58 protein-coding genes and 2 pseudogenes (1 of these 60 running past the window's edge) are annotated in these 57,671 nt (G+C 47.0%); 32 read left to right on the plus strand and 28 right to left on the minus strand.

The features are described from left to right. A pseudogene (locus V512_RS04930) lies at positions 1-588 on the minus strand (transposase); the annotation flags it as partial. Positions 589-1,067: 479 nt separating this feature from the next. On the opposite strand from V512_RS04930, the gene V512_RS04935 reads away from it, so the two are divergent. From V512_RS04935 to V512_RS04980, 10 genes are all read left to right on the plus strand, one after another. Next, positions 1,068-1,700, plus strand: coding sequence for a hypothetical protein (locus V512_RS04935; RefSeq protein ID WP_099829351.1), 633 nt, complete (start codon positions 1,068-1,070; stop codon positions 1,698-1,700). Then, positions 1,697-2,134: a GNAT family N-acetyltransferase gene (locus V512_RS04940; RefSeq protein ID WP_099829352.1), complete on the plus strand. Its 438-nt coding sequence runs from the start codon at positions 1,697-1,699 to the stop codon at positions 2,132-2,134. Before V512_RS04935 ends, V512_RS04940 begins: the two co-directional genes overlap by 4 nt. Then, positions 2,131-3,108 carry a 2-hydroxyacid dehydrogenase gene (locus V512_RS04945; protein WP_099829353.1) on the plus strand — a complete coding sequence of 326 codons (978 nt, stop codon included), beginning with the start codon at positions 2,131-2,133 and terminating at the stop codon, positions 3,106-3,108. Before V512_RS04940 ends, V512_RS04945 begins: the two co-directional genes overlap by 4 nt. A gap of 118 nt (positions 3,109-3,226) precedes the next feature. After that, complete coding sequence (locus V512_RS04950; protein WP_243392266.1) at positions 3,227-5,596, plus strand: HD domain-containing phosphohydrolase; 2,370 nt, start codon at positions 3,227-3,229, stop codon at positions 5,594-5,596. A 110-nt stretch (positions 5,597-5,706) separates the two neighbouring features. Continuing rightward, positions 5,707-6,591 (plus strand): decaprenyl-phosphate phosphoribosyltransferase, encoded by an 885-nt coding sequence (locus V512_RS04955; protein ID WP_099829355.1) that lies wholly within the window; start codon positions 5,707-5,709, stop codon positions 6,589-6,591. Between the two features lie 13 nt (positions 6,592-6,604). Beyond that, entirely contained in the window at positions 6,605-6,976 is a 372-nt protein-coding gene (locus V512_RS04960; RefSeq protein ID WP_099829356.1) for an SMR family transporter, read from the plus strand. Positions 6,977-6,988: 12 nt separating this feature from the next. Then, positions 6,989-8,071 carry a DUF362 domain-containing protein gene (locus tag V512_RS04965; protein WP_099829357.1) on the plus strand — a complete coding sequence of 361 codons (1,083 nt, stop codon included), beginning with the start codon at positions 6,989-6,991 and terminating at the stop codon, positions 8,069-8,071. 42 nt (positions 8,072-8,113) lie between these two features. Continuing rightward, complete coding sequence (locus tag V512_RS04970) at positions 8,114-9,430, plus strand: hypothetical protein (RefSeq protein WP_099829358.1); 1,317 nt, start codon at positions 8,114-8,116, stop codon at positions 9,428-9,430. A gap of 150 nt (positions 9,431-9,580) precedes the next feature. Next, positions 9,581-10,870, plus strand: coding sequence for a hypothetical protein (locus V512_RS04975; RefSeq protein WP_099829359.1), 1,290 nt, complete (start codon positions 9,581-9,583; stop codon positions 10,868-10,870). A 143-nt stretch (positions 10,871-11,013) separates the two neighbouring features. Then, positions 11,014-12,402 carry a hypothetical protein gene (locus tag V512_RS04980; protein ID WP_099829360.1) on the plus strand — a complete coding sequence of 463 codons (1,389 nt, stop codon included), beginning with the start codon at positions 11,014-11,016 and terminating at the stop codon, positions 12,400-12,402. A gap of 15 nt (positions 12,403-12,417) precedes the next feature. On the opposite strand, the gene surE is transcribed toward V512_RS04980, so the two are convergent. The 15 genes from surE to V512_RS05055 form a co-directional block, all read right to left on the minus strand. Further along, a complete protein-coding gene (gene surE, locus V512_RS04985) occupies positions 12,418-13,236 on the minus strand; it encodes a 5'/3'-nucleotidase SurE (protein ID WP_099829361.1) in 819 nt (272 codons plus the stop codon). 67 nt (positions 13,237-13,303) lie between these two features. Beyond that, positions 13,304-15,337: an ABC transporter permease subunit gene (locus V512_RS04990; RefSeq protein ID WP_099829362.1), complete on the minus strand. Its 2,034-nt coding sequence runs from the start codon at positions 15,335-15,337 to the stop codon at positions 13,304-13,306. Between the two features lie 5 nt (positions 15,338-15,342). Continuing rightward, on the minus strand, positions 15,343-16,446 hold the full coding sequence (locus V512_RS04995; RefSeq protein ID WP_099829363.1) for an extracellular solute-binding protein: 1,104 nt from the start codon (positions 16,444-16,446) through the stop codon (positions 15,343-15,345). 1 nt (position 16,447) lies between these two features. Then, entirely contained in the window at positions 16,448-18,760 is a 2,313-nt protein-coding gene (locus V512_RS05000) for a molybdopterin cofactor-binding domain-containing protein (protein WP_099829364.1), read from the minus strand. Continuing rightward, entirely contained in the window at positions 18,753-19,226 is a 474-nt protein-coding gene (locus V512_RS05005; protein WP_099829365.1) for a (2Fe-2S)-binding protein, read from the minus strand. The genes V512_RS05000 and V512_RS05005 overlap by 8 nt, the downstream gene beginning before the upstream one ends. Further along, the gene (locus V512_RS05010) at positions 19,223-20,059 is read right to left on the minus strand and encodes an FAD binding domain-containing protein (RefSeq protein ID WP_099829366.1); all 837 of its coding nucleotides are present in this window, start codon (positions 20,057-20,059) and stop codon (positions 19,223-19,225) included. The genes V512_RS05005 and V512_RS05010 overlap by 4 nt, the downstream gene beginning before the upstream one ends. After that, positions 20,049-20,888 carry an FAD binding domain-containing protein gene (locus V512_RS05015; protein ID WP_099829367.1) on the minus strand — a complete coding sequence of 280 codons (840 nt, stop codon included), beginning with the start codon at positions 20,886-20,888 and terminating at the stop codon, positions 20,049-20,051. Before V512_RS05015 ends, V512_RS05010 begins: the two co-directional genes overlap by 11 nt. Positions 20,889-20,893: 5 nt before the next feature. Then, positions 20,894-21,511, minus strand: coding sequence for a nucleotidyltransferase family protein (locus V512_RS05020; protein ID WP_099829368.1), 618 nt, complete (start codon positions 21,509-21,511; stop codon positions 20,894-20,896). Continuing rightward, positions 21,501-21,977: a (2Fe-2S)-binding protein gene (locus V512_RS05025; RefSeq protein ID WP_099829369.1), complete on the minus strand. Its 477-nt coding sequence runs from the start codon at positions 21,975-21,977 to the stop codon at positions 21,501-21,503. Before V512_RS05025 ends, V512_RS05020 begins: the two co-directional genes overlap by 11 nt. After that, complete coding sequence (gene thrC / locus V512_RS05030) at positions 21,974-23,206, minus strand: threonine synthase (protein WP_099829370.1); 1,233 nt, start codon at positions 23,204-23,206, stop codon at positions 21,974-21,976. Before thrC ends, V512_RS05025 begins: the two co-directional genes overlap by 4 nt. Next, positions 23,203-24,282, minus strand: coding sequence for a 4Fe-4S binding protein (locus V512_RS05035; protein WP_099829371.1), 1,080 nt, complete (start codon positions 24,280-24,282; stop codon positions 23,203-23,205). Before V512_RS05035 ends, thrC begins: the two co-directional genes overlap by 4 nt. 11 nt (positions 24,283-24,293) lie before the next feature. Then, positions 24,294-25,592 (minus strand): amidohydrolase family protein, encoded by a 1,299-nt coding sequence (locus tag V512_RS05040; RefSeq protein ID WP_099829372.1) that lies wholly within the window; start codon positions 25,590-25,592, stop codon positions 24,294-24,296. Then, positions 25,583-26,965: an amidohydrolase family protein gene (locus tag V512_RS05045; RefSeq protein WP_099829373.1), complete on the minus strand. Its 1,383-nt coding sequence runs from the start codon at positions 26,963-26,965 to the stop codon at positions 25,583-25,585. The genes V512_RS05040 and V512_RS05045 overlap by 10 nt, the downstream gene beginning before the upstream one ends. Beyond that, a complete protein-coding gene (locus V512_RS05050; protein ID WP_099829374.1) occupies positions 26,962-27,951 on the minus strand; it encodes an ornithine carbamoyltransferase in 990 nt (329 codons plus the stop codon). Before V512_RS05050 ends, V512_RS05045 begins: the two co-directional genes overlap by 4 nt. Positions 27,952-27,967: 16 nt before the next feature. After that, positions 27,968-29,167, minus strand: coding sequence for a YgeY family selenium metabolism-linked hydrolase (locus V512_RS05055; RefSeq protein ID WP_181456424.1), 1,200 nt, complete (start codon positions 29,165-29,167; stop codon positions 27,968-27,970). 215 nt (positions 29,168-29,382) lie between these two features. On the opposite strand from V512_RS05055, the gene V512_RS05060 reads away from it, so the two are divergent. Then, positions 29,383-30,306 carry an ABC transporter ATP-binding protein gene (locus V512_RS05060; RefSeq protein ID WP_099829376.1) on the plus strand — a complete coding sequence of 308 codons (924 nt, stop codon included), beginning with the start codon at positions 29,383-29,385 and terminating at the stop codon, positions 30,304-30,306. A gap of 108 nt (positions 30,307-30,414) precedes the next feature. On the opposite strand, the gene V512_RS05065 is transcribed toward V512_RS05060, so the two are convergent. Then, positions 30,415-31,359, minus strand: a complete 945-nt coding sequence (locus tag V512_RS05065; RefSeq protein WP_099829377.1) for a glycerophosphodiester phosphodiesterase family protein — start codon at positions 31,357-31,359, stop codon at positions 30,415-30,417. 72 nt (positions 31,360-31,431) lie between these two features. On the opposite strand from V512_RS05065, the gene V512_RS05070 reads away from it, so the two are divergent. The 5 genes from V512_RS05070 (at position 31,432) to V512_RS05085 (ending at position 35,996) form a co-directional block, all read left to right on the plus strand. Then, entirely contained in the window at positions 31,432-32,562 is a 1,131-nt protein-coding gene (locus V512_RS05070; RefSeq protein WP_099829378.1) for an MFS transporter, read from the plus strand. A gap of 280 nt (positions 32,563-32,842) precedes the next feature. Further along, positions 32,843-33,385 carry an extracellular solute-binding protein gene (locus V512_RS15280; protein ID WP_279300411.1) on the plus strand — a complete coding sequence of 181 codons (543 nt, stop codon included), beginning with the start codon at positions 32,843-32,845 and terminating at the stop codon, positions 33,383-33,385. Beyond that, positions 33,336-34,202 carry an extracellular solute-binding protein gene (locus V512_RS05075; RefSeq protein ID WP_279300412.1) on the plus strand — a complete coding sequence of 289 codons (867 nt, stop codon included), beginning with the start codon at positions 33,336-33,338 and terminating at the stop codon, positions 34,200-34,202. The genes V512_RS15280 and V512_RS05075 overlap by 50 nt, the downstream gene beginning before the upstream one ends. Positions 34,203-34,267: 65 nt before the next feature. Continuing rightward, on the plus strand, positions 34,268-35,149 hold the full coding sequence (locus tag V512_RS05080; RefSeq protein ID WP_099829379.1) for a sugar ABC transporter permease: 882 nt from the start codon (positions 34,268-34,270) through the stop codon (positions 35,147-35,149). 16 nt (positions 35,150-35,165) lie between these two features. After that, positions 35,166-35,996, plus strand: coding sequence for an ABC transporter permease subunit (locus V512_RS05085; protein WP_099829380.1), 831 nt, complete (start codon positions 35,166-35,168; stop codon positions 35,994-35,996). Positions 35,997-36,021: 25 nt separating this feature from the next. Here V512_RS05085 and V512_RS05090 read toward each other — a convergent pair whose 3' ends face one another. Together V512_RS05090 and V512_RS05095 are read right to left on the minus strand one after the other, a co-directional pair. After that, the gene (locus tag V512_RS05090; protein WP_099829381.1) at positions 36,022-36,420 is read right to left on the minus strand and encodes an FMN-binding protein; all 399 of its coding nucleotides are present in this window, start codon (positions 36,418-36,420) and stop codon (positions 36,022-36,024) included. A 63-nt stretch (positions 36,421-36,483) separates the two neighbouring features. Beyond that, on the minus strand, positions 36,484-36,957 hold the full coding sequence (locus tag V512_RS05095; RefSeq protein WP_099829382.1) for a flavodoxin domain-containing protein: 474 nt from the start codon (positions 36,955-36,957) through the stop codon (positions 36,484-36,486). Positions 36,958-37,199: 242 nt separating this feature from the next. Between V512_RS05095 and rpsF the strand changes: the two genes are divergently transcribed. The 10 genes from rpsF (at position 37,200) to V512_RS05145 (ending at position 43,416) form a co-directional block, all read left to right on the plus strand. Further along, the gene (gene rpsF, locus V512_RS05100; protein ID WP_099829383.1) at positions 37,200-37,673 is read left to right on the plus strand and encodes a 30S ribosomal protein S6; all 474 of its coding nucleotides are present in this window, start codon (positions 37,200-37,202) and stop codon (positions 37,671-37,673) included. 3 nt (positions 37,674-37,676) lie between these two features. Further along, positions 37,677-38,138 carry a single-stranded DNA-binding protein gene (gene ssb, locus V512_RS05105; protein WP_099829384.1) on the plus strand — a complete coding sequence of 154 codons (462 nt, stop codon included), beginning with the start codon at positions 37,677-37,679 and terminating at the stop codon, positions 38,136-38,138. A 15-nt stretch (positions 38,139-38,153) separates the two neighbouring features. Next, positions 38,154-38,387 (plus strand): 30S ribosomal protein S18, encoded by a 234-nt coding sequence (gene rpsR / locus V512_RS05110; protein WP_099829385.1) that lies wholly within the window; start codon positions 38,154-38,156, stop codon positions 38,385-38,387. A gap of 52 nt (positions 38,388-38,439) precedes the next feature. Next, the gene (gene rplI / locus V512_RS05115) at positions 38,440-38,895 is read left to right on the plus strand and encodes a 50S ribosomal protein L9 (protein WP_099829386.1); all 456 of its coding nucleotides are present in this window, start codon (positions 38,440-38,442) and stop codon (positions 38,893-38,895) included. A gap of 1 nt (position 38,896) precedes the next feature. Further along, positions 38,897-39,748, plus strand: coding sequence for an MBL fold metallo-hydrolase (locus V512_RS05120; protein ID WP_099829387.1), 852 nt, complete (start codon positions 38,897-38,899; stop codon positions 39,746-39,748). 33 nt (positions 39,749-39,781) lie between these two features. Next, positions 39,782-40,225, plus strand: a complete 444-nt coding sequence (locus V512_RS05125; protein WP_099829388.1) for an NfeD family protein — start codon at positions 39,782-39,784, stop codon at positions 40,223-40,225. Between the two features lie 22 nt (positions 40,226-40,247). After that, positions 40,248-41,180 (plus strand): SPFH domain-containing protein, encoded by a 933-nt coding sequence (locus tag V512_RS05130; RefSeq protein ID WP_099829389.1) that lies wholly within the window; start codon positions 40,248-40,250, stop codon positions 41,178-41,180. A 5-nt stretch (positions 41,181-41,185) separates the two neighbouring features. Further along, positions 41,186-41,737, plus strand: a complete 552-nt coding sequence (locus tag V512_RS05135; protein WP_099829390.1) for a hypothetical protein — start codon at positions 41,186-41,188, stop codon at positions 41,735-41,737. Positions 41,738-41,800: 63 nt separating this feature from the next. Beyond that, positions 41,801-42,445 carry a thioredoxin family protein gene (locus tag V512_RS05140; protein WP_099829391.1) on the plus strand — a complete coding sequence of 215 codons (645 nt, stop codon included), beginning with the start codon at positions 41,801-41,803 and terminating at the stop codon, positions 42,443-42,445. An 11-nt stretch (positions 42,446-42,456) separates the two neighbouring features. After that, complete coding sequence (locus tag V512_RS05145) at positions 42,457-43,416, plus strand: FAD-dependent oxidoreductase (RefSeq protein WP_099829392.1); 960 nt, start codon at positions 42,457-42,459, stop codon at positions 43,414-43,416. 43 nt (positions 43,417-43,459) lie between these two features. On the opposite strand, the gene V512_RS05150 is transcribed toward V512_RS05145, so the two are convergent. Then, complete coding sequence (locus V512_RS05150) at positions 43,460-44,443, minus strand: LD-carboxypeptidase (protein WP_243392261.1); 984 nt, start codon at positions 44,441-44,443, stop codon at positions 43,460-43,462. A 403-nt stretch (positions 44,444-44,846) separates the two neighbouring features. Here V512_RS05150 and V512_RS05155 point away from each other — a divergent pair. Next, positions 44,847-45,188, plus strand: a pseudogene (locus V512_RS05155) (transposase); the annotation flags it as partial. A 298-nt stretch (positions 45,189-45,486) separates the two neighbouring features. On the opposite strand, the gene V512_RS05160 reads toward V512_RS05155, so the two are convergent. From V512_RS05160 to V512_RS05175, 4 genes are all read right to left on the minus strand, one after another. Further along, on the minus strand, positions 45,487-46,233 hold the full coding sequence (locus V512_RS05160; RefSeq protein ID WP_099829393.1) for an amino acid ABC transporter ATP-binding protein: 747 nt from the start codon (positions 46,231-46,233) through the stop codon (positions 45,487-45,489). Beyond that, on the minus strand, positions 46,230-46,964 hold the full coding sequence (locus V512_RS05165; RefSeq protein ID WP_099829394.1) for an amino acid ABC transporter permease: 735 nt from the start codon (positions 46,962-46,964) through the stop codon (positions 46,230-46,232). The genes V512_RS05160 and V512_RS05165 overlap by 4 nt, the downstream gene beginning before the upstream one ends. Positions 46,965-46,974: 10 nt before the next feature. After that, positions 46,975-47,742 (minus strand): transporter substrate-binding domain-containing protein, encoded by a 768-nt coding sequence (locus V512_RS05170; RefSeq protein ID WP_099829395.1) that lies wholly within the window; start codon positions 47,740-47,742, stop codon positions 46,975-46,977. A 259-nt stretch (positions 47,743-48,001) separates the two neighbouring features. Continuing rightward, positions 48,002-48,607, minus strand: coding sequence for a deoxynucleoside kinase (locus V512_RS05175; protein WP_099829396.1), 606 nt, complete (start codon positions 48,605-48,607; stop codon positions 48,002-48,004). Positions 48,608-48,825: 218 nt separating this feature from the next. On the opposite strand from V512_RS05175, the gene V512_RS05180 reads away from it, so the two are divergent. The 4 genes from V512_RS05180 (at position 48,826) to V512_RS05195 (ending at position 51,794) form a co-directional block, all read left to right on the plus strand. After that, complete coding sequence (locus tag V512_RS05180; protein WP_099829397.1) at positions 48,826-49,284, plus strand: hypothetical protein; 459 nt, start codon at positions 48,826-48,828, stop codon at positions 49,282-49,284. Positions 49,285-49,326: 42 nt separating this feature from the next. Next, a complete protein-coding gene (locus tag V512_RS05185; RefSeq protein ID WP_099829398.1) occupies positions 49,327-49,764 on the plus strand; it encodes a hypothetical protein in 438 nt (145 codons plus the stop codon). 128 nt (positions 49,765-49,892) lie between these two features. Beyond that, complete coding sequence (locus tag V512_RS05190; protein WP_099829399.1) at positions 49,893-50,261, plus strand: hypothetical protein; 369 nt, start codon at positions 49,893-49,895, stop codon at positions 50,259-50,261. 291 nt (positions 50,262-50,552) lie between these two features. Continuing rightward, positions 50,553-51,794, plus strand: a complete 1,242-nt coding sequence (locus V512_RS05195) for a glycerate kinase (protein ID WP_099829400.1) — start codon at positions 50,553-50,555, stop codon at positions 51,792-51,794. Positions 51,795-51,861: 67 nt separating this feature from the next. On the opposite strand, the gene V512_RS05200 is transcribed toward V512_RS05195, so the two are convergent. The 4 genes from V512_RS05200 to V512_RS05215 form a co-directional block, all read right to left on the minus strand. After that, on the minus strand, positions 51,862-52,695 hold the full coding sequence (locus tag V512_RS05200) for a carbohydrate ABC transporter permease (RefSeq protein WP_099829401.1): 834 nt from the start codon (positions 52,693-52,695) through the stop codon (positions 51,862-51,864). Then, positions 52,692-53,576, minus strand: a complete 885-nt coding sequence (locus V512_RS05205; RefSeq protein WP_099829402.1) for a sugar ABC transporter permease — start codon at positions 53,574-53,576, stop codon at positions 52,692-52,694. The genes V512_RS05200 and V512_RS05205 overlap by 4 nt, the downstream gene beginning before the upstream one ends. 59 nt (positions 53,577-53,635) lie before the next feature. Further along, the gene (locus V512_RS05210) at positions 53,636-54,799 is read right to left on the minus strand and encodes an extracellular solute-binding protein (RefSeq protein WP_099829403.1); all 1,164 of its coding nucleotides are present in this window, start codon (positions 54,797-54,799) and stop codon (positions 53,636-53,638) included. Positions 54,800-56,931: 2,132 nt separating this feature from the next. Continuing rightward, positions 56,932-57,135 (minus strand): hypothetical protein, encoded by a 204-nt coding sequence (locus tag V512_RS05215; protein ID WP_099829404.1) that lies wholly within the window; start codon positions 57,133-57,135, stop codon positions 56,932-56,934. Positions 57,136-57,283: 148 nt separating this feature from the next. On the opposite strand from V512_RS05215, the gene V512_RS05220 reads away from it, so the two are divergent. Then, positions 57,284-57,671 carry the beginning of a hypothetical protein gene (locus V512_RS05220; RefSeq protein ID WP_099829405.1) on the plus strand. It continues 1,181 nt past the right edge of the window, so the window shows 388 of its 1,569 coding nt (coding positions 1-388); it begins with the start codon at positions 57,284-57,286; its stop codon lies off the right edge, out of view.

Consider the following 57,671-nt stretch of genomic DNA (forward strand, 5'->3'; position numbering starts at 1 on the left):
CTTCTTGACCTGTCTCAGTGTCTCTGAATAACTGGAGATGGAAGTGATGTCAAAGGCCCAGTATTCTTTCTCAATTCTACGTCTGCCCTGCTTCTTGAAGAACATCATCCTCTCTTCTTCGGAAATGGATTGGAACAGCTCACTGCTGCGCTGTGATGGTATGTCTTCTCCATAAGGATGGGCATGCAGTCTCTGCCAATGAGAAAACCGACTGAGTGAGTTATTCTCTTCGAGAATAAGATAATAGGCTATCGATAGAATCATTCTATAACGGTCGGGAAAACAGGCTTTCAAATCGGCTGCAACTTCGGTGATCTTTCCAACCTGATCGAGAAGATAGCAAGCACCATAGAAATCCCTTCGGATTTTGGTTATTGGTACAGGTCCAGGCTTTCTCAAAATGCCATCCTTCTGTTCAGAATCCTTCCTGTATGACCTGGTTGGTACGATTTCTCCAGTGTCTGGATCCAGCTTGCCGATTAAGGTTCTCTTGGCTCTGGACTGTTGTTTTTCCCTGTCCCAGTAGGCTTCGTTTTTGTAGACATATGTGATTCCTGTTTTCTTGTTCTTCTGATAGACAATCCCCATCTCTTCACCTCGTTACATACATTATAATATATAACGAGGGATAAATCTATAGAAAACAACTCTAACGTAGTCTTTTCAATGCTTCACGAAGATTTTCATCGTTAGACTTTTCGGGAATGAAGGTTCCAGACGAGGCAAGTGAACAACTGAAGTTATGTGGCCTCTCGCTTTGCTTTTTTTTGTTTCCTCCAAAGTGCCGTGGAGAGGTTCGCATCGATTTGATGGAGGCCAGCATTATGTGGAGCTTTCGAAAACAGGCTTATATCGAGGTCCTTAAAGTTCCTTGGCAGTCCTAGTGTTCGTCTGAGCAAATGAACACGCCAAAGGCAGCTTACGGTTTTCGAGGAAGGTTCTGAGCTCAGACTATAGGTTCATGCCGGCTGAATTACTCCGATCGAAGTCAATGGAAGCGGTGCTTTGTGACAGTGACTCTTTTCGGAGATCTTTTCATATGCTAATATTTACAGAGGAGGGAGAAAATGAGAAGGACCTTAATTTTGATTGTCTTGCTTGCCGGAGTGTTTGTATGTGCAAGTTATTCGATTTCCGAATTGGAGAGATTTCACAAAGAAGACCCACAAAACATCGATCTTGCCATCGAGCTGGGAATTGCTTACCACGATGCCGGTCTGGAAGGTGACAAAGATTCCGTCACGAAGGCTATCAGAATCCTCGAAGATGTTCTCAAAAGAAGAGACCTGGGACTGGCCAGAGCTTATCTTGGGTCCTCATTCCTCCTCAGAGCGAGAGATGACTGGAACCCCTTTGGAAAGCTGTTGAATCTGAACCAGGGGATCGATCACCTGGATAGGGCAGTGGAAGGGAATCCTGACGATATCTTAATAAGAGTCATAAGGGCTAACGCTTACGCGAATATACCGGCTTTTTTCGGAAAGCTAGATGTAGCCATTTCTGATTTTGAGATCATAGTTCAGGTTTTAGCTGAGGAAGGCTTGAGTATAGAGATACAGCTGAACGCGAGGCTTAAGCTTGTTCAGCTTTATATGCGCAATGGCATGAACGATAAAGCTGCAACTCATTACGAGTGGTTGAAGGAAAACGCGCCTGATTCTCAAGCAACGATTATGGCCGGTGAGGAGTTGGAAAGATGATTAGGGAAGTAGAAATCGAGAACCTGCCTTCAAGATTTGCGGAGATCTTCTCCGAATGTCTGAGAAGACCGGAGCAGTCTGACGAAGTATTAAAGATGTATCAGGCTCCGGAGAGAAGACTCTTTGCTATGAGGCAGGGAGAAAGCATAGTTGCTGTAGCCGGTTTGAAGCTCCATGAGCTTGAAGAGTCCGAGCTTCTGCATCTTGCTGTCAGGAAAGACAAGCGAAGGAGAGGCTTCGGCCGCACACTCATAAAGACAATTATAGATGCCTTCATGATAGATACTCTTGCGGTGTGGACAGACGAGGATGCCGTCGGTTTTTATGAGAAGATAGGATTCAATATTGTGAATGAAATCCAGACTCTGAATGGACTGGTTCGCTACAAACTCCGATTTTCTCGTGCTAAATCCCGTGGGAGGCTAGAAACGTGAAGATCCTATTCCTAAATAGACTTGACAGATACTGGGAAGGAAAAGTTGAAGAGCTTGCAAAAGCATTTCCCGAACATTCTTTCATCTCGTACTCCAGCAACAGTGATCCGAAATCCCATATTTCCGATGCCGAGGTAATAGTAAAAGGAAATCTTTCGCAAGCCGACCTTGATAAGGCTAGAAATCTCAGAATGGTTGTGGTCCCTTGGACCGGCGTTGATGGTCTGCCTCTTGAGCGGTTAAGAGAACGTGGCGTCATTGTTTCAAACACCCATGAGAATGCGGAGGTCGTTGCTGAAAGAGCCGTAGCTCTGGCCTTAGCAGTTACGGGAAGAGTGGTCGAACTTCATAACGATCTTGCTCAGGGAGTGTGGTTGGGTCGGCCATCCAATAAGGAGGCGACCTGGTACTCGATCATCGGTAAGCGGTGTTCTATTCTCGGCCTAGGCAGAATTGGGCAGGCGATAGCAAAACTGATCAGCGGCTTTGAATGCGAAATAACGGGATTCAAGAGAACGCCTGGCAGCGGGTTCCCTTACGTGAAGAGAATAACAGACGATATTTACGATGCCGTTCGGGCCGGAGATCTTGTATTCGTTGCTCTTCCGCTGACGAAAAAGACGGCGGGGATCATCGGTTCCGATCTGCTAAGTCAGATGAAGGACAAGTACCTGGTCAATGTGAGCAGGGGAAGAGTAATTGAGGAGCGGGCTCTGTATGATGCTCTGAAAAGCGGAACTCTCGCCGGCGCGGCAATAGATGTCTGGTACGAGTATCCCTCAAGTGATCGGCCCGTAACACTTCCATCGAGATATCCAATTCATAGATTTTCCAATGTCGTCATGTCACCGCACGTCGGAAGCTGGTCGGTGGAGAGTATGCAGTCAATGGTAAATGGCGCGTTAAAGAACATCGAGAGTTTTCTTCTTAAGGGAAAGCCGGAGGAAGAGATCGATCTTGACGAATTGTATTAGCCGCTTGAAGAAGTGAAGTCGCGGTCTCTTCAAAGAGCACGTTGTGGCTGAAGAGAAATCCTGTGTTAAAATCTGGTTGAGAAAGTTTTTCGATGAGGGGTGTCCATAAGTGCCTTTGATGAGAGGTCCCAGCTTTGGTCTTTCCAAAAGATTGGTTGGCTTTGCTGCTAAACTATCCCGACTTGCCGTCGTTGTTATTTCTGTCGTTCTGATTCTTCTTCTGGGTGTTCTGCTTTCATTTGCCGAGATAGCCAGGGGAAGGAGGGAGTTTTCGGACAGGCTTTTGAGACAGGCCAGATTTGTCCACAGCGGTCTCAGTTTGGACGAACTTTCGAGGCTTTCAGGAAGCATAGATGATCTGGACAGGCCTGAATACTGGAGACTCAAGAGCCAACTCGAGCAAACTAATGCCCTATTTCCTCAATACCGCTTCATCTACCTGTTGGGACAGAAGGAATCTGGAGAGCTGTTCTTTTTCATTGATTCCGAGCCGCCCGGTTCAGATGACGAATCTCTTCCGGGAGACATATACGCCGATGCTACTGAGTACGATTTTGAAGTCTTCCGGGAGAAGAAGGCCAGAGTGCTGCCAGTAATTACTGACAGCTGGGGAACATGGGTATCGGTAATGGTTCCCGTAATTGATGAAAATTCAGGCAGACTCCTTGCCGTACTCGGCATAGACGTTGAAGCCAACGACTTCCGGAAAGGGATTTTATCATATGCGATTAAGCCCGTAGTTTTCTCTCTGGTTCTGATATTGATGGCGATACTTTCGGGATTCTTCATCATCCGCAGAGACAAGCTGCCACAAGAGAAGAAGGAAAAGAGAGTTCAGAGGTACCTTGAGGCTATCGCCTTTGCCGCATTTGGAGTCGCTGTTACCATCATGGTCTCATCTCTAGTTCATGACAGACAGGAGGCAGCGCGAAATGACGCCTTTGCAGATCTGGCCGCGACTCATGTAACTTCGCTTTCCAGAGCGATGAAGAATATTGAAGACTTTCAGGTCGAGGCTCTTGCCAGGTTCTTTGAGTCAAGCAGCTTTGTTTACAGGCAGGAGTTCTTGAACTACGTAGGTTCACTCTCGAAAAACAACGAACTGATTTCATGGTTCTGGATTGAGAGGGTTTCGCCGGGCGAGTTAGAGTCGTTCGAAGAAAGTATCAGAAGTGAAGGCTTTCCGGACTTCTTCGTCTGGGAACCCGGCAAATCTGGCGCAAAGGAAAGAGTTCTGGATCGCGAGTCATATTACCCGATACAGTACATTGAGCCTCTAGAGAGCAACAGAAATCTGCTGGGGTTAGACCTGGGATCTCTCGAGTCGGTCGGGGAAGCTATTGAAAAGGCAGCTGCTTTTAGACTGATGTGGGCAAGCGATCCTGTCGTCGTTCCGACGGACGAAGAGAAAGCCCTCCACTTCTTTGTCTTCAGACCGATTGTCGAGGAGAGACCGCAGGGTCAAACTGGATTCGTAGGGGCTATCTTTCATTCACAAGCGTTTCACAGTGACGTTCCGATTCTCCCCAGTAATGGAGATCCAACAGTTATTTTTGGGCTTTATCAGATCGACTCGGACGGAAATCCAGTACTGTTGTTTTCCTCGGCGCAGGAATCTGGTTTACATGTACATGAGTCTGCGGAGACTTCCATATGGCACTATCCGGAAAATGAACAAAACATCGCCCTTCCGGTAATGCTGTTCGGGCGGCTTTTCGTTATTGTTGCCCATCCAGGGCCGGATTTCAGCGTCGTGTACCCCATGAACTACTGGATCTTCATCCTCGCGATCGGACTGACTGTAACTCTGTCGCTTGCGGTTCTGATCGGGTCACTGGGTAATAGAAGCTTCCATCTTGAAAGAGAAGTCGGAAAACGTACCGAAGAGCTAAGAGAGAGTCTGGAGACTGTTTCAAAAACGATGGAGGCATCGGTGAACGTTCTCGCTTCGGTCGTAGATCTCAGGGACCCTTATACCTCAGGTCATCAAAGGAGAGTCGCAGAGCTTTCTGTTGCAATCGGCAAAAAGCTGGGATTCGAAGAGAACAGGCTTACGGGACTGAGGCTTTCGGCGATGATTCATGATGTGGGAAAGATACAGGTTCCCGCGGAGATACTCAACACACCAAGAAAGCTGACCAATCTCGAGTTCGATTTGATCAAACTTCACCCGACGGCGGGATGTGAGCTTTTCAAAGATATCGAATTCCCCTGGCCGGTGGCAGACGCAATCTTGCAGCATCACGAGAGACTTGACGGAAGCGGTTATCCCGAAGGAATCTCGGGGGATCAGATTATTCTCGAGGCTAGAATAATAGCCGTTGCCGATGTTGTGGAAGCGATGGCGTCTCACAGACCGTATAGGTCTTCACTCGGTCTTCAGGCGGCGCTTGATGAGATCAGAAGCGGTAAGGGAAAGCTCTATGATGCAAGAGTCGTAGATGCCTGTCTCGAGCTGTTCGATGAAGGGTTTAACTTCACTGGATGATTTCAACTCCGCATTGTCGACTTTTCAAGCCTGTGTGTTAATATATGAGAGCTTGGCACTTATGAGATACTCGACTCTTAAATAATCACAAGCTTCTTCAGGAGAAAAAGATGGTAGATCTAGCTATCGCGCTCAGAGTGATAAGAATAAGACACTGGATAAAGAACCTGTTTGTTTTTGCTCCGCTGATATTCTCTTCGAGTCTTGCTGACCCAAACTCTCTTCTGAGAGCTACGCTGATCTTCGTTGCATTTTGCCTCGTTTCAAGCAGCGTCTATATTTTCAACGACATCAAAGACCGTGAAAGCGACATGCATCATGCCAGAAAGAAGAATAGGCCGATTGCTTCCGGTGAGATCAGTGTGAGAGATGCAGCAATAGTCGCAGCAGTAATGAGTGTCGTTGCGGTCCTGATTGCTCTCTTTCTTCCATACCTTGCTCTTGTTTTCTTACTTCTCTATGTTGTTGAGAATATCTTTTATACTCTGAAGGGCAAGGAGATCGTATTGATTGACGCCTTCTGCATATCTGCGGGATTCGTGATAAGAGTAATGGCAGGGGCTTACGCTATCGATGCAACTCCTACAGGATGGATAGTGGTTACAACCTTCTTTCTCTCGCTCTTTTTGGGTTTTGGAAAGAGGAGAAACGAGCTGCTTTCACTTAAAGAAGAAAGCAACAATCACCGAAAGGTTTTGAGCGTTTACGACGACAGATATCTAGACTACCTTATGGTTGCTACGGCCTCTGTTACTATAATCGCCTACACTCTCTACTGTCTTGATCCGGCGACGATTGTGAAATTTAGTACTGATAAGCTTGTCTACACTGTGCCTTTCGTAACCTATGGGATGTTTAGATACCTCCTTCTCCTTTTCAAGAATGGAGAGGGCGACCCGACGGAAGTCGTAACAAGAGACAGAGGAATAGCGGTTACCGTTGTTTTGTGGTTAGTATCTGTTATGATGGCAATCTATCTGCCAATCTGGTTGTAAAGAGGGACGAATTATGAGTTTTACTGAGGCCATGATACTTGTCGTTGCAATAGTCTTCAACGCCGGAGCAAATGTCCTGTTGAAATACGGGATGCAAAATGCGCCTGACATAAACACCGTTGGACTTAAGGGGATGCTTATAAATTCAATCACAAACATCAGCGTCTGGCTGGGACTTTTCTCATTCGGAGTTGCCTTCATTTTCTACAGCGTAGTTCTGACGAAGATGAAACTGGGAGTTGCCTATCCGATAATGACGAGCGCCGGGTTCGCGATCGTTACCGTTGCGGCGGTTTTCCTGTTTGACGAAAGACTCAGCGCAATGAAGCTCATGGGAATAGCCGTCATTGCGGTAGGGATTTGGTTGGTTGCGATAGCGAAATAGCGGAGGTAGAAGATGAAAAAGACGAAAGTTGCGATTTTAAAGACTAGACCGGAGACTGTCCTGAATGACTATAGAAGGCTTGCAAAACTTGCCGGTATGAAAGAGGCTTTGGACGTAAGTGCCACGACAATCTTGAAGGACAACATTTCCTGGCATCTTCCAATGCCGGGCGCCAATAGCACGCCGTGGCAGCTAGAAGGCGTAGTGCTCGCACTGAAGGATGAAGGCATGAACGACATCGTTTCGGTAGAGAATAAGACTGTGGTTACGAGGCCGAAGTACGGAGAGAAACAGAACAAGTATGACATCGTCTACGAAAAATACAATATCCCCGTCCTGTACAACTTCGAACCGAAAGACATGTCATGGATTGAATATACGCCAAAAAGCAAACTGACGGTTCTGCCTAAGATCTTTCCCGAGGGAGTGAAGCTTCCTGACTACTTCTTCGGCAAAAACATAATTCAGCTTCCGACGATGAAGTGCCACATCTATACGACGACCACAGGCGCGATGAAAAACGCATTCGGCGGTCTCTTGAACGTGAAGAGGCATTACACTCATTCATGGATACATGAAACTTTGGTTGACTTGCTGAAGATACAGAAGGAGATACACACAGGGTTGTTTGCCTTCATGGATGGAACGACTGCGGGAAACGGACCCGGTCCCAGAACACTGATCCCGGTGAAGGCAGACTACATACTCGCCAGTGAAGACCAGGTCGCTATTGACGCGGTTGCGGCGAAGATGATGGGCTTCAATCCGATGGACTTGAAATACATAAGGCTGGCCGATGAAGAGGGCCTTGGGAACGGCAGGCCTGAGAACATAGAGTTGGTCGGGGACGATGTGTCTGGAGTGAACCTGCAATTCCACGTGGGAGACAACTTTGCCAGCAGAGTCGGTGATCTGCTCTGGTTCAGCCCATTGAAGGTCTTTCAGAAACTCTTCTTCCACACGCCTCTTGTAAAAGTCTTCGTGGCCGCTTCGGATACCTATCACGATAAGCACTGGTGGAAGAAGCACGGTGTTCGGGTTTTCGAGGAGTGGAAGAAAGAGAGCCCCTGGGGCCGTCTGTGGGAGAGCTATTGATAGAGAATTCACTATGGGAATGAAAGCTTGAGTGGGGGAATCATGGCCGATTATCACTTGAAATTCGCCCTGAGTTCGAAAGCAAGACGAGGCGCAGTGGTTTTTCTGTTTGTCTTTGTTCTGTCATACGTTTTCACCTCTGTCAGTGTCTGGACGACAGACAGCAGATTCATAACGGTGTCGAGATTCATCAGGGTATACGGTCACGAAAATCTAATCAGGGGAACGGGTTACGCTCCGGAGCAATATCGCTTTGGTGGATTTTATCTTGTGGAATACTTCTTCAAATACATTCCTCTGAAATGGTATGACGTATATAACAGCAGTCTCTCCGATTTGCTTACGAGCGAAGAGACCTGGACAGAAGAGATGCAGAAAACCGTGGACAAATTCTTCCCCCAGGATGACAGGGAAGAGATGATTGGCGAGATTCAGAGGGTGATTGACGAGACTCTAGAATCCTTCTTCCCGGGCAATGCTTTTGTTCAAAATCTTCTGCGGGGTATGATAGACGGTCTGCAATGGCAGAGCTATTTGACGAATGTCGAAGAGACCCTGCTCACTCTCGGAGAGATGATACCGGAAAATATCAGGAATCATTTGCTTGAGGACAGCGAAGAAACAAGACTCGTGAACGGATATTTCACGTCGAGATTCTTCCTCTTCATGATCCTTCTGACGATCATCTACTTCCTGTGCAGAGAGTTCCTGAACCCCGGCCAAGCGCTCTTTGGGGTTGTTCTCTTCACTGCTCTTACGCCGTTTGCTCTTCAGGACTTTTTGCAGGCGGAGACTCTGCTTTCACTGTTGCTGTTTACAGCGATGATTCTAATAACAAAGAGAGACGGCAGCAGGCTCATTCTAATTCTGATAACAGTATTGTGCTGTACCGCAAGAACGGATCATGCGCTGTTTGGCGCTCTAATATACGCTTCGTTAAGAGGAATAGATTCGTTAAGAAGGAGGGAGTGGTCGAAGGCTGTCTACGCCGCTCTGCTTCTCTTCATCCCGCTTGTTGCGACAATTCTGATTAGCGGGCTTCTCTTTCCCGAGGCAGAGTACTATGTGGATGTCTTTCAGCTTGAGTTCAATTTGACGCATGTTTGGAACCTGGTTTTTCCTCTTGTCTTTCTTTTGCTGCCTTTTGCTTTCATCTATCAGATCAAAGAGTTGACGTTCTACAGGAGAACGTGGTTCTGGATGCCACTGTTTATCGGAATGAACTTTGTTGTTGGAAAGACTGCGGAAGTGAGGCTTTTTCTTCCGGTGATAATCTACTCCATTCCTCTTATAGTTAGGGGTGCAATGCTGGCAATCGGCGTTGATTCGGTTGGCTCTTCGGATTCTAGAGAGTCTTAGGGATCTGGACAACAACGCGCTTGATTAATGGAACTCTTGATACAGGTTTGAGCAGATAACTGAGAAGGACAAGCAATGTTTCTTACGATCGATGACATGATCTTGACATTGGCGATCTCCTTTTGGAAACGCCGTCGGGGGGGATTAAGTGTGAAAGACAAGAAAACCATACAGCGAGGGATTTTTCTGTTAATCATCTTCTCGTTACTCTCCTACATTTTCACATCAATGACCGTCTGGACAACTGACGGGAAGTATTTGCTCGTATCCAGATACTTAAGAATTAACCAGCATGACAGAGTGGTTTCCGGAGAGAATTTCGCGCCTGATCAGTATAGATTTGGCAGCTACTACCTTGTCGAGAATTTCTTCAAATACTTTCCGATCAAGTGGCTGGATGAAAACAGCGAAGAGCTTTCGAGTATGTTGTTGTCGGCCGATTATTGGACGTCTGAAAAGAAGAGCATGGTTGATGCCTATTTTCCACTGGATGAAAGGGAGAGCCTTGTCTCTGACGCTGAAAAGGCTATTGCCGAGTTCGTTGACTCCGTTGCAGGGAACAGCATTCTCCTGAGCAATGCACTCAAAGCAATGGTTGCCGGGCTGAAGTGGCAGGAGTACATTACCGATCCTGCAACCGCGGCGCTTCTAATTGGAGAGAGACTGCCTGAAGACGTCAAAGCTGCACTAGATCCGTCTAGCGAAGCGAATCGTATTCTTAATGGGCACATCACGGCGAGATTCTTTTTCAACCTGTTAACGTTGCTGCTTCTTTATGCGTTCTGCCGAATCTTCTCTTCACCTGTAGCATCGTTACTGTCTGTGGTATCATTTCAGGCCATAATGCCGCTCACTACGATGTACTTTGGATGGGAGACTTTTCACGGCCTTGCTCTTTTTGTAGGCGGGTTGCTCGTAATTGCCAGAAAAGGCAGATTCTTTCATTTGTGTTTGTTGATTATGCTGGGTTCTCTTTTCAGAGCTGACCATATGGTATTCCTCCCCTTGATATATCTTCTGTACAATTTCAGAGGCGACATCTCAGGCAAGATTAAATTGAGGCTTATGTTGAAAAGCTTCATTGCCGGCTCGATTCCTGTACTGCTTATGTATATATTCAGCACTGTTCTCTTTCCTGATGCCAAATACTCGGTCGATCTGATACAGCTTGGCTATAACATTGGTTACTTCTGGTCATGGATCTATCCTCTTGTATTTCTCTTCATTCCACTGCTATTCGTGAGAGAGATAAGAGATATCGATTTCTTCAAGAGAACGTGGTTCTGGGTACTCCCGTTTGTCGCTATGAATTTCGTGGTGGCAAGAACCGCTGAAGTTAGGCTATTCACACCAGTACTGGCGTTCATGACCCCTCTTGTAGGTGTTGGGTTGCTCAGACTTCTTGCTTCTGAGACCAGAGGTTCCGTTGAAACCGAATGAGGTATTCAGTCTTGGCCGGGACGATCTCCGCGGGTACTTCGCTTGGCTGCCGTAAAGGCTTTGTGTTTCAATTGCTTTTCGGAGAGTGAATTCCTATTCAGTCATGGCATAATTCATATATGAACAAAAGGAGGTTTGTCTGGATGAAACGACTTCTGCTTTGCCTCATGATAGTGGTTTCGGTTTTGCTTTCTGCGAATAGCGGTCTTTTCCTTGGTTTCTTTCCCTCCCTTTCTCTCAACAACTTTGCTGTGCACGACAGGGACTACAAACCTACCTTTGAAGATCTGCGGAACAACTTTTCTTATCCTCCGTTTGCCCTTGCGGGCATTGAGTTTTCCGGTGATTCATATCGCGCGCTATTCAGGCTTGATTTCAGGCAAGATATAACCTCGTTTCTTCGCGGCAGGAGTTGGTCGAATTTCCCCATCAGATACAATTCGAATACCCTGTATATAGATACCGATCTGCCTAGAGTTGGTTTCGCCGAGTTTCAAAACGATCTCTTGAGGTTTTCTGCCGGCAAGAGAAGCCTTCATATTGGTCCCGCTGCGTACAACTTCGTACTCTCCGATGCGGTGCCCTTTTTCGAGCACATTTGGATTGACTTCTCATCGGACGTACTGTCAGGGAAATACTTCTACAGCTTCTTCGTAATCTCTTCGGATCGTTCGATATTCGACAGTCCCCGGACTCTTATCGGCCACAGCATAGGGTATCATGGTGAGTCTACAAGAGTCGGTTTTGTCGAAACGAACCTCATCAGCAACACCTATCCAGACCTTAGGGACATGAGCCCTTTCGTCATATTCCACAACAACTATGCCAAGAACTCAAACGTTAATGCAGGGTTATTCTTCGAGAAGGGCATTGGAGATCTAGGCTTGTACGGAATGCTCTACACAGACGACATCCTTATTCCGGGAGATAGAACCAGCAATCCGACTTCTTTAGGCTGGTTTCTTGGCGGAGAGTATGGCATAACCGGTGGAGAAAACTATAAGGGACCTTTGCTATGGGACAATCAATATGCTCTCAGAGAACAGACTCTCTTTGAAGAGTCTGGGGGTATGAAGATAAGGTATGAGCACTACCATAGCACGCCTTATTTGTACAATAGGAGCTTCGAGGAAGGAAAGCACATCAACCCAATCCGTTTCAACGCTGATGATATTGAGGGCGGGGGTTATCTTGTGATTAATGGGTTCTTCGGTTTCCCATACGGACCTGACGTATCTCTGGACCTTATAGCTGTGACTTTCGAAACTCGCAGAGTGCTCTCAGAGCTTCGTCTTGAGTACATAAGACAAGGTTCTTACCGAATCGACGATTATTACGGCGAACCATTTGAATTTGATTGGTATAGACTTGCCGAACCGATTACCAGAAGCGCCAAAGTAAGTCTTGACTTTCATTACAGCCCGGATGAGAATCAGGAGATATTCCTCTCTGCGTCGGCTCTAATAGGTAACAAGACTGAGTTTTGCTTCAAGATCGGCTACGGAAGAGTTTTTCGCTTCATTAGATTCTAGTTAATTCGGAGAGGCTCATTCGCTGCAAGAAGCAACTGAGAGCTTCTCGTTGTCTTTTGCAAACCAGTGTTCTTCGAAGATCCTCAGGTCGTCACATAGAGAAGATCTGAAGGCTTCGTCACAGGAGCCAAAGAAATCGATGGGGCTTACCGAGATGAACCCTTTGTCGACATTTACAAAGTCTAGGTCTTCATCGTGAGAATCGTGGAGGATCTCCTTCCGCATCCAGAACTCCTCCTCACCCCATTCATTTACTTTTTTCTCAAACCAGCGTCTCTTTATGAGACCACCAGGTCTTGTGCAACTGATTCCCCGGATCTTGTCTCTAGGTATCGCAGGCACGTTAACGTTAAGAACGGTATGCTTCGGAAGCTTCTTCCAGTCATACTCTCTTACGAAACTTTCAGAGAAGTCCACAGCTGCCAGAAAATCTGGATTCTCCTCGCTAACCACGGAGATTGCCATGGCAGGTATCCCATGTACCCTGGCTTCCAGTGCTGCAGATAATGTTCCCGAGTACCTGATGTCAACCCCGAGGTTCTGGCCATGGTTTATGCCGCTTAGCACAAGATCAAACCTGTCAATGCCGGTGATCGTAGCAGCAGCAACCACACAGTCTGCTGGAGTTCCGCTCGTGCAGAAGGAGGAGACGTTCTCAATTGTTTCCCTCTCTCTTATCCGTACCGGCGTCAACCATGTAATTGAGTGACTTACGCCGCTCCGGTTGCTTTCGGGAGCAACTATTGTCACTTCGTGAGACCTTGAGAGTCTCTTCGCGAGTGACCTTATTCCAGTCGCCTGGATTCCATCATCGTTAGTCAAAAGTATTTTCAAAAGAATTCACCACCATCTATATTGTATCGTAAATGAAGGATTCTTTCCTGAAAGCCGCGAGTGAAGCTCAGTCATATTCTATTCCCTGATCACGTAGATTCGAGCTGTAAATGAGCTTCAGTGAGCTTCTGAAGAAAAGAAGGAGAGGAATAACTCCTATTACCGAGGCCGCTCCGAATAAATTCCAGGAGGTGTAGAAGCTCCTTACTTCACCCACGTAACTGTAAATCTTGAGAGAGAAAGGCATGAGTTCCTGACTGTTTAGAAGGATTAGCGGCATGGAGAAGGAATTGAATGCTGAGACTAGAGTGTATATGAGTAGTCCGCCGATTATGGGCATTGAAAGAGGAATAAGAACTCTCAATAAGTAGCCGGTTTCCGATAATCCCTCGAGGAGAGAGACTTCCCGGAGCTCTCTCGGGACAGAGGAAAAAAAGCCGCCAAGCAGCAAAATAGTTAGCGGCATTGCCTGAATACATACAACCATCCCAACTCCGAACAAGCTGTTCACGAGGGCCAACTTGTCGAATACAAAGTACATAGGGAGTAACGTATGCATTCCGTTGTAGAGGCTTCCGAAGAGAATCACTGAAGCGATAATCCTCACAAATATGTTTCTCTTCAAAGAGAAGAGATAGGAAAAGGGAACTCCAGCCAGAAGAACGATCACAAAGGCCCAAAACGCGATCTTCAGAGTATTGAATATGTTGCGCGGGAGTCCGTCGGAGATCACTTTGCCGTAGTTTGCCAGTGTCAGTTCGGAGATTGAAGGCACAATGTCCGAATCGGAAGCGAAGGAGAGAAAGAGTATGTAGATCACTATCACTGCGGTGGGAACCAGACAGACAATAAGAAGCGCTCTCTTAAGCCATCCGGGAATGGAAAAATCGAAGTGCGGAAATCTGTATCTTATAGACAGAAGGATCATAGGCACGCTTAGAAGGGTGGCCGGAATGACGCCACTGATACCATTTTGAGCAACGCTCAGAATGAATATGACGACTTCGTATATCAACAGAACTCCCACTAGCCGCCTGAACGGCTTCCTGAAGCGGGGTATTATTAGCGGGAGTATCGAATATCCGGCAACAACGGGAAAAACGAGCCAGTTCCAGCCTGCGAAAAGCCCCAGAAGAATGTGTGCGGCGCTGCTGAGATAGAGAACCCGCCTGTGTCTCTTCGGCACTTCTCCTCGAGAAAAGAGCGCGCCCAGGATCCATATGAGTGCGAATACTCCTACGAATACAGCGTAAGCGGAGAGAAGTCCGTAATCCTTTGCCGTGTTGAATTTCCTGAAGAGAACGATTCCGAGAAATGAAGTTGAACCGGTCAAGGTATGCGGAGTGAATCCCTCAGGCAGCAACGGACCGTTTCCGGTCATAAGAAAGACAGATGTGAACTCTTTCATCGATCTGGCAAGTTGAAACAAGAAGTACGGAATCAATAGATGTCTTATCTCTCCGAACAGAATAGAGGCTGTTGTGAGATCTCCCGCACCGTCTATTTTAATTACATCATCCAGTTCCTTTGAAACTCTCCCTAGCATCCCGAGAATTATCATGGCCGAGAGAGGTATCGAAAGCCAGACGCTTACAAGTAGGGAAGAAAGAAATGCGTGCAGGGGGTTGAGAGTCACGTCAATACTTGTGCCAAGAAGGGTATTCAACAAAGAGTACCCTCCGTATCCCTGAACAAAGACCCTCCATCCGGACACCGTTATGAATGATGGTATAAACCAGCCTATACCCAAGAGCAGAAGAGCAGACTTGCTGTACCTGGTAGCTTTTCTCAACCTGAGCGCGATTAAGAAGGAGATTGAGACCTCAATTGCCGATTTCAGTGTCGACCAGAGGGCCGTCAGTTTCAGCGAGAGTTTGAAACCGGAATCTCTTAGCACAATCTCGTAGTTTTTCAGACCGGAAAAGACAGGTTCCGTTTGAAAGATGCCAAATTCCGTCAATGAGACATACAGAGCCCAAACCGTAGGAGCGATAGTCGCGATTGTGAGAATGAAGGTAATAGACAAACCCATAGACCACTTCCTTCTCACTATAAGAGGAAGCAGTCCAAGGGTAAAGAAGATCGGTATCACGACCGACATACTAACTACCGGACAGAGTCAATGTAGGATTGTGCACCCGTTAAGGCCCGATCGACGGTCATAGCTCCACTGAATATTGCCTGTAAAGCGGGTTCCAGAGCTTCAAACAACAGTGTCTGATATCCTGGAATATTTGGCATGAATTCTCCTTTATTGATGATTTCTCCAAGCTCCGGAAGCCAGCCTGACCCAAAAAGCGGGTACTTGTCGCACTGTATGAAGAACTCTTCGCTCTGCTCCCCAAGGAAGGCTATGAAGCTCATGCACTGTTCATAAGTATCGCTGTTGAAGAGAGCAAAACCTTTTGAATCGATAACTCCTCTTACCTCTATCCCCTGTAGATTTGGAAAGGGAAGCATTGCGAAGCTAGGTCCCTTCTCCCTGAACTTCTCCGCCATATAGCTGCCTTGAAGCATCACGCCAATCTTTCCCTGTCTGAAAAGCCCATTCATGGCCGCCCTTTCAAGTCTAGAGATGACACCCGAATCGAAATAGCTCTTCACGATCGATACAGTCTCCTTGCTCTCGGGACTTCCGATCTTGAGTGCAGCCCTCTCCTCTCCGCTCAGAAGTGCCGAGACATAGGGAAACATTATGTAGGGTGACGTGAAATCGAATGCGATAGGATAGTCGACTATCCCTGTGAGCTTCTCCTTTATTATCTCGAACTGTACGAAATCGAAGTCGTCTTCGAGATTCAAGCCTGCTTCTTCAAAGGCATCCAGATTGATGAAGGCGACTTGACTGTCTGCATAGTAGGGAACAGCGCTGACTTCACCGTTCCAGGTGAAGGCACTCAGATATCTCTCAGGGTAGTCTCTCAGCGCAGATTCCGGGATAGGCAGATTCCTTTTCGAGGCTGCCACGTCGCCTACATAAGTATCCTTTATCATCACAGCATCAGGTAAGTCGCCTGTCTTCAAGCTCACATTGAGTTTCTCCTCGATCTTCGGGAAGTAGACAATCTCCACCGGAATACCCGTCTTCTCTGAAAATCTACTGGCTGCTGCCCTGTAGAAATCCTCTCCTTCCCAGCTCACCCAGAAGGTGATTCCAAATGTAAACGAGCAGAGCAGTATCACGAATAAGAATGTTGCCGTTTTTTTCATTTCACACCTCCATATTCAGTATCTCGAATAGAACTCTTTCGCTCTTGAATGGCGCGTGTCTCAGTCGGATGCCCGCAGCATCAAAGATTGCATTGGAGATTGCTGGAATCGGTGTGTCGATACCTATTTCTCCTATGCTCTTCGCTCCAAACGGGCCCGTCGGCTCGTAACTATCGACGAGACTGCATGTAAGCTTCCCGTAGTCCATTCTTGAGGGAACCTTGTAGGTGAAGAAATCATTAGTCAACATTCTTCCGTCCTTGCCGTAGATGATGTCTTCGTACAGCGCCCAGCCGATGCCTTGCATCGAACCGCCTTCAAGTTGACCCATTGCCTGTATTGGATTCAGTGCTAGACCGCAGTCGGCATATGAAACGAAGTTGACCAGTGTGATTTTTCCGGTATCTGTGTCAATCTCAACTTCAGCGAAGCTTGCGGCGAACGGTGGCGGGGACTCTTCACCCACATAGGAGGCCGACTCGGAAATCTGCTGCTGATTGAAGGTGTACATATGCATGGTGCAGAGTTCTGACAGGGAGACTGATGAGCCGTCTCTTGAGCGGACTTCGGCCGATTCTAAAGTCAGTTCAGACCTGTCTTTTTCGAAGTACACGGCCGCCAGATCAAGAAGCCTTTCCTTTACCTTCTCGGCAGCAAGCCTAACGGCATTTCCGGAGACATAAGTTGTACTTGACGCGTAAGCGCCAACGTCAAAGGGAGTCAGATCCGTGTCTGATGAATAGACGATTATCTTCTCCAGAGGCACCGTTAGAACCTCGGCGGCAATCTGAGCTAGGATTGTGTCGCTTCCGGTTCCCAGATCGGTGGCACCCACAAGTAGATTGAATGAGCCGTCTTCATTCATCTTGATAGTGGCAGCGCCCATATCGATTTTCGGGATGCCCGAACCCTGCATTGCAAGAGCACAGCCAACCCCGCGAACCTTGTTTCCATTTCTCTTCTTCTTTCCCCACTTACTGTCCCAGCCAATTGCCTTTCTTCCAAGATCGATGCACTCCTGAAGCTTGCAACTCCTCATTATTTGAGGGACGCCTTCCCTTCCCTCACCCATGATTTCGAATATTGGAGAGGTTTCGCCCTCTCTTATGGAGTTCATCTCTTTGAGCTTCAGCGGATCCATCTTCATCTCATAGGCAAGTTCATCGATAGCACAGTCGAGAGGAAAGAGCCCTTGAGGCGCTCCATAACCTCTATAAGCTCCTGCAGGAGGGAGGTTCGTATAAACTATATCTCCGCCGAAGTGCACAGCGTCGACCTTGTTGTACAGAGGCAACGTTTTTGATCCCGAGACCATGAAGGTTGTAAGGCAGTGTTCTCCATAGGCCCCCGTATTTGAGATTCCGTGAAGTGAAATGGCCTTGATCTTTCCATCTCCAGCTGCTCCGACGATAACATCGTAGCTCATCTCGTGGCGAATATTCGTTGCCATCGAGACTTCCTCTCTTGTATAAGCAATTCTTGCGGGTTTACCGGTCTTGAGAGTAACGAGAGCGGCGTAAGGCTCTGCGATTACCGATTGCTTACCTCCAAATCCTCCGCCGATTCTCGGCTTTATGACTCTGATTTCTGCAATTGGCTTCTTCAGTATTCGAGAGAGAATTCTTCGGCAGTGAAAAGGCACTTGAGTGGACGAGATAACTACTAGTCTTCCGACTGGATCAAGATAAGTGAGAGCGTTGTGTGGTTCCAGTGCGGCATGGAGCTGAGTGTCCACATGATATGTTCTTCTGATAACGAATTCGCACTCTTCGAGGGTCTTCTCAACGTCTCCGATATCCATCACGAAGTGAGCGGCGATATTTCTGGAGTTGTCGTAGACACCCGAGCAGTCGCTTTCATCATGAATTATCGGAGAGCCCTCTTTTGAGGCTTCCTTCATATCAAAAACCGCATCCAGGGTCTCGTACTCGACCTTGATCTTTCTTAGTGCCTTGAGAGCCGCTTTTTCGGTAGTCGCTGCTACGACTGCCACAGGGTCGCCAACGTACCTAACCTTTCTGTCCAAGAGATAAGTATCGTAAGGAGAGGGTTCTGGGTATCCCTGACCTGCTCTGGTATAAGGAACTCTCTCCACATCTTGGTAGGTGAAGATGCCGACTACACCCGGTATGCTCAAAGCCTGAGAGCTGTCGATACTCCTAATAATTGCGTGGGCATGAGGAGACCTGAGAAGTTTGACAACGAGAGCATCCGGCATATCATAGTCTGGTGTATATGCCGGCTTTCCCCTCACTATTGCGAGACCGTCTACTTTCTTCATTGGTTTTCCGATCGTCACGAAGGAATCATTCATCGATTTCACCTCGCATCACTTGGGCCGCCTTTTTTATGGCTCGATTCTGAGGCTCATATCCCGTGCATCTACAGATGTTCCCGTTGAGCGCGAGCCTTATCTCTTCGTCGGAAGGATCCGGGTTTTCTCTTAGCAGAGCTTCTCCCGTCATTACTACCCCGGGGATACAGTATCCGCACTGAGCTCCGCCTTCTTCGAGAATGGCCTCCTGGATTGGGTGCAACTTGTCTCCATCGGCCATGCCTTCGACGGTCTCAATGTTCTGACCATCAACAGAAACCGCAAAAGTTGAACATGAAAGTATCGGCTTTCCATTCAGGAGAACGGTACAAGTTCCGCAACTTGCAGAATTGCAGCTTCTTCTGACGCTCTTATAGCCTATCCTCCTTAGTACTTCAAGCAGATACTCACCGGGGTCAATATCGAGTTCATGAAGTCTTCCGTTCACAGTAAAGGCAATTCTCATAAAATCATCCCCTTCAGTTTTTCAGCAGCTCTCTGGGCCAGCACTGAAGCAAGGTGCTTTCTGTACTCGAAGGAGGCGGTCATATTCGAGCCCCCAATAAAGCTCTCATAAACGAGACTTCTTACAATTGAAGGCATCACATCGTTTATCTCTAGATCCACCATTGCCGCTTCGACACTTTCAAACCTTGCCGGATACTGCGGTCTAGATCCGCAAACAACTCTGGCCGCTCTTATTCTCCCGTGCTCCGGTCTGATCGAAAGGCCTACATTGACCGTCGCAATATCGAAAGTAGTCTTCGAGAACTTCTCGAAGGCCGTGAACCAGCCGTCCTTCTTAAGAATCGCGTGAGTGATCAGAGGTTTTTCACCTGCCGGTAGCGAGAAGTAATCAGAGATCAGCATTCGCTGGTAACCATCGACCCCGTAGATCATGAGACTTGAGCCGGCAGCGAGAAGACAGGTGCTTACGTCCGACCATCCAAGTTTTGGGGCGATTGAGCCGCCGATAGTCGCCATATTTCTAATCTGCCATGAGCCCACTAAAGAGAAGGCGTCGTAAAAGAAATCTCCGAATTCCCTTCTTATCAGTGGGTCCTTTCTGAAAGACTCGACTGTCGTTGAGGCGCCGACTACTATTTCATCTTCGGTGATCGATACCGTGTCAAGCCTTAGAGATTTCAGATCGATGATCTTCTCGATTCTTGAAGACTCCATAAGAGCTACAATCGTACCTCCGGAAAGGAATATCGAATGATCTCTGTCGCGTTGCATGAGTTCAAATGCCTCCTCGACGGTTTCCGGTCTGAAGTACTCATTCACGTTAGACAGCATTATATCCCCTCTTTCTCCAGACTTTTAGGGTTCTGAAAACTAGATTTCTGATAACGGTAGTTCTGTACCACTGACTTGCTCGAACATCATCTATGGGAGAGACGCGCTTCATGGCCAGTTCGACGAATTTCGATTCATCGAACGAGCTCCTTTCACTCGAATAATATTCGCACGCCTCTTTCGGAACAACTACAACGGGAGCTACCGAGCCGAATGCGAGTCTGATTTCCGATTCAGATATCAAGGAGCCTACCGAAGCTATTGCTATGGCCATAGAACTTCGCTGACCAACTTTGTAGAACTGAGGAAAGAACCCCCCGGTTTTCTCGAAAGTTATGGATCTTACAAACTCGCCTTTTGAAAGAGATGTCACTCCCGGACCTTTGATGAAGTCGGCTAGACTCTGAATTCTCTCCCCGTACTGGCCCACAATCTGCAAAGTCGCGTTTGAGAGCAAGAGAGCAACGATTGAATCGCCTGCAGGAGAAGCATTGACAACGTTCCCTACGAGAGTTGCTCTGTTTCGGATCTGTGGGCTGCCTACTTCTCTCAAAGCCATCTTCAATATTTTGCTATGTTTTCCAATTGTCTCGTTGCTCAAAAGCTCGGACATCGTTACTTTGCATCCGACCCTTATTGAGTCGCCGAGATCTTCTATCTTGCCGAAACTCCTCAAATGTCTCAGGCTCACGACATTTTTTGGCGCTATGCGTTTCAACCTGATTTTTACAAGTAGGTCGGTTCCGCCTGCGAGAATATTGCAGTCGCTTCTGGAGAGAATCGACATGAGTTCCTCTTCACTTGTCGGCATAAGGACACTGAATGACATCTCTTTCACCTCCGGAATCCTCCATTGCTATCTGTAATACCTAAACCATGGTCTGTACAATTCATACTCTCCGGAATATCAATATCGAAGACATTGTGACTTCGGCCTTCGATCTCGCGCATCTTGGCAAGCCCGCTTTTCACCAGTTGATATGCACCTCTATCGCCGGTTATTCTGGATAGTCGGGAAAAGACCTTTCTAGAAATATATGTCGGAAAGCCTTTCTTTCCCTCAAAGACGTAGGAGACCATCTCGTCTTCAGTGGTTACCGAACCTGCCAGGCGTTCCACATCCTCTTTGGTAATCAATGGCATGTCTGCAAGGGCCAGAACGATTCCTTCGCAGCTGTCGGGGCACTCTCTGAGTCCCCTGACGATGCTGGTTGAAATCCCATCTTTGTAGTTCTCGTTTATCACCGTCTGGAACGATCCGATCTCAAACATCTCCGGTTCAAAATCAGGATTGACCACAAGAATCTTGCCCATTGCGTCGATGGTTCCAAAACTGTCCAGCGACCACTGCAGAATCGGCTTGCCTGCGAAGTCCGCAAGAAGCTTCTCACTGCCAAAGCGTCTCGACTCTCCTGCAGCCAGAAGTAGCAGTACTATGGAATCACTTTTCATCTGTCTTAGCGAGGCTCTCTGCCGATTTACGGATTGCTTGGATAATTTTGTAGTAACCTGTGCATCTGCAGAGATTTCCCTCTATGGCTTCCATAATGTCTTCATCACTTGGGGCTGAATTTCTGTCCAGAAGGGCTTTCGCCGACATTATCATCCCCGGCGTACAGAATCCACATTGGACCGCCCCCTCATCAATGAAAGTCTGCTGAATCGGGTCGAGTTCGCCGCTCCTGGAAAGACCTTCGATTGTAACCACTTCTGAACCGTCGATTTCGGGAACAAGAACCAGGCAGGAGTTGACTGCTTTGCCATCAATAATGACCGTGCATGCTCCACACTCTCCCTCACCGCAGCCTTCCTTTGTTCCGGTAAGCCCCATTTCATCACGCAGAAAATCGAGTAATCGCATATCTTCTCTTACTTCCTGTGTATGCTTCTCATTGTTTAGAATGAAGCTGATCTTCATTTCAGTGCCTCCTCGATTGCATCTCTATCCGGCGGCAGAATCCGTACTTCGGGAAGAACCGCAGAAACGTTCTTGAGGTCCTTAAGTCCGTTGCCGGTGACAACTATCACTACTCGGTCCTTTTCACCTACGAGTCCAAGCTTCCTAGCCTTCTTGAAGCCCGCAAATGCAGTTGCACCGGCCGGTTCGGCGAACACTCCGGTTTCCCTCGCAAGTTCTATTATACTCTCAAGGATTTCGTTGTCCGAAACCGAGAGAAGGAGACCGTCATGCGCTTCTGTGTAGTGACAGGCCTTTATGACGTCTCTTGGTTTTCCAACACATATGCTGTCGGCTACTGTGGTTGCTTCAAGATCGATCGGTTCGAAAGGGAAGCCCGCTTCATAGGTCTTCTTGATCGCAGCAGAGCCTTCGGCCTGGATTCCGGCTATCTTCGGAACTTTCTCGATGAGACCCAACTCCTTCATATCCTCAAAGCCCTTGTAGAAACTTGAGAGAACAGTCCCGTCGCCGGCCGAAACGAATATGAAATCAGGGAGATCGTCCTCCATCTCGAAAGCGAGTTCCAACGCGCAGGTTTTCTTCCCTTCCAGTAGATAGGGATTGATCGCGCTGTTTCTGCAATACCAACCCATAGACATCCCTATCTCCATAGAGAGATCGAATACTCTGTCATAACTTGCTTCTATCGCAAGAATCTTTGAACCATACACCTGCAGTTGTGTGATTTTCGCCACAGGGGCGGTTGAAGGCACGAAGATAACGCTCTTCAAGCCGGATACGGCCGAAAGTCCCGATAGAGAACTGGCTGCATTTCCCGTCGAGGCACAGAAGATGGTGTCGAACCCCTTTTCCACTGCCTTTGCTACAGCAATGGCGCTTGCCCTGTCTTTGAAAGATGCTGTCGGGTTTCTTCCGTCGTCTTTTATCAAGACTTCCCGAATTCCGTATTTCCTCGAAAGAGAACGACTCTTGTAGAGCGGTGTATTGCCAACAAGCAGCTCCGGGAAATCGATTTTCCCTTCAAACGGCAAAAGGAAGTCAAAGGCCCAGATTCCCCTCTTTTGAAGAGAAGTCAAACTGAACTCAAATTTTTTCCTCACAAGCGCAAAATCGTATACGACTTCGAGGGTCCCCTTACGATCACCGCAATCGGGGCAGTAGTAGTCTACTTCGTCTATTGCGAATTCCTTACCACAAGTGATGCACTTCAGAAGATATTTGCTCAAACCAGTACACCCCCGATGGCGCTAACGGGACAGCGAGATTCGCAAAGCCCGCAACCGAAACACTCAGACGGATCCACTTCCACTTTCTCATCCAACCTCAGTGCAAAGTAAGGGCAAACCGCAACACACAATCCGCATCTGGTACATTTCTCGTGATCGATAAGCGGATTTCTCACCTCAAAGGACTCTTTCTGTATTTCAGCAGAGTCGATCGCATCTATTACACTATCGAACCCTCTCTTCTCGAGAGCCGACGGAAGAGTGTCTACTATCCTTTTGAAGAGGTCTTTGCCTTTTATCAGAGCTCCAGAAAGCATCTGCACCGCGGATGCGCCGCAAGAGAGAAAGTCAATTACATCATCTGCGCTTTGAATGCCACCGACACCTATAATCGGCAGAGAACAGCCCTCGCGTATTCTCCTTACGGATGAGAGGGAAAGCTTCTTGATTACGGGACCGCTTATCCAGCCAAACCCATCGCTGCTTCCCAAAAACGAACGATTCACCCTCCTGTCCAGCGGATAGACCGGTCCAAGCGAGTTTATTGCAACGATTCCGTCGCCACCGGAGTCCTGGACGGCCTTTGCCATTTCAGCCGGATCAGGCACAGATGGGTCGAACTTCAGAAAGACCGGCTTGTCCGTGCCTTCCTTAACGGCAGAGACCAACTCCTTCATAAGCGAAGGGTCATCGGCGACGTAATGAGTAGACAGCTCGAAAGCATCTGCAAACCTTGAGAATAACGGGACCAGCTTTCGAAGATCTTCAGGTGAGTAACCTAGACTGACTATCAGAGGAAGACTTGATGATTTCTTGTATTGCGGTAGAAACTCCTCAAACCACATGTCAGGAGGGAACTCGCTCCAAAGCTCAGTATTGATTACGAAGTCCTTATCCGCTACTATGCAAGGTCTCGGGACCTTAGCTGCTACTGTAGATATCGTCTTCGTAACCATAGCTCCGACTCCCATGGCTTCCAGTGCGAGCATCTTCCTATGATCCCCTGTAAGAGGACCGGAGGCAGGCATCAATGGATTCTTAAGGGAAATACCCGCCACTTCTGTCGAAAGATTCACGAAAGCACCTCCTAGAATCTCTTCTCAAATGCTTTGTACAACCTTCTTGCCTCTCTATAAATAATCTCTTCGTCGACTTTTGTCGGTACTCCTTGCGCTAGGACCCTCTCGCCACCGACGAACACATCGCTTACCGAAATGTTGTCGCAGATTCCAAAGAAGAAATGATCCACGAAATTCTCTGCCGTGATTTCGGTCGGACTTCGGTAGTTGAGTACGATCAGATCTGCGGAGCTTCCCTCGCGAATCGTTCCAATGTTTGCTCCAAACGTTCTGGTTGCAAGTTCGTAGTTTGCTCCAAAGAGAGAAGGGCTTAGATCTCCTGAATAGCTGGCTTTCGGATCGCGCTGGATGTAGTGAGGACCGAGAATCATGAACCTTACATCGTTGCTGAGATTGAATCCGTAACCATCGTTTCCTACCAGCACTGCAGCTCCTTCTTCTCTAAAGCGTTTCCATTCAGGAAATCCAACACCATTGTTGATATTCGACTGGCAATTTACCACGATGTAGCCCTTTGTGTTCTTTATCAGGCCCCTTTCAGATGGTGTAGTGTGAATGCAGTGGGCGTAGATTGAGTTCTCTGTCATGAGCCCGGCTCTATGGAAGCGCTCCAGTACTCTCTGGTCATATACGCCAATCGTGTGCTCCTGGTCCTCGGGGCCCTCTGCAACATGAACGTGTATGGGAAGCTTACCAGCTATCTCTTTTGAAGCCAGCGACAGTGTCTCTTTTGAGAGAGTGAGGGAAGCGTGGAAACCGAAAACCCCTTTCTTGTACTGCGTCGACTCCCTGCTGAACTCGAGATTCTCTCTTATTCCCCTGTCACGTTTTTCCAATCCGTCTCTGTCCGAGACCTCATAAGCTCCACAGTACCTCAAACCGACATCGTTGACGGAAGCGGCGATTCTCTCCAGAGAACCATCTATCGCGTTTGGCGAAGAGTTGTGGTCGAAGAGAGATGTAACGCCTGCCTTAAGCGACTCGATTGAAGCCACATAAGCCGAGATCTCAAGATCTTCAAGAGTAAGGGCTTTATCCAGTCTCCACCACAACTCTTCCAGCAGTTTTGTGAACGAGGATGGATTGAAGGGAGAGACCCCCAATCCGCGAGAGAAAGTTGAGTAAATATGCGTATGGGCATTTACCAGCGAAGGCATCAAGAGCTTTCCGTCTAAGTGCAGATTCTCGCCATCATAGCTGCTTTCGCCTGAAGAGACCTTCACAATCTCCCCGTTCTCTACCCTCACGTATCCCTTTTCTATGAATTCTCCATCATTTGTGAAAATAGAAACTCCATTTATTTGCATGAAGCATCCTCCCAACGAATTGATTCGCGTTCGATGAAGCGTCCCGAAGCCCTGGGAAGCAGAACTTCACCGTCTTTGTAGGCGACTCTGCCTCTTTGAACTACCGCTTCCACCCTTCCCTTTAGCTTCATGCCATCGAAAAGAGAGTGGTCGGATCTTGTGAAAGGCGATCTTGAGACGGTAATCTCTGCATCCTTATCGACAACGGCGATATCTGCGATAGATCCGGGAGCCAGCAGCCCTCTCTTTGGAAACAATCCGAACGTCTTGGCCGCGTTTGTTGAAAGCAGAGAAGAGACTCTTGTGAGGTCGCCTTCAAGCAAAGTGTTTGCGGTGGAAAAGGATAGGCCTAGCGATCCAGAGCCGTTCGGCATCGACAAATAGTCATCTCGATTCTCGAGTTTCTCTTGCCTAAGGAATGGACAGTGATCCGTGCCCATCGATGAGATCTCCCCCTCTCTCAACGAAGAGACAAGAAGCAGTCTCTCCTGTGCGCTCCTTGGAGGGGGGCAGTAAGTATTAAGATAACCTTGCTCGCCGAGTAGCGGGCTATTGTCCAGCAGTAGGTACTGAGGACAGGTTTCAAGTCTTGTAGAGTCTTTCCAGTTGACATTGATCGAGCCGAGAGTCTTTGCGGTTTCGCCGCTGGAAAGATGTACGATGTACAGCTGGCCCTGTTTGTCCATAGACATCAAGGCAAGCTTGACTACTTCGGTCATCTCGCTAATAGTCGGTCTCAAATCCGAGAGATCTTTGAAAGTAGGACTTACGAAACCGGAAACGGTCTCAGTTATTATTTCATCGTTTTCCGCATGGGCCAGCAGAACGAACCCAAGCTTTCTTGAGAGCGAAAGCAGGTTGAGGATCATTCCGTCGCTTGTTCTGCGATCGGAAGAACTATATGTCGTGAAGATTTTTATAGAAGGCATCTTCTCGGCTATTGCAGCTCTGGCTATCTCTTCGGCGGAAAATCCAGGACTTCCTGCAAGCGTTACGTGGAAAGCGTAATCTATCCTGCTGTCTGCTGCCGTCTGCATTCGACTCTTCTTTGCTTTCTCAAAGTCTAAAAGACTGGAAACGGGATCGAGAAAATCAATCAGCGTGGTTACTCCCCCGCTGATTGCAAGAGCAGATCCCGAATCGAAGTCGTCAACGGACGTATATCTTCCCAGATTCAACGAAAGGTGTACGTGAGGATCGATGAATCCCGGCAAGAGAAACAATCCGGAGCAGTCAAGGATCTCGCGTGACGGGAAACTGCTCCGGGTTGCAGATATCGCCGCGATTTCCTCGCCCGAAACATAGAGATTGGCAGGAAAGACACTGTCTCCTGCGCAAATCGTACCGTTTTCCAGGGCAAGGTCAAAAGTCACGGTCTTCCGCCCATAGTAAGCGCCATTACAGCCTTAGCTGTGTGAAGTCTGTTCTCCGCCTCGTCTATAACGATTGACTGAGGACCGTCTATTACCTCGTCGACGACCTCTCTGCCCCTATCCGCGGGAAGAGCATGCATGTAGACCGCTCTCCTATTTGCAAGCTTCATTCTCTCGGGTGTGCAAATCCAGTCTTTATTCTTTCTCACTTCTTCCATGATCTCCTGAGGATCTTCTGAGACGTAGAAGCCACCCCATGACTTCGGAATCACAATATCTGCATCTTTGAATGCCTCATCCATGTCGTGAAGTATATCGAACTTGGCCCCGCTGTTCTCGGCGTTTTGCTTTGCCTGATCAACTATGTCGGGCATCAAATCGAAGCCCTTCGGATACGCTAACTTCACGTCCATACCGTATCTCGTGAAGAGAAGAATCTGGGACTGTGGAACGGAAAGAGGCTTGAGATGGCTTTCGGCATAAGCCCATGTTATCGCGACCTTCAGGCCGTTGAGATTCGTTCCAAATCTCTCTCTAATCGTCATCATATCGGCCATAACCTGCATAGGATGATAGACATCATCCTGCAGATTCAGAATTGGGACATCCGCGTGTTCGGCAAGAGATCTCAGATAAGGATTTCCCGCCTTGAACTTGCAGTGCCTTACAGCGATTGCGTGGCCGTATCTCGAAAGAATCATCGCGGTATCTCTAGGAACCTCTCCGTGCGCAGTCTGCATCGTCGAAGGGTCCAGATAGTGAGCGTGTCCGCCCAGCTGTGTTATTCCCGCTTCCATCGAGTTGCGTGTTCTAGTTGATTGATCGAAGAACATCAAGAACACCGTTTGATAAGGAAGCAAAGGGGTCGGTTCGCTCGTTGCAAATCTCCGTTTCAGATCGGAAGACAGATCGAGCATCAGATCAATCTCCGTTCTGTCAAAGTCCTGTGTGGTGATGAAGTCTCTGCCTCTCAAAATGCTACTCATCCTATTACCTCCTAATCTATTGTGAAAGCCTTAAAGGAAGAAGAGCGTACATAGCCGCAGCCTTTACCAGATGGTCGATGGGGCACTGATCATCGGGACTGTGCGCGTAGATCTCGTTAGCGGGCCCGAATCCGATCGTCGGTATCGAAAAGACACCTGCTGTTGCTATTCCATTTGTCGAGAATGTCCACTTGTCAACGAAAGGCTCCTCACCGAAAACTTCTCTAAAAGTGTTTACGGTCTTCTGCACTATTTCGCTGTCCTCTTCCATTACCCACGTTGGGAAGTACTTCTCGACGGGATACACAGTTCCGGTATATGAAGGTCTTTCGTAGAAGAGTTCTACAATCTCCGCCTGCTCCCCGGCCATTTGAATGGCCTCTTCCAGTTCTTTTACTACCGTCTCTTTTGTCTCTCCCGCCGTCAACCTTCTGTCTAGCTGGATGGTGCATTCGTCGGCTACTGCGTTTTGGGAGGGAGATTTGAAGAATATCTGAGTAACGGCTATCGTCCCCTTCCCTAGGAAAGCGTCATCTTTTATCCTCTCATTGAGCCTCTCTATCTCCTGTATGATACGGCCCATCTTGTAGATAGCATTGACTCCCCGTTCGGGTGCGCTCGCGTGACAGGAAAGCCCCGAGGTTTTTATTTGAAGCTCCATTCTTCCCCTGTGCCCCCTGTAGATATTTAGATTCGTCGGTTCGGTAATGACCACGAAGTCAGGCCTAATGCCGTCTTCCTGAACTATGTACCTCCAGCAGAGGCCATCGCAATCCTCTTCCATCACAGTTCCTGTAACGTAGAGAGTGAAATCTCCCAGCAGTCCCTCTTCTTTCATTATCTTTGCCCCGTAGACCATTGCAGCCATTCCAGCTTTTTGATCGGAAGCACCTCTCCCGTAGATTATGCCATCTCTAACAACTCCTCCGAAAGGATCTACCTTCCAGAGCTTTTCATTTCCCACTTCTACGGTATCGATATGTGCGTCCATGGCAATAACTTTCTTGCCCGATCCGATTCTACCCATGATGTTTCCCAGACCATCGACTATGACTTCGTCGAAGCCCACCTTGTCCATCTCTTCGCGAATTCTCTGGACAACCTCCCTTTCACCGGCAGAAAAGCTCTTGATGCTTACGAGATCGCTTAGAAAAGCGGCAAGTTCCTCACGGTATGATTCAGCCTTGGTAAGTAGATGTCTTGACACGTTTGTCACTCCTATACACGAGTATTTTCTCTATTATAACTTCTTATACATTGCAAAAAAAAGTAACAAGAGAACCGACAGAGGCTTTGGTAATAGTATAGCTCGACTCGTTCCGGTTCTCAACGGAAGGCGATCAAGTCAGTGCAAGTATTCAGCATGAGGGAGTCTCAGGATGAAGGGCTTTGTCTTGCTCTGAAGCTATAATTTATCTTGGGGGTGATTGTATGAAGACTCTCGATGTGAAGAATCTGACAAGCAGGATCGGGAAGTTCGACCTCGGGCCTGTCGATCTATCAATTGAAAAGGGCGAAATCGTAGGTTTGATTGGACCATCAGGCTGTGGAAAGACTCTCCTGTTAAGATCTATTGCGGGGCTACACGAAACGCTCTCGGGTACTGTCGAGATCAACGGGCAGGACGTTACTTTCCTTGAGCCCCATCTCAGGGGCCTTGCTTTTGTCTTTCAGGACAATGCCTTGTTTCCCCACATGGATACCCATGACAACATTGCCTTTCCTCTCACAGTAATGAAGGACAAGGAGGCAAATGAAAAGGTAAGTAGAAGAGCCGATGAACTCGATGGCCTTTCTGGCTATCTTGACCGTTGGCCGAAAGAGTTGCCGGCCGGTATGAAGAAGTTGACGGCGTTCGCAAGAGAGACGGTAAAGAAATTCAACATCATCATGCTTGATGAACCGTTCGAGAGACTCGACAAGAAGATCAGAACCGAGCTGAGACTGATGATCAAGAGGCTGCTGATTGCTCTTGGAGAGTCAGTGCTCATAGTATTGAACGATCCCGAAGATGCGATGGCAGTTGCGGATAGAGTGTACGTCATGTATGATGAAGCAATAGTTCAGCATGGCCCGCCAACAGAGATATACGAAGATCCGGCTTCGCATTTTGTGATGGAGCTCTTTTCTTCGATGGGAGTCAACAGGGTGGGTGATGCGTCCTTCAGACCCCAGGATGTTCAACTGGACGAAAAAGGGGAGGAATTCTCGCCAGAACACTGCGGTCCTTTTGATTCGAGACGCATACTCTGCAGTGGAAAGCTCAGAGGGGAGAATGTCACAGTACTGCTTCCACTGGAGTGCAAAGACCTTGATTCGGTTTTCATAAGCATCACCAGGTCTTTCAGTCTATAATCAAGTGTGTTTTACCATCTATATTGGCTGAAATTGCGACGAAAAACCTTCTGGTTGCGGTATAATCTACTTGGTGATGTGTAAAACGTTCTTATGAGAGGCCTTTCTCTAATGAGAAAGGCTTTTCTGTCTGCTCGAGAGAAGTTCTATTAGTCTGTCGGGATAATCCGTAATGATTCCATCTACTCCAAGGTCTATCAGTCTCTCCATCTCCGGGACCTCGTTTACGGTCCAGGGGATGATCTTCAGTCCGGATCTGTGAGCGCTCTCTATCCATCCCTCGGTCATGAGTGTGTAGTTAGGAGAGATGACACTGCAGCCGATACTGGCAAGCATCTTCCCTATGTCGAATCCGAAGTTCCTCAATCTCAGACCGGCAGTCCATATAGTTTTATCGAGATTTGTGCTTGAAATTAGGGCGACCGTTTCAACGGATGGTTCCAACTCCCTAGAAATCTTGATAGCTTCCCAGTTGAAAGACTGTATCGTTGACAGTTCTTCGAAGCCGAATCTGGAAACAACTTCAAGAACTTTTCTAACGTGTTCTCTAAGATCGACGGTATCCTGAGGTCTCTCAGGAAAGTGCTTGATCTCTATGTTAACTCTCACTTCCTTTGCAGACTTCTCGTTGTGTTGCCGGACCAGGTCAAGAACCTCTTCGAGAGAGGGTATAGCCTGTCCATCCATTTGAAGTTGTTCGGGCCAATCTTCAGGATTGACAGTTCTTCCTATGTCGTACTTTCTAAGCTCTTTGAAAGTAAGGTCTTTTATCAATAACCGGTCCTTTATGAATTCCCCGTCCTTTCTCGTTCGCTGTGGATTCAGATACGGCTCATGGTTAATGACGACAACGCCGTCACTGGTGATTACAGTGTCAAGTTCAATAGTGTCAACGCCCAGTTTCAGAGCGTGTGTGAAGGCGGCAATAGTATTCTCGGGCATGAGACCTCTGCAGCCGCGGTGTCCCTGTACATCGAACTCTACGGTCGCGGAAAGTGCCGTTGAAATAAGAAGAATGACGATAATGGTCATTGATTTCAAGATAAGTCTCATAGTCACACTCCATTCAATCTTTTTGAATTGCAAGTTGTATAATTTCCACTAGTTGCGTGGGGTGAGATTGCGTTGAATCTTAATATACTATTCTTTGAAGCTCTAATATATGCGAGCCTGGCGACTAAGAATCTGCTTAGTCAATATTTCGACATCTCCGGTTATTCACCAACCGAAATCGGAATACTGATGGCGGTACTGCCTGTTGCCTCGCTAGTTTCCAGCCCCCTGTGGTTTAAAATCAGCTCTAGACTTGGTCAGAACAAAATCTATTATATCGTATCTCTTTCTTCAGCCGTATGTATCTGGCCCATTTTTGCCACCAGCGATTTCTTGACATCCTTACTCTTCATGATCCTCTTCTCTCTCTTTTTTTCGGCAGTTGTTCCGCTGGGTGATTCAATTATTATGACGATTCTTAAGACTACTGGAGGTCGTTTCGATCGTGTGAGGCTTTTTGGCACGATTGGGTTTGCAGTTACTTCTCTCTTGTTAAGCAGTCTCGTCGGGATCAGTTTCTTCTGGTTATTTGCAGCCACCTCCATTGTTCTGGCCTTCTCACCGATGTTCCTCAAGAGAAGACCCGGTGAATCGAGAACTGAAGCCCCGGAAAACCCTGCCAGTGCAGGTTCTCTTCTTCAGTTTTCTTTGATGACTGTCGGAATGTTTTTCGGAATTACTTTGAACTCCTTCCATAATTCTTTCATTGCGGTCTTCACAAGACAGAACGGTATGGATCCGTCGGTCGTGGGGGTTGTCTTTGCAATTACCGCTCTTTCAGAGATTCCTTTCTTGTTGGTTGCCGACAGGATAATCGAGAAAATCGGCAGTATGAAAATCCTGCTATTCGGCATGGCAGTAATTGGAGTCAGGATGATTCTTGTCTCCTTTGCGACAAACGTATATGCGCTCTATTTGGTGGAGTCTTTACACGGGTTGACGTATATTCTAATGTATTACTCCCTTTTTCACTTCATCCATTACGGTCTTTCGGGTAGGCGGATGATTGCTGCTCAGAGTGTCTTCTGGATTGTGAGGTCGGGATTGACTTTCATCGTGGGGTCAATCGGAGGAGGAATAATTATCGATAAATTCTCAGTCTTCTTTGCATTCAGACTCTTCGGATTTGTCGGGCTTCTATCTGCAATCTTAATGACGGGCGTTTACTTCGCGATTCTAAGATCGCGATCGAATTCCAGATGAAACCCACCGGATCCAAGAACTGAGATGTATCTCTCGAAATAATGTTTCATTGCTTGATGTCAGTCTGAAAGGACCTCCGGGATAAATTGTGGATCCGTTTTTCGGAAGGGTTTGTGAGCGGTTCTTTCTTTTCAAATAACGAGAACGAAGCGATATGCGGGGTCTTACGTGTGATATCCAACTCTGTTGGCTTCTCAGGGAGCTTCTTTCGGGGGAACTCTTGGTGTTATAATTACTTCGGTATTCTGCCGTTTTCAATTTTCGAAAAGGGAGGGATCTTATGAAAAAGCTTCTTGTACTGGTTCTTCTGAGCTTGTCAATCTTTGCTTTCGGAAAGACTACAATCAACTTCTGGCACGCTATGAGTGGCAGCAGATTGGGTGCAGTTGATGCAATTGTAGAGGGATTCAACGCAGAAAACCCCGATATTGAGGTGGTTGCGCAGTTCACCGGTTCATACGCAGAGACCCTAACCAAGGCGATCGCTTCGTATCGAGCAGGAGATGCGCCTCATGTTGTACAGGTTTACGAGGTTGGACTTCAAACTATGCTTGACAGCAATGCTATCAAACCGGTCTTTGAGCTTTCCGGTCCTGATTTTGATTGGGGAGACGTGATCGGCCCTATTCTCGATTATTACACAGTGGGCGACCAGCTCTATTCAATGCCTTTCAACTCGTCAAGTGCCATCCTATACTTAATCTCTTCGCAAGCACCCTCGCCCATCGGCCTCTTTCAACTCGTCAAGTGCCATCCTATACTACAACAAAGACATTTTCAGAGCCGCTGGCCTCGATCCGAACAAACCGCCGTCGACCTTTGATGAACTATACGAGATGGGAAAGAAGATAGTCGAATCAGGGGCGGCACAGGGAGGAATCTCTTTTGGTTGGCCTGCATGGGTCTTCGAGCAGATGCACTCGGTACATGGCCAGTTTTATGCAAACAATGAGAACGGCAGAGCCGCCAAAGCGACGGAGGTTTTCTTCAACGGAGACTTCGGTGTCAAGGTCCTGGCGGAGTGGATAAAATGGGCTCAGGCGAAAGTTTTCCTTTACGGCGGCAGAGAGTATGACGCAAACCAGGCATTCCTTACCAAGCAGGTTGCAATGTTGATTCAGTCTACATCTTCTGTCAGCTCAATTGAGTCGAAAGCCGATTTCGAGATGGGAACAACCTTCCTGCCGGTTATACCAGGTTATCCGAAGGGAAATTCCGTCATTGGCGGTGCAACGCTATGGGTAATGAAGGGTCATACAGACGAAGAATATGAGGCGATCTGGAAATTCTTCCAGTACCTTATGAAGACTGAAGTTACTGCCGAGTGGCATAAGTCGACGGGTTACTTCCCAACCACCAATAGTGCAGTCAAGAAACTCATGGACGAAGGTTGGTTTGCCGAAAATCCAAATCACCTTACCGCCTTCCTTCAGATACTTTCGGGAACGAGAATTCCCGAGGCTCAGGGAGTGAGACTCGGCAATTTCGTCGCCATCAGAGATGTCGTTGATGGGGCTATTGAAAAGGCTATACAGTACACCGGAACGAATTTCGAAGCAGAAGCGAAGAGAATTCTCGACGATGCGGCAAAAAAGTCGAACACGATACTTGAAGAATACACATTGATCTACGGCAAGTAGTTTTTTTTGGATCCCCTGACAGAAATGTCAGGGGATCTTTAGTATTTTCCGGACGGTGATGAGGCATGCATAGTCGTTTTCCAAACAAGCTCTTACCATACTTGCTACTTCTGCCTTCATTGGTCGTGGTCATCATCTTTTTGGTTGTTCCTACTATTCAGTCGCTGTACCTGAGTTTTTTCAGGGTCTCTCCTTTTGGCGACAAACTGATATTCGTGGGATGGTACAACTTCACCAAGCTATTCAAATCTTCAGATTACATCAACAGCCTTGTTATAACGCTAATCTTTGCGGTTTTCGTCGTAGTGATCGGTCTGACTTTGGGAATGCTGCTTTCGGTACTTCTGAATCAGAAGCTGAAGGGGCTGCAAGTATATCGAACTCTTTTCATCTGGACTTATGCGATTTCACCGGCAATAGCAGGTACGATTTGGGCACTGATGTTCAGCCCTTCGAGCGGCCCGATTACATTCTTGCTGAAGGCGATCTTTGGAGCTAATGTTAACTGGATGATGGATGGGAAAGTTGCCCTCGTTGCAGTAATCATTGCAGCTTCGTGGAAAATGCTTGGTTATAATATAATTTTCTTCTTGTCAGGACTCCAAACGATTCCTCAAGAATTGATTGAGGCTTCTGCTATAGATGGCGCATCTAGCGTTCGGAGATTCTTTAAGATCACAATTCCGCTGTTGTCGCCGACCACTTTCTTCCTGCTGATAATGAACATGCTGTACGCCTTCTTTCAGGTCTTCGGACTGATCGACATAATGACAAAGGGCGGGCCGGGAGATGCCACGCAAGTCCTTGTATACAAACTTTACAGAGACGGATTCATAAACCTTGATACGGGCTTTGCATCCGCTCAATCAATAGTGCTTTTCGTTTTTGTAGCCATCTTGACTGTTCTTCAGTTCAGATTTGCCGAGCAAAAGGTCTTCTATGGATGATCGTGGGGTGAACTAGATGAAGCAGAGAAAATCATCGATCTTTCTGAGCTATCTTTTTCTGACAATCGCGCTCATAGCAATAATGTTTCCGATTTACTATGCCTTCACTATGAGCACATTCAACGAGAAGGAAGCCTACTCATTCCCTCCTAAGTTCATCCCAAGCATTCACGCATTCGATAACTATTCGACGGCCTGGAAGACCGTCAACATGGGAAGATTGATCTTCAACAGCGCATTCATTTCGATTACCGTGGCATTTGCAAAGATATTTCTTTCGATGCTCGCTGCCTTTGCTTTCACCTATTTCGGGAACTTCAAAGGAAAGTATTTCTTCTTTGCGATAATTCTGATTACCCACATGCTTCCGCTACCGATAAGAATTGTACCGACTTATGAGCTGATGAGAACTTTTGGCTGGATTAATTCATATAGAGCTCTCACGATACCGTTTTTTGCCAGCGCGACTGGAACTCTGCTTTTCAGACAGCTATTCATGACTGTTCCACCTTCGCTTTCCGACGCTGCTAGGATCGATGGAGCCGGACCCATGAGATTTCTGTTCAATGTGTTGATCCCGCTTTCAAAGACTAATGTCGGGGCGTTGTTTCTGATTGAATTCACATATATGTGGAACGAGTACTTGTGGCCTATGATAGTTACCAACAGCAATAACATGCGTGTTGTACAGATAGGAATAAAGATGCTTCTTGCAAGTGAAGCTCAAGCGGCCGAATGGAATATCATTATGGCCGGAGCCATAATCGCCATGATTCCTCCGTTGATCATGCTGCTGCTTTTCCAGAGAACTATCATGGAAGGGTTCAGTCTGAAAGAAGAGAAGTAGACCGTCAGATAAGTCTTCTATCTGTTTATGTTGTGGCATTCTCTATGGCTTTCAAAATAACCTTGCTGCTGTAAGTGGCGCCCGAGATTACAATGACCTCGACAGATTGGTTCTCAATTAAGGAGGCGATGATTGCCTCTGCCGATTTTCCTCTGCCGTGATTGTGTCTCACTATTTCAATCGATTTGATTTCGTGTCCGGAGACCATGACGATTACTGTCACCCCTACTATCTCTGCCGCGAAATTTCCTTCATAGTCTCCATCGGTTAATTGAGATAGATTTAGCGGTGCGAACTCAAGTGTGTCGAGCTCCTTCAGTCCCTCTTCAAGCCTCGGAAAGATAAGCGCCATGACGATTACGTTCAGTGCTGCAACTGCAATCCCTATCGATATGGGTACTCTGGTAAGGTACATCAGTTTCATCGTCTTTGCTCCGGAAGATGAATTTCAGTAACTTATTGTTCGGCTGTATTATAGCAAAGCTGGCTAAGCCTCAAAGTCCTTGACAAACTTATCGATGTTGCTTGAAACAATGTGGGGCTGAGGCTTACCTTTCGAAGCTGCCTTCAGCATCATTCTTGAAAGAAAACCCAGTCTTTCTAGATTGAACTCGCCACCAAAAAACCCTTTTGTCTTGCATTTGTCAAGAAACTCCTTAGGGAAGTTCTGAGAGAGGTACTCTTCAAAGTTCTCTTCTCCTGAACCCATGCAGAGAAATACTCCAAGCCTCTTCGACTTAAGGTCTTCAAGGTTCCTTCTCACAAATTCCGTTATCTCCTTGTTTGCCTTGCCGATTCTGATCGATGCCCCAACGATCACGGCATCGAATTCTTTGAGTTTCGGAGATGGGTCTTTCTTGATGTTGATTATCTCTGGTTCCTCAGAGAGTTTCTTTGAGATTTCGCTTGCACACTTTTCCACAGTTCCGCTCCAAGTCGAGTAGATTATCGCGGTCTTCATAAGAGACGCCTCCTAAAGGTGAGGATTGGTACTTCATTGTTTAACAAATACAGTTTACATGATAAGAGACTGCGAAGCCTTAGCAGATGAATAGTTTGAGTTATCTCCGTTGCCTGTAGCGTATTTAGTGTACAAGTCATCGATCGGACTTGAAGAATTCGGGCATTGTGTTATAATTCTATGCGTTGAATTCCCGCTTTGCCGCAGAAGGCAAGGCCACAGACCAAGGGAGGAGGAAGTTAATGAGCAGGATCTACGAAACTATGTTCATAGTCTCGCCGAAGCTAGATGAAGAGAATCGGAATGCGATGGCTGAAAAGGTTAGAGACTATATTGTTGAACGAGTCGGAGGAACAATCGAGAAGTTCGACAGATGGGGTGTCAGGAAACTAGCTTACAGGGTTACAAAAGGCTTCAGCGAAGGCGACTACACGGTTATTCAGTTCAAGGCTGACCCCGAATCGGTTGATATCCTCGAGAGATTCTTTGGTATCACCCCTGAAGTTTTCAGATGGCAGACATTCAGGAGAGAAGATCTTGAAAAGGCGGAGAAAAAAGCTTTGCTGAAAAAAGACGAAGCGGCAGAACAGCCGGTGGTTGAAGAAAGCGTTCAGAATGCTGAGTCAGAAGAAACACCGGTTGAAGATACAGCAACTGAAGAAGCGGTCGCCGTTGAAGTAGAAACTACTGAAGAAGAAAAGCAGACGGAGGAGTAAGAAATGTCGATTAGCTACAATCATGTTGTCTTGATAGGTAGACTAACTCGCGATCCGGAGATCAAGTTCGCTGCCAGTGGCACTCAAATTGCAACGTTCACTCTTGCAGTTGACAGAAATGTCGCGTCATCCAATAACGACAGTACCGACTTCATAAGGATTGTGACCTTTGGAAAAACAGCGGAGTTCGTTGGCAACTATTTAACGAAAGGCAGACTTATACTTGTAGAGGGCTCTCTCAGAATTAACAAGTGGAAGACGCAGGACGGTGAATCGAGGTCAATGGCCGAGGTTGCCGCCTCCAACATACGATTCATGGAGACAAAGGCACAGGCTCAACAGAGTTCTGGAGGTTTTGAGAGATCGACTCAGGATAATGATTTGGTTGAGAGCACTGGAAACGATGACATTACTTTCTTTGGAAGCGACACGGGTGACTCCGGAAGCGACGATATCCCATTTTGAGGCAGGTGGAAGATTATGGTAAAAGATAATAGGCGAAGAGGAAGAAGCAGAAGAAAGTGCAGACTCTGCGGTACAAAGACAAAGTACATTGACTATAAGAACACTTCTTTGTTGCGCGACTATGTTACCGAAAAGGGCAAGATTATCCCAAAGAGGATTACAGGTAACTGCGCGAAACACCAGAGGATGGTGAAGGAAGCGATTCAGAGGGCGAGATTCATGGCGCTGCTTCCTTACACAAAAGAGTGATAGAGTCAGTCAGGGAGGCGAATAGCCTCCCTTTTTTAAAAGGAGGTTTCTTATGAAGGTGATTCTTCTGAAAGACGTAAACAACGTTGGAAAAGCCGGTGAAGTGAAGAACGTATCTGATGGTTACGGTAGAAACTTCCTTATTCCAAAGGGGTTTGCAGTTGAAGCCAATCAGAAAGAGATGGCAAAGCTCAAGCACATTCAGAAACAGCAGGAAGAAAAGGAAGAAAGAATAAAGAAGGCCAGTGAAGATCTGTTGCACGAGCTCCAGAAACACCACTTCGTGATAAAGGCTAAGTCCGGATCTAGCGGCAAGCTATTTGGAGCAGTCACCTCCGGAGATATTTCCAGCCACATCAAGAGTTTGCTTGGTCTTGTGGTCGATAAGAAGAACATAGAGCTAGAGGAACATATCAAACAGACTGGTGAATACAAGATAGATGTTAAGCTTCCGGGAAATGTTAAAGGAAAGATTGCATTGAAAGTGGAAGGGCTGGAGGAAGACTGATTTGGAGTTTCAGATTTTCTCGAAGGCTCTCTACTCAACATGGATTCTATATCGACCCGAAAGGATACTCTTCGATGTGGGAGAGGGTATATCCACTGTTCTTGGCAACAGCGTCTATGCGATAAAAGATATCTTCCTTACCCACGGTCATGTCGATCACATTTCCGGACTCTGGGGCCTGATAAATACCCGAAACACGGCAATGGGCGACCGGAACAAGCCTTTGAGAATTAGTTTCCCCTCGGGCAATCGAGCTATCGAAGCTTACCTCGATTTTATCATTGGAATGAATCCTCGATTAAGATATAACATGATAGTCAACCCGATAAACGTCGGAGATGAAGTGTATCTTAGAACTGCAGGCAGCTTCAGGAGACATGTTACTCCCTTCAGAGTGAAACATACAATCGGCGAGATCAGCTACGGTTACCATATCTATGAAGAGAGAAAGAAGCTAAAAGAGGAATACGCCGGTCTCTCATCAAAGGAGATTGCCGGTGTAGTCAGTGAGAAAGGTAGAGAAGAGATTACTGACACTTATCTTAAGAAGATCGTGACCATCAGTGGAGACACATTCGCACTTCCTCCCGAGGTTATTGCCGATTCGGAGACGTTGCTCCATGAGTGCACTTTTCTGGTCGGGAAGGATAGAAGGAATCAGAATCATTCCAGCATTGAGGAAGTAATCGACAGTGTGAGAAATAGCAAGGGTATAAAGAGATTGATATTGTATCATATATCGGGACGGTACACATCCAAGATGAAAAAATGGCATAATATAATTAAGAAGGAACTTGACGGTTCCGAACTTGAGGTGTTTCTTGTTCACCCGGAACATGTTTTTGAACTGTAAGGTTGTTCTGAGTACTCCGGGAGGAGGTAAAGAATGGGCTACATAGGCTGGATGATTTTCGGCGTTGTCTTACTCGTGGCAGAGATAATTACTCCTACGTTCTTCTTTCTGTGGTTTTCTATTGGTTCCTTTCTCGCAGGTCTGGCATCAATGTTTTCTTTCGGTTTCGGCTGGCAGGTACTTGTCTTTGCAGTAAGCAGCTCTTTGTTGGTGCTTCTAACAAGACCGATTGCCAGAAGGCTTTCAAAAGGTGATTCGCCGAGGAAGATGTACATAGACGGAATGGTGGGCTCTTTGGGACGTGTGATGGTCGAGATTAACCCGGTGCTGGAAAAAGGCAGGGTCAGGATAGAAGGAGAAGACTGGAGAGCCAACTCGATTAACGGTGAAGTAATACCGGTGGATACCGTGGTGAAAGTGGTGAGACTGGAAGGTACTCTGGTCTATGTCGAGAGAGTAAACGATAACACTCAGTGAATGATAGAAAGGGGGATCAGAAATGGTTTTTTGGTTGATACTTGCAGCAGTAATATTCATCATTGCAGCTTCAGGAATAAAGATTATCCGTCCGTTCGAGAAGGGACTGGTAGAGAGACTCGGAAAGTACAGAAGAGATGCAGAACCGGGTCTTCAGTTCATAATTCCGTTTATTGAAAGGATGGTAAAGGTCGATCTCAGAGAGACAGTTATCGACGTGCCACCTCAAGAGGTCATAACAAAGGATAACGTTGTCGTCACCGTTGACGCTATCATATACTTCCAGATAACCGATGCATTCAGGGTCGTATACAACGTCGCTAATTTCGAGATCGCAGCCATAAAGCTGGCTCAGACAAACCTAAGGAACGTTATCGGTGAGATGGAGCTGGACCAGACACTTACCTCAAGAGAGCGAATAAACGTTACTCTGAGAGAGGTACTTGACGAAGCCACGGACAAGTGGGGAGTCAAGGTCACTAGAGTTGAGATCAAGAAGATCGATCCACCTCAGGACATAATGGATGCCATGTCCAAGCAGATGAAGGCTGAGAGAACCAAGAGAGCCGTCATTCTGGAGGCCGAAGGTTATAAGCAGTCGGAGATAACGAAAGCCGAAGGCGATAAGATGTCCGCGATACTTCAGGCCGAAGGTCAGAGCGAATCAATAAAGAGAGTCGCAGAAGCCAACAAGTTCAAGCTGATAGCAGAGGCCGAGGGTCAGGCTAACGCTATAGTTAACGTCTTCAAGGCCATTCATGAGGGTGATCCGACGAAAGACGTTATTGCTATCAGATACCTGGAGTCCCTTAAGCAGATTGCAGATGGTAAGGCAAACAAGGTCTTCTTGCCTTATGAGAGCAGTGCAATGCTTAGCTCGATAGGTGCAATGGCGGAGATCTTCAGAGAAGGGAAAGACAGTTCAGACGGCAATGAGAAGGTAAGCAAGAAGTGATCTGATTGTTAGTCAGTGATATTGTTCACATTTTTCTGAGTTTCTTAATTATTACTGTGTTGGCCACCGTCCTTTCGGTGGCCTCAGTTTTTGCCTTTCAGCGTCAAATAAGAAAACCGACTTTCTTTCTTCTGTTTATGAACATTGCCTTTGCAAATGGATTCATCTTTCTAAGTACTATGCTATTCACGGATAATTACAGACTTCACAATCTAGTCCTCTTCCTGATCGCCTATCTCTATGTATATGGATCGTTAGGCAGACACATGTCGAGATACGATGACACATTTCGTATGTTGTTTCTTTCCATGGGGTATACGCGTCAGGAGTTCTTCAAGAAATACCTCATCGTACAGGGAAAATGGAAGTTGGCCGACTGCATCCTTACCTTTTCTGCGATCGCAACTGTCATAAGGTTCTTATCTGACCACCTAAAGTATTTCTATCCCGACGAATGGCTGCAGATAATGCTTCTATTCACAGTCATCTGCCTGACCGTTGGCGTAAGCAGATGGTTTGGCGACAGTTCTGTAAACAAGCTGTCAAAGGAAGAGTAACATACAGATGATATCATACCCCTATAGGGTATGCATAATACGGAATTCCAAGGAGGTATAGTTATGGCAAAGTTATTTCCGGACAATACAATAAAACAGGTTAAAGAGGTCTTTGGCAGCATGGAAGGTCCTGTAAAGGCACTTCTCTTCAAGAGTGACAAGAACTGCGATTACTGTTCCACTGCCGAACAGATGTTGAAAGAACTCTCGGAAATTGAAGGAAAGATAACCTTCGAAGTTCATAATCTTGAATCGGAAATGGCCGATAAGTATCGCATTGATCTAGCTCCTAGTATAGTTCTGCTCAATCCGGACGGAGATGACAAGGGAGTAAGGTTCCTCGGCATACCGGCCGGTCATGAGTTCGGCACGCTTTTGCAGGACATTGTCTCTTTTTCTAAGGGAGCACTTCCAGAGCTTTCTGAGGACTCGATCAAGAAGATTGAAGCGATAAGTTCGCCTGTAGACATAAAGGTCTTTGTGACCACTACTTGCCCGTACTGTCCCAGGGCCGTTATCACGGCTCACAATATTGCTATGGCAAACAAGAATATTACTGCATACATGGTTGAAGCGAATGAGTTCACGGAACTGTCAAAGAAGTACGGTGTCTCTTCTGTACCACAGATTGTGATTAACGACAAGGTGACTTTCGTTGGAGCTTATCCGGAAGGTCAGTACGTAGATCAGGTATTGAAGGCCGTATAAGGAGGAGCAGAATGTCATTCTTCGAACTTGGCAGCGCAAAGAAATCCGTTTTGAGAGACTCTTATGATGTAGTTATTATTGGAGGAGGTCCTAGCGGAATCACTGCGGGAATTTATGCCGTTCAGGCAGGACTGAGTCCTTTGATCATCGAGAAGGCGCTGGATGGCGGGCAGATGAACAATACCCGGGCAGTTGAGAACTGGACGGGTTTCACCAGTATCAGCGGAATGGAACTGAGTGAGAAGATGGCTGAACACGCGAGAGCTTTTGACGTGCCTTTCACATATAGTGAGGTTGTCGATCTAGAAATTGATGAAGAGGAGAAAGCGGTTGTCCTTGACAATGGAAAGAAGATAATGTCGAAGGTCATTATACTCGCCACAGGATCGAATCCGAGAAAGCTCGGCGTGAAAGGCGAAGAAGAATTCAAGGGAAGAGGAATAAGCTATTGCGCAACTTGTGACGGACACTTCTTTTCCGATAAACACATCGCTGTAATTGGCGGAGGGAACAGTGCTCTCGATGAATCGCTTTATCTGAGCAAAATGGTTAGCAAGATAACAGTGATTCAGAATCTCCCGAAGCTAACTGCCGACAAACTTCTGCAGAAAAAGCTGAACGACACAGGTAAGGTTGAGTATGTTTTCAGTTCAGTAGTAGATTCAGTTGAAGGCGATTCTCAGCTGAGAAGGTTGAACATCAGGAGTGTCGACACTGGCGAAATAACTCCGCTTGAGGTGGATGGAGTATTTGTTTTCATTGGGCTAATTCCGAACTCTCAGTTCTTGAAAGGAAAGGTGGAGCTCAACGAGTTCGGTTATGTCAAGACAAACGATTTCATGGAGACAAACAAGAAGGCCGTCTACGCAATTGGTGATGTAAGAGAAAAAGAGGTTAGACAGATAGTTACGGCAGCGGCCGATGGATCAATAGCGATTTACCACGCGGCAAGAAACTATTTCTACGATTGACTAGACTCCATAGTATAGAAAAAGAGCGCAGGACGCTCTTTTTCTATTTTATTCTTGCCTCGGGAACTGGAAGAATCTCGATTGTCCCCTTCTCCATGTCTATTTCCACCCACTGACCTACGGGAAGTACAACCTTTGGGAAGTCCCCGTGGTAACTTGGCAAACCGATCCAGACAGGAATCTCTTTGTCCAGAAAATAGTCGTGTATCACCCTCTTTATGTCGTCTAGATCGCCGTTCTTGATCTCCGTGAATCCCGCAAAAACAACACCTCTGAGTGACGAAAAGTCATCTAGATGTGCAATATTCCAAATCATTCTCTCAAGTGATTCTTTTGTCTCGCTTACATCCTCAAGCACCAGGATAGCGTCCTTCAGCGAGCCCAGATATTCAGTCCCCTGAAGGGTCTGAAACAAAGAAAGATTTGCCGGTATAAGCCTTCCGGCCATCTTGCCTTCAATTACTGGAATGGACTGGTAATTGAAACGAATAGTCCTCTCTCCGTTGAATATCGCTGCGATGTTTTGGACTGACTGGGTGTCCGATCCAAGCTCGACCGCAACCATAGGTCCGTGGAACGTCGTTAGACCTGTCTTGAAATAGATCGAAAGAAGCAGTGCGGTGATATCGCTGTAGCCAACCAGGGGCTTCGGGTTTGAAGCGATCAAGCCCCAATCGAGCCAGTCCAGAAGGTTATACGAGCCATAACCTCCTCTGGCAGTGATAATCGCATCATATTCTGGATTTGCGAAGGCTTCGTTCAGCTCATTAGCCTTTTCTCTAGACGAAAGCGATACCTGGCAGCTTCTTCCAACTACAACACGGTATCCAACACTTCTCAAAGCGTTAACGCCGCTCTCAAGCTTTGCTCTTTCGGGAAAGCTTGCAGGAGCGGTGACGAAAATCGTTTTGATCTCTCTCGAAATCAATACAGGCGAAGTCAAAAGAATACCAGTACATACCATGATTGTCAACCATACCCTTCTCATGAAATCCTCCAGCTTGATGTGTCTACTATAGTTTGCCATTCATGAGCTCCAAAATCAACATGCAAGAGGCAACTCCCGAAAAAAAAACATGCCGTTGACGAATGAGATCGAGATAAGACGAGAAAGTGCGTTGTCGCAATGCCCGGAAGAGCATCCGGAGACGCATTGCTGCCTTCGGCAGGAAGTGATGCGCCGAAAAGCATCGGCGGAAGTGATGCCCGGAGGAACATCCGGGGAAGTGATGCTGGAATGAAACATCCGACGCAAGGCTGGGCAAGAACGGCCCAGGTCGCAATGCCGGCGAAGATCATGCCGGGACGCAAGGCTGGCGAGGATCATGCCAGGTCGCAATGCCCGCTTCGCGGGGAAGATCTTCGCCTAAGAATGCGCATCGAGAAAGAGCATTGTCGAGATGTTCGCTTCGCTCACGAAAAGACGAGGATGGAATGCATTGCTTGCATTAGAAGAGAAGTGGGGTGACAAATACCACTTGTCAATAAAAAGCTGGAAGGAAAACTGGGAATCTCTCTCAACCTTCTTTCAATATCCAGAGGAACTGAGAAGATTGGTTTATACAACTAATCCCATTGAATCAGTTAATAGACAACTGAGGAAGGTAACGAAGAACAAAGGAGTCTTTCCTACGGATACTTCTCTCTTAAAGATGGCTTATCTAGCAATAATAAATATAACAAAGAAATGGACAGTAAGAACCCTTGAATGGTCAAAGATCCTAACTCAACTTGTGATAAAGTATGAAAGATTAGCTAAGTACATAAGCTGATTCTTAAACCCATTACAAAAAAGGGGTTTACACAAAAGAAGAGACAGAACCTGAAGAGGTTTTCAGATTCATTAAGGTATCGGTGAAGACATGGAGCAACTCAGATGGTCATGCAGTGGCATGTTCTCCTGAAGGGCTCCTGACGTCTGTACTGTTTTTCGCGTCCTCTCGCCCTCTCTTTCTCTCTCTCTTCCTCCTCTTCCTCTCTCCTCTTCCCGCTCTTCCAACCTCTTCCCTCTGGCCTCTTACGTCTTTTTTTGCGAGAGATCACGGAAGAAACCCTCATTGCAGGAAAGTGCTATACAATTGCCGAAAGGTCTGTCAAGAACTCGGTTACATCGTCTGATTTCGACTCGAAGAATTCTTTCGGACAAGAATCGGCAGTTATCTCGCCGTCCTTCAAAAAGATTACGCGATTTGCTATATGCTTTGCAAATTCGGTCTCATGGGTGACGATTATCATCGTCCTCCCTTCTGAGGAGAGCCTTCTGATTACTCTCATTACTTCGCCTACAAGAGACGGGTCTAGGGCCGATGTGGGTTCATCTAGGAGAACAATGTCGGGATTCATGACGAGCGCTCTGGCTATCCCCACTCGCTGTTGCTGTCCACCGGAAAGCTGAGAAGGGTAACTTGTAAGTTTTTCGCCAAGATTCACCTGCCTGAGTTGAATTTCGGCGGCCTTTCTTGCATCTGCCCACTTCATACCGTTGACCTTCACGAGAGGCAGAGCAACGTTATCGACAATCCTCAAATGACTAATCAGATTGAACCTCTGAAATACGAATCCAACCTTTGATCTGAAAGATCTAATTGATTGTCTCGTTCTCTCTACCTGTCTCCCCTTAAAGAAGACCTCGCCTTCATCGGGGGTTATTAGGTTGTTAATGCATCGGAGTAGGGTCGTCTTTCCCGCACCAGAAGAACCCAGGACAGCTATCACATCGCCTTCTTTGACGTCGAACGAGACGTTTTTCAAGACAGACAGCCCATCGAATGATTTTGAGAGGTTCGAGAGCTTCAAAATTACGTTTCTTTCTGTCATGGAATGGCAAGCCTCCTTTCAAGTATCCTTCCTACCAGAGAGATCAGCGATGTCATAAACAGGTAACAGGCGGCAAGTAAGATATACGCTTCAAACACTGCCAAAGTCTGTGTTCCCACCTGTCTGGCGCGCATCGTGAGATCGCCAAGGGCTATGACCGACACCAACGAGCTGTCCTTGATGAGCGTTACGAGTTGTCCGATTAGAGGGGGAATTGAGATTCTAAAGGCTTGTGGAAAGACTATAGAGAACATTATCTGACTTCTGTAGAGTCCCATGGCCTCTCCGGCTTCCTTCTCTCCAGAAGGAACTGCGGCTATCCCCGCTCTAAAGATCTCGCCTACGTATGCTCCCTCAAATAAAGAAAGAGAGACAACTCCCGCCCAGAATCTATCGATGTTAACTGCAGAACCGAAGCCGTAGTAGACTAGAAGAATGACCACCAGTAACGGCATGTTTCTAAAGAACCAAACATAGAGAGTCCCCGCGTCACGCAGCAGATTGACTTTTGAATCTCGTGCAAGTGCTACCACAATTCCCACGATTACTGCAAGAGCAAGAGCGATGACGCTTAGCTGGAGAGTAGTGACGATCCCTTCGATGAAGAGTTTGTAATACCTGGCAAGCGATCTCCAGTTAAAAGGATACACAGCTGAGACTGATGAATAGGAGAACCAGAGCATTCCTGCGACTATTACTCCCAGAATGATTTTCGACATCGCTCTTGTCATAATTCTTTCCTTAGAACTCCGGCTGGTATTCCACGAACCAGTAGTTTTCAAGCTCTTCCAGTGTTCCAGTTGTCTTTACCCACTGAATAAAGGTGTTCAACCACTGAAGTGTTTCAAAGTCTCCGTTTGCAATTGCTACGCCAAAGTCCTCTCTTGTCAGTAGTTCTTCCGTCACATCGAGCTGATCGTATTTCTTTGCCATAAATCTTGCATAAATGGAGTCAAAGATCATTGCGTCGGCCCTTCCGGAAGCGACCTGGAAGGCAGCTTCGTCGATCGTCTCAAACATGAAGATCTGGGCATTGGAGAGGAGTCTGGTTGCTGCTTCTGCGCCCGTCGAACCAAGTTGTACAGCGATCTTGACATCGGGATTGTCCAGGTCTTCCTCGGTGGGTGGAACCGTGTACCTGTTTGTGTTGTAGAGAATTATCTGACCCACTGTCAGATAGGGATCAGAGAAGTTCACTCTCAGAGCCCTTTCCGGAGTTATAGTCATTGCAGACCAGATTATGTCGAATTTGTTTGACATCAGAGCAGGGATTATTCCATCCCAGTTCACAACTACGAATTCCAGTTTCACGCCAAGGATTTCGGCCATCCTCTCGAGGATCTCCACTTCCAAACCGATTCGTTCGCCATCGGGATTGGTTCCATAAAGGGGCATATAACCTGCGTCCTGCCCAACTCTCAGAACACCTCTTTGCCTAACGTCGTCGATCAGACTTCCAAATGCCATTGTCATACAGATCAAAACCGCAAGTACCAGGAACTTCTTCATTCCACACCTCCAATAAAAAAAGACCGGGCCATAAGCCCGGTCTGTTGATTTCCTTAAGAGAGCACGACTAGAAGGTGCCGCCTCCCTCAACCGGGCGCCACAGTCTGTGATGATGAAGCTTGTTTGTCATAAAGAATGAATTCGAACTAACTCTCACACAGATCACCTTCGTAGTGTTTTGATAATTGATAGTATCAACATCTTGTACAGAATGTCAAGTTACGATTTCTGCAAATCTGTTAAGGAATGAACAGCGCCTCTACAGGATTCTCTTTATTTCGCCTATGATTCTCTCTGTCTTCTCTGGATTAATGACGATATCAACAGATCTGGCATCTATCTTGTAGACCGGAGAAAGGTCGTATTCTTCAATCCATTGCGAGTACAACCTGTCGAGCTGCTCCCAGTAAGCTATTGGAACTGCAGTCTCCATCTGTCTTCCTCTCCGCCTTATCCTGGCAAGAATCGTATCGACGTCCGCATCGATATAGACCAGCAAGTCAGGCTTCTTCAAGTACTTTATCATTGAATCGAACATTGTCACATAAGCTGCGAATTCCCTTTGAGACATCTTCCCGGTCTCAAAAAGGTTGCGAGCAAAAATCTCTCTGTCTTCATATATCGAACGATCGAAGACGGTGTTGTCTTTCTCTTCAGCCTGTTTCAGAGAACAGTACCTGTGAAATAGAAAGTATGTTTGGAGATGATATGACCATCTCTTTTGATCGTAATAGAAATCCTCGAGGAAGGGATTGTCGGAAACGGATTCGTAGTGAATACTGAATCCAAGACCTTCTGCAATAGCGCTCGCTATAGTAGACTTACCCGCGCCAACATTCCCGGCCAAAACAATAATCTTGCCCAAGACAACACTCCTCCGCGATGAATGAATATGTCTAAGAAATTCTATCATCAATACACTTGATCGGCTACAAATTGAGATCCATTAGACCTTTCTTTTGCTTTAGTCCTCAGAGCTATTATATTTCTATACAGTGGTCCTAATGCTGATAACGGTCGGGTAATGTTGTATAATTGGTATGTACTTAGGTCGAGTTCGCGCGTTGCAAAGGAGGGATAGAAGTGAAGAAACTGTTGTTATTAGCTGTTGTTCTTGGTCTGGCTATCGCCGTTTTTTCCGAACCACTAATCGTTTGGCCCGATAAGGCTCATGGTAAGCCACTGGTAGCGGGTCTGCACTTTCCCGTCTATGGAGAGGCAAAGCTAGACGTTTTTGGAAACATAACGGGATGGACGGGTCCTAACCTGGGCTTGGGCTGGACATGGAAGACCTATTTTAGTCCACTCGAGCTTCAGAAGATTAATCTCTACTATGAATTTGGAACGAATGTTGTTATCTTCCCATACGTTGGAGTCGGCTTTGATTACGCACTGGTGCTTCAGAACAACCAGACACTTCTGGTCGGAGCAGGTGTTTCTGCTTCACCATTAACCGTTCTGGGCTTTTTCTTCGAGTCACCTTCAGCGATTCTATCGTCTGTCTTGAGTTCGGTGAGACTGAATGTCGCGGTAGTTTTTTGATTGACAGATATGTATAATTGACCCCGAAAGGGGTCTATTTTTTTGAGCGAACATGAGAAGAACGAAGAATCTGAAGAGCTTCAAGTAGAGAATCAACAAGACAGCGAGATCAAAGCCGTGTTGCAGAAATACACGATAGTCGCTGTGATAGTCCTGGCAGTGGTTATTATGCTGCTCTCTTCAAGAGGCCTGGTCGAAGAATTCGACCCCGAGATGGTTTATCCCGCTATAGAAGAGACCGCTATTTTGTTCGTCAACCAACACGTGCTTTCAGGAGAGGTGAAAGTTGACCACTTGGAGTTAGTAGCCGTTGAATACGCGGAAGTTGATTGGGGAGAGTACTCTTACGAGGCACAGATTGAGTTTTCCAGTTCCGGTTCAACTGAAAGTATTTTCACGTCATGGTATTACAGGATCAGGGATGACAATATCGACCTCGCCCGGTACTCATTCGATGGACTGGAGTGGTTTGAACCCTAACTGTTATCATCCTTGCTGTATGCTAAAAATTGCTTCTGGAGAATGAACATACGTTGACTTAATGAGGCCATTAAGTGTAAAATCAGTAAGTAGGATAGGTTCGATATCACTTAAAAGGGGGTAATTTGATGAAAAAAGTCCTTATTCTTGTGGCAGTTCTTCTGGTTGCATCTGTTTTTGTGGCCGCTCCGAAGAACTTCATTCTCGGCCAGGGCCTGTATGGAGATGTAGTGTATGATCTAGCAGGAAACATCACCGGCTACGAGGGAATGGATTTCTATCTATTCCAGTCAAGCACTTACTACGAAAAGCCGATGACACCAAATGAGCTAAACGCTTATACTTTCGATGGGAAGTTCCTATTCTTCATCCCTGTGTTCGGCAGAGGATGGGAATTCATTCTGAGGCCGGTTGATAATATAATTCTCAGTGCAGGACTTAGTTTGCTATACAACTTCCTCCCCGGGCCATATCTATACTTGACCATACTTCTCTGAGCCTTTCAGAGATGAGAAAAGACGGTGTGTATGCACCGTCTTTTTCTTTGATTTGTGCTTATATGTGCTGCAGACTATTCTCATTGTAGGCCGGCTGGTTTCCTGGAAAAAGTCTCCATCAAGCAACCAGTTTAGGTTCTAATCTATTTACTGCAACTGCTTAATACAAGTCAGAGGAGCGCAAGAATACCTGTTCATAACGATGAATTTTCTTAACTAGTATAGAATTGAATCAGACTAGCATTTCCACTATGGACAGATTCTTTTTCGGTGCTATTGAGGAGGATTGTTTTGAGAGAACTTAGAGAAGATGTGAAGTACATAATCGAGAAATCGATCGAAGCCGTTCAACCTGAGAGCTCGGTAAAAAAGGCGATCGAAAAGGCGGGGCTAACCGGTCCGGTATTTCTTCTTGCGATTGGAAAGGCAGCATGGAGAATGGCCAAGGCAGCAAAGGAGAAGCTCGGCGATGAAATCGAACGCGGTGTAGTCATTACTAGATATGGCTACAGTCAAGGAGAAATCGAAGGCATAGAGATATTTGAAGCGGGGCACCCGATTCTAGATAGGAAGACAGTCGAAGCTACCGATCATGCGCTGAAGTTAATTGAATCCGGCAAGCCCGATAAAATCCTCTTTCTTATATCGGGGGGAGGATCGGCACTGTTCGAAAAGCCTGCCGATGGCGTTGCTTTCGAAGATCTTGTGGAGGTTAACAACAAGCTTTTCCGCTCCGGTGCCAGTATCGTCGAGATCAACACAGTAAGAAAACGACTTTCTTCAGTGAAGGGCGGCCGTTTTGCAAGGCTCGTCGCTCCGTCACAGATATATACACTTGTTCTTTCAGACGTTCTTGGCGATCGCTTGGATTCGATAGCGTCCGGGCCGACCTATCCTGACAGCAGTACAAGCGAAGAAGCACTTGCCGTGATCGAGAAGTATGCGCTCAATCTCAGGCCCGAAGTTGTTGAAGCACTGAAGAAGGAGACCCCTGATAGACTTCACAACGTTCAGACCGAGATAATCGGAAGCATCACAAGAGCCTGCGAATCGGCAGCGACATTTGCTAGAGAGCTGGGCTACAACTCTTCAATAGTCACCACCTCACTAGATTGCGAAGCGAGAGATGCCGGAGTCTTCTTGGCCGCAATCGCAAGAGAAGAGCGCTTCAACAGACCTACAAAGAGACCTGCGGCGTTGATACTAGGTGGCGAAACGGTAGTGCATGTTCGGGGAGAAGGTCTCGGAGGCCGTTGTCAGGAGATGACTCTCGCCTTTGCAATCGCAGCAGATGGAATGCAGAACGTAACACTCGCATGTGTAGGTACAGACGGCATTGATGGTCCTACCGATGCGGCTGGAGCAATTGTCGATGGAAACTCTATGAGCAGAATGATCGATGCCGGAATAGATCCGCAACTGTTCCTTCTCGATAACGACTCCTACCACGCTCTGGACAAATCAGGGGATCTATTCAAGACGGGCCCGACGGGCACGAATGTCAACGACCTAATAGTGCTGCTGTGCGAATAGTGTCGATAGATGTAATAATACAAAGAGGGAATTGACCGTTCATCCAATTCCCTCATTTCATAGTATTCTATTTGATTGTCCATCCTACCATTCCCCTTACATAATATCTCTGCAAGAGGACGTAAATGAGAACGGGAACTGTCATGACGAGCAAAGACGCGGCCGAAAGCAGTCCCCAGTCAACATGGTAAACACCTCGCATCAGCGGGATTCGTTGAGTCGCGAGCAGCTTTTCCGGTGAGTAGATAAGGATGAGCGCAAGAAAGAAATCACTCCACACCCAGGTGAACTGCAGAGCAGATGCAGAAGCAATAGCGGGGAATGCGTTAGGGAGAACCACGCGGAAAAATATGCCGAAGTCGCCGGCTCCATCGATTCTTGCGGCCTCTTCCATGTCTGCAGGAAGAGTCTTGAAGTAGTTGCGCATGAAAAAAGTTATCCACGGAATTCCCCACGCAGTATGAAGCAATATGAGTCCAAAGAAGGTGTCCACCAACCCAAGGTTGCTCATGATTCTGAAAATGGGTATGGCTATCATCTGCTGAGGAAGAGCAAGCGTTAGCACCACTGTCAATATGAAGGTCTTTCTCAATGGGAATCCGTACCTCGAGATTCCGTAGCCGGCCAGTGTCGCAAGAAGCAGAGGAGCAATAGTAGCTGGAATCGCTATCATTAGCGAATTTATCATTCCCTTGTATAGAGCCGCTGTCCGGTGATTCAACGCTCCGGAGAAGTTCGAGAGAGTCGCATTGAAGGGCTCGAGCTTCCACCATCCATCGATTACCTCGCTGAAAGGCCTCAAGGCCGTCATAACAACACCCATAAGAGGCAGTATCCAGATTAGAGCAACTATCCAGGCTACAACAGTCTTCACAAGAGTCTCTCGTCTCGTTCTCTTCATTCTGCCTCATCCCCCGCCGACTTCATCATTGGTATCGCCGCTAGAAGAGTCGAACCTGCGATTAGCACTGCAACAACAGCTGACTTTCCAAAATCCCACTCTCTGAAGCCGTAGAGATACATCTGGAGCGCCAAGACGTTAGATGAGCCGCCTGGCCCACCCATCGTTGCAATGTAGACAATATCGAAGACCTTCAGCTCCCATAGAAGCGTCATTGTAAGTACTACAACAGTTATAGGTTTCAGCAGGGGGATAGTGATCTTGAAAAGCATCTTCGCCTTCGAAGCTCCATCTATCTGTGCTGCCTCATAGTATGTGCTTGGGATTGTCTCGAGTCCTGCAGAATAGAGAATCATGGAGAAACCTGTCCATAGCCACACCGAACCGAAGATCAGTGCAAACAAGGCCGTCTCTGGATATGCTGTCCAGGTTTTCGTTTCTAATCCAAGTATCTGAAGAACAAGGTTCACAACGCCCACGTTCTCTTCGAACATGAATCTTATCATTATTCCCCCAACGATCATAGGCATTACCATTCCGAGGAAGATCACGGACTTGACAATCCCTCCACCCTTCACACCTCTCAGAAGAACGGCAAGAAAAAGACCGACGATGGTCGTCAGCGGTAAATGAATGGCTATCCAGAGGATATTGTGGATCAACGAACCATAGGGAAAGCCTCTACTGAATCCTCGCGTATCCAGAATGTCCCTGCTGGAGAAAACCTCAATGTAGTTCGAAAGTGAGATCTTTCCGTCATCGTCCACGAAACTTAGAAAAACCGTATTCAGAGTTGGATACAGAACGAAAACAACCAGGAGGAACAAGGCAGGTAGAATGAAGTACAAGAAGTGTTTTAGCTTAGCCTTTCTTACAGCCAACTATCTCACCTCCGAAAAAAAAGTAGTGGGACCCTCAGGGCCCCACTACAGTTCACGAATTAATTAGGCATCTTCTCGTCAAGATCCATTAGAGCGTCATTGAGTCTTTCTGGGCGGACCCAGATGAGCTTCAGTTGATCCCAGAATGCGGTTTGCCATAGACCACCAATAGAGTCATCAAGATCGTTGAGAGTTTGAACTCCCTCAGTGAGTTTCGCGATTTCCATGTCGACGGCCGGGTAGTTATCCATAGCTACTTCGACCGTTGCTATATGGCCACCCTGTGCGACCTGAATGCTCTGCCCTTTTTCACCGGCAAGGAATTTCACGAGCTCGAGAGCTTCCGCCTTGTTTGTGGCGAATTCTGGAACGAAAGCGTAGTCGATACTGAAAACCATTCCTCGATTCCCCGGGAGGCTGAAAACAGCGAGATCATCGGCATCTTCTACCATTCCGGTTATCCATTGCCCCATGAAGTATAGGCCGTAATCTCCTTTCCACCACTGTTCCAGTATCGTTGTCCACTCAGTTGGTACACTGAAGAATCCTCTCTCGATCAGATAGACTAGCTTGCCCATGGCATTTCGAACGGCATGGCTTCTCCATGATGTATTCCCTTCGATAAGATCCTTCTGAAGTTCCGGCCCACCAAACGTTATCAAGAAGTGCTCTGTGACATCAGAAAGAGGCCATCCTACACCATTACCACTTGCAATGGCATTTTTCACTCCAGGCAACGAGTCGATTTTCTCAAGAAGTGCAACAAACTCCTCCCAGGAAGAAGGGACTTCCAAGTCGTGAGCCTCAAAGAAGGATTTTCTGTACCAGAAACCTGGTTTTACCTTTGCCGTGTAAGCTATTCCATAGACCTTTCCGTCTGCGGTTGTTACGTTGTCAAGTGCGCCCGGAATATAAGCATCTCTGTCAATTACATCGGTAAGCTCCGCTATGTTCTTCGTGTTGTTTGTTATGAAACTAGACCACATGAATATCACATCAGCGGGAGCCTTCCTTGCGGCAAACTGAGCAGGTAAGACATTTGCCAGATCCTCTGCCCTGTAAGTCTGATAAGTGTAATCAATTCCCGTTTCTGCCTTGAATGCCTCCAGGACCGGAATGAAAGCATCCATTTCGGAGCCGGACCAAGGTCCGATTACCGAGACGGTACCTGCAAATAGCGCAGTGGTAAGTACAACAAGAACTGCTACCAAAAGCTTCTTCATCAAAAATACCCCCTTTTTCAATGATCGATGTGCTTTTTAGTCAGCAATTCCCTCAAGACCGCATCCACAAAGAAAACCGGGCGCGAGCTTACATCTAAACCAGAAGGGCATACAACTCTTCGACTGTCCTTAAGAGAAGATTGTTCAACACCTATCAATATTATAGTAAGTTATACGTCTTACTGTACGTAACAGTCTTTCCAAGTTCGCCAGATATTCTTGCTACGAGGAAAGAAGCGGAATCGTATTCAATAAGATCGATCGAGACAAGACGAGAAGAATCATTTTGAGACGTTCGCTGCGCTCACGAGCAGACGAGGGAAAAGTTAGTCACTGCTGAAGTAAGACGCAATGCCGCCTTCGGCGGGACGCAAGGCGCCGAAGAGCATCGGCGGACGCAAGGCTGGCTTCGCCAGGTCGCAATGCCCGGAGAAGCATCCGGGGACGCAAGGCTGGCTTCGCCAGGAAGTGAGGCTCGCTGGCGCGAGGAAGTGATGCCCGGAGGAACGTCCGGGGAAGTGATGCGCCGAAAGATCACCGGCGGACGCAAGGCTGGCTTCGCCAGGAAGTGAGGCTCGCTGGCGCGAGGAAGTGATGCTGGAAAAATCATCCCAGGAAGTGATGCCGCTTTCAGCGGGAGGATTCAGAAGCCAGTCTTTGCTTTGCAGAGGTAAGTTCCGCTTCGTGGGCTAAGAGCCGCTGAACGCTGGAGAGAACCGCTAGACGCCAGAAGTTCGCTGTACGCTTAAGAACAAGGCCCAGCTGAACGCTCTAAAACATGGTTCGCCGTTGACCGTCCAAGAGCGAGGATCCGTTCACCGATAAGACCAATCGAGAAGGAGCATTGTCGAGAGGTTCGCTGCGCTCACGAGAAGACGAGAACTCTCTCCTCTGTCTCTTTCTCTCTCTTCAACTCGTACCTTCCCGCTCTTACTAACCAAGAACAAAGCTACTAGCTCCGGAACGAGGAACTTGGGCGCAACGCGCCGGAACCGATCTTCCGATACTATCGGAGAACGGCGAACCGATAACGGATAACCGTTCCTGCGACTTGCATCTTGGAACTTGCAACAGTTTCAAAGATCGAGATCCTGGCCTGAACATTGTCAGGATGACGTGAAGTAAGAAAAGACAGTCATCCCGTGATGCCTTTGCACGGGATCTCGCCCTGAAGATCCGCTATACGCTTAAGAAGAAGGCCCCGCTGAGCGCTGCTCAAAACAACGTTGTCCGTCAACGGTCCACCGTCCACCGGGAAGAGCGTTTCAAGAGACTTATAGAGTTTCTTGGCTTTTGCTCTACAACACGCAACTTGTCACTTGTAACTGTTTCAAAGATCGAGAATGACGACTGGCTACTCCCTCTACCCTCATTCTATACTCTCTCTACTTTCTCTCTTATGACAATACACGAGGATGACGTGAGAGGCTGTCATTCGAGAGCCTACACTTACGAGCCTGCGCTGGAATCCACTCACTTTCTCATCCCGTAGTGGTTCTGTACTGGATCTAATCTCGACTGTCTTGAGCTGCGTACGATGCGGCGTCGTACGATGTAAGAGGTTTGAGGCTTGAGGTCAGAAAGGCAAGATCTAATTGCACTTCTTACCTCTTACCTCTTGCCTCTTACGTCTTTTTCTTTTTTGCAATCTCGATCTTGCGAATTAGTGCACACCCTCCGCCACTACGTGGCCCTCCTTTCTCAAGGGAGGATTTAAGATATAGATTTTCAAGAGGCTAACACAGCACGTATTGTCAAGGGAGAAGAAGCATCACATGATTTCTCATAAACGCCGCGACTTATCGGTATGATGAATGTAGCAAGGGAGGACTTAGGATCAGGATATCAGCTTACAAACACAGCATTCGTGCAAGAGAGAAGAACCTGCATGTGAGTGACGCTAAAGAGCTGATTAAAATCTACTGATTAGTTTCCTCGGGCGGAAACCTGAGATCAAGATCATCGGGAGTTACATACAGAATTTGCGAAAACATAAGAGCTATCATATGATTGCCGATCTGCTCTCCTGCACATGAACAATGATAAGTAGCATGTAGAGAAGTCAAGTGTGGCCAAAGGTAGTTTCCTTCAACTCACCATGTCGAAGTATAACTTGTATGTGGTAGTCCGACTTACCTGCTCAATCTATCTTCAACACTGCCATCAGGCAGCACAAAATCGGTTGAATAACTAAAGATCTCATCTAGCTGAAACCGCGCACACTCTCTCCAGTTTCTCTCGCAATACATTCTTATCCATTCCCCGTCAATCTTTCCTTCCTCATAAGCTCTAACAACGGGGCACTCGTAATAGTTGCTACAACTTTCTCCTTCCACGAAAGCACCACCTTCCTTTGATCGATAAATATGTTACCACAATTGGGGAATATTGCAATGGCTATTGGTTGCACTTGACGGCTTTTATAATATTCTGTGCATCCGTTATACAATACTTAATGTAAGAAGTAATTTCGGGGGTGATCTAATGAAGAAGAAGTGGATTTTGGTGCTTGTTATGTCTCTAATCATAGTCTTCACTCTCTCCGGGTGTATCTTTCGCCGCTACTCGGTGGTCGTGAGCTGCACACCTTTGATTGAGAGGATTGAAGTCGGAAACAGAGAGAGAGAACTTCCTCATAGTTTTTCGGCCAGAAATGGACAAGTTGTCTCTGTTAAGGCTCCACTAGTTCCGGGCTACGATTTTGAGGGCTGGCTTGTCAACAATGAATTGATGGAAGCAGCACAGATCGAGATCAGTATCGAAGGCAATACGATAATCAAGGCGATCTACAGTCCGAGGCTTGTTCACGAGATTACTTATGGCGGAACCGGAGTGGAACAGGGAATGGGACTCGTTGTAGAGAGTTCGACAG

The sequence above is a fragment of the Mesotoga sp. Brook.08.105.5.1 genome, from assembly GCF_002752635.1.
GTDB lineage: Bacteria > Thermotogota > Thermotogae > Petrotogales > Kosmotogaceae > Mesotoga.

Bases quoted from the DNA above. Each gene is read 5' to 3' on its own strand.
- V512_RS04935 (WP_099829351.1), top strand. From the start codon at position 1,068: ATGAGAAGGACCTTAATTTTGATTGTCTTGCTTGCCGGAGTGTTTGTA.
- V512_RS04940 (WP_099829352.1), top strand. From the start codon at position 1,697: ATGATTAGGGAAGTAGAAATCGAGAACCTGCCTTCAAGATTTGCGGAG.
- V512_RS04950 (WP_243392266.1), top strand. From the start codon at position 3,227: ATGAGAGGTCCCAGCTTTGGTCTTTCCAAAAGATTGGTTGGCTTTGCT.
- V512_RS04955 (WP_099829355.1), top strand. From the start codon at position 5,707: ATGGTAGATCTAGCTATCGCGCTCAGAGTGATAAGAATAAGACACTGG.
- V512_RS04960 (WP_099829356.1), top strand. From the start codon at position 6,605: ATGAGTTTTACTGAGGCCATGATACTTGTCGTTGCAATAGTCTTCAAC.
- V512_RS04965 (WP_099829357.1), top strand. From the start codon at position 6,989: ATGAAAAAGACGAAAGTTGCGATTTTAAAGACTAGACCGGAGACTGTC.
- V512_RS04970 (WP_099829358.1), top strand. From the start codon at position 8,114: ATGGCCGATTATCACTTGAAATTCGCCCTGAGTTCGAAAGCAAGACGA.
- V512_RS04980 (WP_099829360.1), top strand. From the start codon at position 11,014: ATGAAACGACTTCTGCTTTGCCTCATGATAGTGGTTTCGGTTTTGCTT.
- V512_RS04990 (WP_099829362.1), bottom strand. From the start codon at position 15,337: ATGTCGGTCGTGATACCGATCTTCTTTACCCTTGGACTGCTTCCTCTT.
- V512_RS04995 (WP_099829363.1), bottom strand. From the start codon at position 16,446: ATGAAAAAAACGGCAACATTCTTATTCGTGATACTGCTCTGCTCGTTT.
- V512_RS05000 (WP_099829364.1), bottom strand. From the start codon at position 18,760: ATGAATGATTCCTTCGTGACGATCGGAAAACCAATGAAGAAAGTAGAC.
- V512_RS05005 (WP_099829365.1), bottom strand. From the start codon at position 19,226: ATGAGAATTGCCTTTACTGTGAACGGAAGACTTCATGAACTCGATATT.
- V512_RS05010 (WP_099829366.1), bottom strand. From the start codon at position 20,059: ATGCTGTCTAACGTGAATGAGTACTTCAGACCGGAAACCGTCGAGGAG.
- V512_RS05015 (WP_099829367.1), bottom strand. From the start codon at position 20,888: ATGTCATTCAGTGTCCTTATGCCGACAAGTGAAGAGGAACTCATGTCG.
- V512_RS05020 (WP_099829368.1), bottom strand. From the start codon at position 21,511: ATGAAAAGTGATTCCATAGTACTGCTACTTCTGGCTGCAGGAGAGTCG.
- V512_RS05025 (WP_099829369.1), bottom strand. From the start codon at position 21,977: ATGAAGATCAGCTTCATTCTAAACAATGAGAAGCATACACAGGAAGTA.
- V512_RS05040 (WP_099829372.1), bottom strand. From the start codon at position 25,592: ATGCAAATAAATGGAGTTTCTATTTTCACAAATGATGGAGAATTCATA.
- V512_RS05050 (WP_099829374.1), bottom strand. From the start codon at position 27,951: ATGAGTAGCATTTTGAGAGGCAGAGACTTCATCACCACACAGGACTTT.
- V512_RS05060 (WP_099829376.1), top strand. From the start codon at position 29,383: ATGAAGACTCTCGATGTGAAGAATCTGACAAGCAGGATCGGGAAGTTC.
- V512_RS05065 (WP_099829377.1), bottom strand. From the start codon at position 31,359: ATGAGACTTATCTTGAAATCAATGACCATTATCGTCATTCTTCTTATT.
- V512_RS15280 (WP_279300411.1), top strand. From the start codon at position 32,843: ATGAAAAAGCTTCTTGTACTGGTTCTTCTGAGCTTGTCAATCTTTGCT.
- V512_RS05080 (WP_099829379.1), top strand. From the start codon at position 34,268: ATGCATAGTCGTTTTCCAAACAAGCTCTTACCATACTTGCTACTTCTG.
- V512_RS05085 (WP_099829380.1), top strand. From the start codon at position 35,166: ATGAAGCAGAGAAAATCATCGATCTTTCTGAGCTATCTTTTTCTGACA.
- V512_RS05090 (WP_099829381.1), bottom strand. From the start codon at position 36,420: ATGAAACTGATGTACCTTACCAGAGTACCCATATCGATAGGGATTGCA.
- V512_RS05095 (WP_099829382.1), bottom strand. From the start codon at position 36,957: ATGAAGACCGCGATAATCTACTCGACTTGGAGCGGAACTGTGGAAAAG.
- rpsF (WP_099829383.1), top strand. From the start codon at position 37,200: ATGAGCAGGATCTACGAAACTATGTTCATAGTCTCGCCGAAGCTAGAT.
- ssb (WP_099829384.1), top strand. From the start codon at position 37,677: ATGTCGATTAGCTACAATCATGTTGTCTTGATAGGTAGACTAACTCGC.
- rpsR (WP_099829385.1), top strand. From the start codon at position 38,154: ATGGTAAAAGATAATAGGCGAAGAGGAAGAAGCAGAAGAAAGTGCAGA.
- rplI (WP_099829386.1), top strand. From the start codon at position 38,440: ATGAAGGTGATTCTTCTGAAAGACGTAAACAACGTTGGAAAAGCCGGT.
- V512_RS05125 (WP_099829388.1), top strand. From the start codon at position 39,782: ATGGGCTACATAGGCTGGATGATTTTCGGCGTTGTCTTACTCGTGGCA.
- V512_RS05130 (WP_099829389.1), top strand. From the start codon at position 40,248: ATGGTTTTTTGGTTGATACTTGCAGCAGTAATATTCATCATTGCAGCT.
- V512_RS05140 (WP_099829391.1), top strand. From the start codon at position 41,801: ATGGCAAAGTTATTTCCGGACAATACAATAAAACAGGTTAAAGAGGTC.
- V512_RS05145 (WP_099829392.1), top strand. From the start codon at position 42,457: ATGTCATTCTTCGAACTTGGCAGCGCAAAGAAATCCGTTTTGAGAGAC.
- V512_RS05150 (WP_243392261.1), bottom strand. From the start codon at position 44,443: ATGGCAAACTATAGTAGACACATCAAGCTGGAGGATTTCATGAGAAGG.
- V512_RS05160 (WP_099829393.1), bottom strand. From the start codon at position 46,233: ATGACAGAAAGAAACGTAATTTTGAAGCTCTCGAACCTCTCAAAATCA.
- V512_RS05165 (WP_099829394.1), bottom strand. From the start codon at position 46,964: ATGACAAGAGCGATGTCGAAAATCATTCTGGGAGTAATAGTCGCAGGA.
- V512_RS05170 (WP_099829395.1), bottom strand. From the start codon at position 47,742: ATGAAGAAGTTCCTGGTACTTGCGGTTTTGATCTGTATGACAATGGCA.
- V512_RS05190 (WP_099829399.1), top strand. From the start codon at position 49,893: ATGAAAAAAGTCCTTATTCTTGTGGCAGTTCTTCTGGTTGCATCTGTT.
- V512_RS05200 (WP_099829401.1), bottom strand. From the start codon at position 52,695: ATGAAGAGAACGAGACGAGAGACTCTTGTGAAGACTGTTGTAGCCTGG.
- V512_RS05210 (WP_099829403.1), bottom strand. From the start codon at position 54,799: ATGAAGAAGCTTTTGGTAGCAGTTCTTGTTGTACTTACCACTGCGCTA.